A 57,671-nucleotide genomic window follows, 5' to 3' on the forward strand; every position below is an offset into this window, starting at 1 on the left:
CTATTCTGCTGTAATATTTATTCTACAATCTTCCAGTTATCGTCCTTATGAAGCACAAGCTCATACTGCGAAATTTGTGTCATTTTCGACTTGTTATCCAGATATTTCACAGACACACTGACATTAAGATTATCGCCGTCTTTGGTAAAGACAGGGTTTACCAGTTCTGAAAATACATAGTCGCCGGATACAGGAGCAAGCACACCGTCTTTGACATAGTAGGCAAGTTCCTTTTCCGTAGCTGTCGGGTACAGCTTAAAGAATGTTTCCAAGAAAGCGGTAGCGTCTTTGACTGAATCGGAGCTGACACTGACATCGGCTTCCTGTGCTTTCGGTTCATACTTTGATTTCTGCATTGCCGGAGCAAGGGTAGGATTCTGGGTAATGACCATTGCACCGTCCTTATCCACATGAACGGTTACAGTGTAATTTTCTGTGACTGCCTGTGTCTGTTCTCCCTCTTTTACCTGCTGATCTACTTCGTAGGCAACGGTAAAATCGTCCGTTCCAGACTGTTCTACATTCCAGACCAGCACATTTGTAACAGTAGCACTGGTTGGTATGTCCGTTCTGATGGTATCGGCGTTCAAGTCCTGCAATTCTTTGGTAAGGTATTTACTGATTTCTGTTGTCCTTGCTTCAATGGCTTCCTTGCTGGTATCCCATGAGTAGTAGGCTTTTGCAAAGTTCTTGACGAAATTCTCAATACCGTTAGTATCGTTCAATCTTAGCTGAATGATTTCTTTTTCATGTACCGTGTGGGTGTCAATGGCGGTAAAGTTCTTATACACACCAAAGCTGGTGCTTGTCAGAAGCACCACCCACAACAGCAGGACAGATTTTTTATGTGTCCCGACTTTCATGGTACGCACTTTCTTATTCTTAGGTGCTTTCTCTATTTTTTCTTTCTTCTTAAACATATTTCAAGTCCTTTCTATTGTTTGATTCTTCCGGCACAAATGATGTGCTGTTGCCAGTAGGCAGAGGTCAAATCGGTATAGCCGATTGGATTTCCGGCATGATACATCTGATTGTTTCCCACATAGATTCCTACATGGGTAACATAGTCGCTGGTATTGTAAGTGGAATGGAAAAAGACCAAATCGCCAGCCTGTGCCTGTGACAATGGGATATGCTGAGTTGCGTCATACTGTGCTTGTGCGGTTCGTGGCAGGCTGATTTCTGCTTTTCCGTAGCACCACTGGGTAAGACCAGAACAGTCAAAAGAGGTGTTCGGGTTACTGCCACCGTAGACATACTTCCAGCCTTGATACTTCAATGCTTCATTCATAACTGCCTGTACCGTTTCGTTGCTGAACTGCTTCACGGTCAGATATTGGTTGACCAGCTCCACATAGAACATATTTCCGTAGTTATAACGCCAGCCACCATTTTTACTGACTGCTATTGGGTTCGTATAGGTCACTTTTGTACCGCCGGATTTATTCTTTGCGAAATTCTCTGCAAGATTGAAGCTGTGCTTTTTCCCGTTCTTCGCCACATAGTCTGCATATCCACCACCATAGTTATAAGATTGAATGACCACGTTAATGTCATTCATGCCTTTTGCTTTACAGGAAGAAAGCAGGGACGCAAAATATTTACACCCCTGCTTTATTGACTCTTCTGTACTTAATGAGTTTGGCGGTAGTCCCAGACTTTCGCTGGACTGCATGACATCGGTAGCCGTACCGCCACTTTCCACCTGTATGATGGCAAGCAGGACGTTCACATACTCCGAGATACCGTTTTCTCTGGCGTACTTTTCTACCATTGGCTGATGTTTGAATACATCGGCTGACAGGTTCATGCCAGAGTAGACAGGCGAATAGCTGTTGGAACTGTCGTCATCTTCGCCGGAAATCAATATTCCGAAAAAGAGGACGATGGAAAAAAGGACAGGAAATATCGTACCTATGATAAAGATACGCTTTAATCTCATTTCTTCCATCCCTTCTCTGGTTGCTTCGTAACAGTCTTACGATTCTGTTTTTGGTTGACCTGTTTCTGTACAGTGGTTTTCTTTCGATTACTTCTGGATTCCTCTATGTTTGTCTGGTTTGTTCTGGCAACCGATTTGACCTGTTGTTCCTGTCTGATGTTGGTTCGGATAGTTTCTTTTCCAGCCTTGACTTCTGCATTTTTTATCACAGGAGAAGTAGCAGGACGTTTCATATCTGGCTTCGTAACTGTATCGGTCGGTGCAGGTTTTGGAACAGGTGTGGCAACAGGGCGTTCATGGCTTCTGGTAGCTCCGGCTGTCGCTGATCCATTCGCATGAACTGTCTGCTTTGCTTCCTGTGCTTTCTGTAATTCCTGCTTTTTCTGTGAGATATTTTCCCTGTGCAGGTTACGTTTCTGTGTACGCTGTTCCTGTCGGTTTTCCCGTTCTTCCACAACGCCACGCTTAAAGTCTGATACATTATCCTTTGCTTTCTGTTTGGCAGAATGGACAGCATAACCAGCCTGTGTCGGTAAATCTTTCACATTTTCTTTAAGTGAGGAAACACTGTCACGGACTTTATTTTTTGTATCCATCACAGCACCCACCGCAGAACCGACACGACTTCCCATGCTGGCAGAGGTATTTTCCCGTTTCTTTGGCGGTTGGTTCGTTGCTGGCTTTCCGGCTCTGGCAACACTTGCACCTGCCACCGCACCTGCAACACTTCCAGCACCGACAGCCCTTGCAATCCGGTGTTCCATACGTCTTGCCCTGTGTCGCATGAACACCATCGGTCTACGGAAAATCCGGCGACCTATCTGCTGGCTGTCATTGGCATTCAGGCTGAACATACTCATTAGTTCTCCGAGCTTCATGTAGATTCCGGCAAAACAGATTATCTGCAAAAACGCCACCATGAAGAACGGGTAATCCTTGGAAATGTTGTAGAACATACTGGAAATCGAAAATGCCACGGTCACAATCAGCGTGATTCCAGCTCTTGTCATAATGGCGTTGAATACACGGACAACTGCCTGTTTCGCCATGTTCTCATAGGTTGGTATCATGGACAGTAAAAAACTAATCGGTAAAAACATGGCATATATGATAAATAGTATCTGGGAAAATAACATCATGCCGGTAAGCAGGAAGATAAAGATTGTGATACCGAGATTGAAAATAAGCAGGAAGAACACCATGCCAAGACGGTTGACGACCTGTGGAATGGTAAGGTTGTCATTGTCGTTATCTTCAATCTCTGCTTTCACAACATTTTCCCTTGTTTCCCCATCTTCGTCTGACGGGCTGGCAGATACCAGCGCTTCCACACGGTCAGTCCCGATTTCTTCGGTATCGCTATTCCCGAACTGCAACAACAGCCACGGTTTTTCTACCTGTATCGCAAAAAGGCTGTCACGGATAAGGTCTACGCTGTCCTTGCCTTTGCTTTCTGAATCGGGGAGCATGATTTTTGTCCCCAAGTCCAAAGAAGCGGTGCTGATGTCCGAACTGAAATCATTGATTTTCTGGATATAGTTAGGAGCATAAGCAATAAAGGAAGCCGATACGATGAACACCACCACAAAATTGATAACGGCGTGAAGTGCCTTGCTGGTTTCCCGTTTGAGAAGTCCTGTATAGGCAGTGTAAACACCTACAATCAGAATGATAATGAGCAGGAATCCCACATAGAATCCACTGCTGGAAAATCCATGTTCGGTCACTCCGGCAAGTGTCTGGATACTTTTCCCGATACTGTCTGCCATGTCATTGATGAAGTCCAGCTTATACGCCTGTTGCACCACATATCCTGTGGCATTGCTAAGATACAGGCTGATTGTCCAGACAAAATTTGTGATACAGTAAAGCCCGTACTGCACCGATTTTCCAATGCCGTCCAGCCAGTTCCACGGTAGCCAAGACCAGCTATTGTCCACATAGAAATCAAGCTGATAGTTGGAAAGCGGATACTTTGAATACAGGTTGTCTGCATTGATCGTATCATCGACCAGTCCAGACGCATGAGCTACCGTCCCAAGCAGGGACAGCAGTGCCAGCGTAACGGTCACGGCAAGCAGTACCAGTTTCAGTACATGGAATACCTTTTCTCTTGTGATAGATTTTATCATTCCAAATCCACCTCACTTTTTATCGGCGGTCTGGTATCAAAGGCATGGAGCAGTTCTACAAAGACAGGGTGTATCTGTACCACACCGACACGCCCGTATAAATCCTGCATTAAGCATTGTCCGTTCTCCAAATCCCTCAACCGTTTCTGATTGTTTTCGTCCTCACTGTCCAGCCCGAAAAACTCTAAGGTCTGCTTGATTTCATTGGTATCTGTGGAGCGGAAAGCAAACTTTAAACCGATGTTATTTTTCAGACTTTCTTTCGATACGTCCCCAGAGGATTGTGTCACGAAATAGACTCCGGCGTTCATGGCTCTGCCAGCACGCACCAGTTTATTTGAGAGTGTTTCGCCCTGTGCCACATTTAAGAACGCCCATGCTTCGTCCAAATCCACGATTTTAAAAATGCTTCGGTCACTGTGAATAAAGTCAAGGGCAAAGGTACTGATAACAATTAAGATGGATACCGACAACAGTTCAATGGTCGTGTATTCCTCAAAGGTAGTATCCTTATCCGGCAGAACCAAATCTGCAACCTGTATGATGTTGAGCTGGTTATCCAGACTGATTGCATTTTCCACCGAACCGTCCGAGAACAGGAGCTGTGCAAAATCATAGTCAGTAAAACTTTCGATATGGTCTGCAATGTTACGGGATACGGCGGTATCCTCTTTCCGCAGTTCCTCAATGACCTGCAACAGCCCGTGGTTCTGATTCTGGGATACCGTGCGGACAGCTTTTCTAAGGACAGGAAACTTTTCGCCATCACGACTGCTGATACCTGTAAGGAACGTCAGAATATCAATGGCAAGACTTTCAGCGTCCTTGACATCTTTCATAATCACATACGGGTCTAACAGCCCTTGATTGCTGGAATCACTGGTAATGTTTACAATGTTGATTTCCTCTGCAATCTCCGGCAGTGTTTCTTTCCAGTTTCCACGCTCACTTTTCGGGTCTAGGATAACTGCCTGTCCACCGAACAGAACGGAATAATACACCAGCAGGTTATTACAGAATGATTTTCCACCACCAAGCGAACCTACAAAAGCAGAAGCCAACGCATTTGTGACCGTACCTTTTACCCCTTGACTGGCAAGGGACGGTTGCAGGTAGACATTTCTTCCTGTATCCACGGAATACCCGATATAGATTCCTGTATTTTCTCCCAACATCTGGGTAGCACCAAAACCAAGTCCGGCTAAAAAGTCGGATTTCACATACTGGATATAATCATTGATATAACGTTTGCTGGCTGGAAGAAACTCTCCATGCAGTCCCATCATATCTCCGGCAGGGCGAACCAGCTTCACATTCAAATCATCGTAAAAGTCCTTGATTTCATCACAACGGCGTTTCAGTTCGTCAAGATCGGGTGCAGATACCCGTATGACGTAACTTAACTTGTACATACTTTCCTTGCTCTGGTCTAAATCTGTTTCCAGTTCATCGACACTGTCTAAGGCTTCCACCACATTTGAACTTGTTTCATTTCCGGCTTGATAGGCGTGATTGTCCAAGTCCTTTAATTCCTTTTTCTTATTACGGACAGTGGTTAAGGCTTTCTTATTTCCGACAATCTCAACATTCATGGACGTATCCACAGGGAATGTGAACTGCTGTTGCTGGAAATAAAAGATTTCCGATGATGGGAAGTCCAGTTCTCCGACAATGGCATTGACCGTAAGGTAGGACACATAGCTTTCACTGTCCTCATGTTCCAGACGCAAATATCGCTGGCTTTCTTCCACCACGCAACGGGTAGGACGGATAAGGTCATAATACTTAATCAGTGTTTCTCTTTTTAATTTTCTTTTTGGAAGAGGATACTCATAATCTTCATAGGCTATCCCGTCCCTGCCGTAGAGGTGTTCCATCAGATACGCAAAGTCTTTGGCTTCCAGTCGGCGGATTTTGAACCTACGGGAGATTTTGTTTTCCAGTAATTTCTCCATCTTCACATAACGGTTGATTTCATCATTGCTCATAGAAACAAAGTCGTTCATCAGCGTATGCCTTACCTCATTCAAAAACTCACGGAATGTCAGAAATACCGATTTTTTGATGTTCTTCAGATTGACTTCGTCCTCTGTGACCATGAGCTTGAATCCCAGAAAGAAACGGTAATCTACTTGATTGTCGCCTATCATGGATACAAGGGCTTCGGTCTGGTCGTCTATCTTTTGGATTGCTACCTCACGGAGCTTTCCAATGACCAGCTTCTTTGACTGTTCCTGTATGCTTCGGATTGAACTTTCGGTTGCAATCTGCAACGCATGAATCTTTCCCTCACGAGACTGTGCGATAAGCTGACGGAAGCTGTCATGCACAAGGTATTTCTGTTCTGGGGATAAGAATGAATAATTGTACGGTATCAGCTCATAGTAGGCGAACACCTCATTGTCCTTATTCCAGACAAGGTTATTGTCGATATATTTAATCGGGAACATAGGTCACACTCCTTACTGCCGTGATAGTTTCCTCAAATTTCTGCTTATGCAGGTTCACGGCTTTTCCGGCATAAGTCACTTTGGGACGCAGAGCATACAGCACCATCGTCTTGATGTAACTGTATGGCTTTTTCCCGTCAAAGGTTTTCTGTGACATAAACCATGTAAGGGCAACGGGAATCCCGAAATATTTCAAAAACGCACCCTCAATCATGGAAAGTGGCGGTACATCTGCAAACAGAATGATGATAAATTCCGTCAGCACGAACCATGTAATCTGGGTAAAGGTCACGGGGAATGGCAGGTTTACATCATTGATGGCATACAGTACCTTTTCCACGTTCCAGATACTTGTATAACTTCGAATTTTCTTCACTTGTAAATGCTCCTTTCTTCATTTTCATAACAACAGGGACAGCCAGATTTCCCAGACTGACCCAAGAGAAAAGCTGACAGTAGCACCAGTGGCGGTGCTGATCTGCCAGCCCTTAACGCAGTACCTCACAGATACCAGCATTTGTTTCAATAAATGTTCCCTCTATATTGAGGTCACGCCCGTAGGCTTCATAGTCGATATAGTTCTGTAAGTGGGACGGGATTTCTCCGAGTGCCTGTACTTCATCAATCAGATAGTAGGCTACATCGGTCATCGTTTCACAGCCGGAATATAGAATAATGTCGTCTTTATGCTCCACCAATTCTTCCAGACTTCCATAGCAGGATATAAAACTGTCCAAGTCGTCCAGCATATAGTCTGGTAATTCTTCCAACTGCTCATAGATACGGTTCAATTCTGAAATGGAAATATATTCGCTAATCTCCATCGGGAAGTTGTCCGTATCATGGATTGCGTATTCTTCGTACTCTGCATTTAAGCCGATACGTTCTGCAATCACTTCTTCGTCCAACGGAAAAGAGAACCAGTCCCCGACCAGCTCTCCCTCATTGTACTTGCCAAGATTGGCTATATAGACTTGCATATCATCAATCATAAGCGGTTCACTTCCTTTCGGTTGTATTCATAAAATCTGCCATAAGCAATACCACCATTAGAGCTTGAACATACCGTTGTTGCAGAGGGCATAGCGTCCTTTTTCTTCCAGCTCATGGGCGTAGGCTTCCAGATTAAAATATTTCTTTCCCTTTTCGGAGAGAGCAGAAAATTCAATGTTATGCTCCAAGCGGTAACGGGCAACGTCCATGATGTTGTGGCACTCTGGATAAAACAGAAATTCTTCGGATTTCTGCAATAAATCCTCTACACCGCCACAATAGGGAATCAAGTCTTTGTATGCCTGCTGAACTTCTGGCGATAAATCCGTGTAAGTAAAGTACAGCTTGTTTAACCGTCTGACAGATGTTGTCCTTACAATGTCGCCAGCAAAGGGGAGCTTCATATCAATGATTTGATAATCTTTGCTGTCAACTTCCACGCCGAGCAGGTCACGGAACAGCTCATAATCAATGGGTAAATCAAACCAGCGAGAGGTTTTATCCTCTGCTGATTTTGTCGTTTCAATCAATACGCTACATTCTTTCATAGGCTTTACGCTCCAATAATCTTATTGAATAACTGTAACAATACGTCTTTTACACCAGACGCATTGAATACAAGACCAACGGCTACTAAGGCAACTACCAAGAATCCGATGAGTTTGGAAAACTCACGCTTGAATCCCAAGTAGATTCCGATAACAACAATCGCCATCAGCACAAGGCTCTGTGCGTTGCTTAAAAACCAGTTATAAAGGTTCTGTCCAAAATTCATGCTTTCTTTTCTCCTTTCAGTTCCATCATTTTTCGGTCAGACTGTCTGCCAGCCTGTAAAATACACATGGCAATCACGCCAACTGTTCCACCTAAAGAGAAGAACAGAAAGTCAAATAATAATCGTTGCATTTTTCAATTCTCCTTTTCTAAAATCACATCTTCGGTTGATGTGGTCTGTTGTTCGATTATCTTGTAGTGCTTTTCCGTCAGTTTCGTGGATTTACGGATTTCTTTCAGATAATCAATCCCTGTTTTCGCTGTGATTGTTTCCAGCATTTTGAGTGTCGGGTCAACCTGCCGTTGAATCCAGCGTAGGGTTCTGTCCAGTGTGTAGGGTTCGGGTTTGGTCGTGAGCTTTAACGGCTCTCTGTTTTCCCCGATGAACCACGCCCAGCGGACAGATAATTTCCAGTCGCTCCGTTTCTTGTCTGCTTCCTTATCCACAAAGCGTACATAACGGTTGATAATAGAAAATGCCGTCCGTTCAGCGTCATAGTAAGTCAGCAGGTCACGGACAGCATAATAAGCACGTTCATTTTTTAACCGTATTTCAAATCTGTTTTTTATCGGTGCTTCCTCAATGGGAATCCCAAGTTTGATGTACTGCTCATAGCTTTTTTCATAGACACAGAAGTACACCTCACTTTTCAATGAGCCGATATAAAGCGTATAGCCCATACCAGCCTTGTCCTGTTCCTCATGCTTAACCAGTTCGCCGGAAGCGTAGGACTTAAAGGAACGGAACACCGATACACATTCCTCATTCCGGCATTTTTCGGTCAGCTCTGGAATATCCAACATTCCTGTATGGTCATTGATGGCAAGGTCAAGACGTTTCATCACACCGCCGTCTACCAGAGCGTCCATAAGGAAGTCATACCAGCTCCGTTCCTGTGCCAGCAGATAACTTTCAAACTGGCGACAGCCTTTGCCTTTCAGTTCCAACAGGACACCTTTTTCTTCATCGGGAGAAGTATATACGAAAATATCTCCGATGTAGTAGTGTTCTGTATAACTGTAATGCCCGAAGTCCTCATGTATCATGTACTGAATATTGAGCTGTAAAATATCTTTGATGATATGTCCAATATCCAGTGTCGGAAACCGTATCCTCACATAATCAAACAGCATGGTAAGCGGTGCTTCTGGATTGAATTTTTCCAGAGCTTCCAGAAGTTTTACTTTCATTTCTTCTGTGACCGCCACCTTGCCGGATTCGATACGGCTTAAATGTTCACGGCTGATTCCAGCCATGACCGCAAGTTTCGTCTGGGATACACCGTACTGCAAACGCCTGTCTGCAAAATCCTGTATCCACTCTGTATCATTCAGTGCGATACCCCCTTTATGAAAAAAACTGTGACATTTTTTATCCGATGTCACAGCAGTAAAAAAAGCTACCAAACACTTGATATGAGCCAAGAATCGGTAACTTTTGTGTATGTTTCCTTGTGATTTGTGCCCCTCTGTTAGATACCGAGGGGCTGTTGTTTGCTGGCGTGGCTACCGCCACACCAGCAAGGCTAGTCCGTACCTGTGGCTTTCGCTTCGCACGCCACCTGTCCGTCCTGCCTTATGTGTGCAAGTCCCCCAATCGTACCTAAGAAATCATAGCCTTTAGGTACAAGGGGAGTATAAAATTCCGATATGACACTTGTTCCCACATCACAGTATCCACGTCCTTTGATTCGCTTCTGGAAAAACTGTTTTTTTACATCACTTCCAAAGAGCATACCGTAGCCGAGTTCACTCATGCGACCAAGTCCCACACGGAAATTGAAATTATCTCTGATACCGTCCCCGAAATACTTTGCGTCTGGACGCTGGCAAGCCACAATCAGAAAGTATCCAGCCTGCCTGCCGAGCATGACGATTTTCTTTAGCTGGCTTAACAGGGCGGTGCTTTCTTTTGTCGCGAGCATTTCTAGGAAAGCCACGTATTCATCAAAGATAAGGAACTGTGGAGCAAGCCCCAGATAGGCATAGTTTTCCCCTGTACGGTAGTTCGGGTGCAGTTTCATTTCTTCCGAGCGTGTGACCATGCCCTCATAAAAGGCATTGACGCAGTCAATCATATCGTCTTTCGTGTGGTAGACATTTTCCATGACCATTCCCAAGTCTGCAAGGTCAGCGTTCTTCGGGTCAAGAATGTATAAATCCGCATTGGTTCTAAGCAAGGCTTCAATGATGGTCAGCAGAAAATAGGTTTTTCCACCACCTGTACCACCGCAGATAAGGGCATGGGGAAGTGAATCGTATTCCCACACCAGATTTTTCATTAACCGCAGACCGCCGTTTTCGGCAATCACTTCATCAATCGAAATACGGTTCGCTATCATATCATAGAGCAGGGTGTATTCGATATAGCCGTCATGCAGTGTCTTGTCGGTCAGCTCACAGTACAGTCCCGATTCCAGTTTATCCTCTAAGGACAGGAGCTGTTCTTGATATTTTCCCATTGTGATTTCACACAAGATATGGAGTAATCCATTGTCCATCTGGTAGTAGATTTTCGGAAACCACACGATTTTTTCTCTTGATCTGCTTTGCAGGTCAGTGAAAAAAACGCTGTCTTTTGTGTTCTCCGCTTCATACCATTTATTTTCCAACACCATACGAGCCAATTTTTGTCTGTGTAGCAACCGCTTGATACTGTCATATCCGTAACGATAGTAGAGAAAAGCGACCAATGCACAAACACCAGTCGCTATCAGAACCGTAATAGAATTGTAGACAGTCCAAGTAATTCCGGCATGGAGCAGGTTAAAATCTTTCCATTCGGTAACAAGAAGCTGTCGCAGGTTCAGTAGCAGGAACACCGCAACGAACAGGAGCAACAACCAGCCGATACAGAAATGATAGACCAGCGATTTGTCACTGGCACGAATCCTGTTGCCTTTCTTCTTCCACAACATACGCTAACACCTCTTATTTCTTAGACGTTTGCTGTGGAGCATTGTTCTGTGAATTTCCGGCATGAGTAGCTTTATTTTTCAAAATAATATCATCTGCCTTTACATACCAGTCCACATCTGCACCACGGTAATTCGCATTGGCTACCGTATCCGCAACAGGGTTGATAAGTTCCACTTCGGCGTTGTAGTCATAGTCCTTTAACGGAACAGTCGCCGGAACGGATACCTGTATCATGCGTCCCTGTGTGTTGCATTTTAAATCGTAAGTACGTTCCTTGATTTCCTCACTGACCGTCCCATCTTCATTCTGTACATGAACCTCACGGCGTAATGCGGAGAACTTCAACACTCCGAATGTCTTTTCTTTATCAATGACGATTCCATTTGCTAATCTCATAATCTGAATACCCCCTTATTTATTTTCTACTGGTAACATATCGTCTGCAAGTAAGATGTAATTGACAAATCCACGTTCCCCGATTTTATAACCATCGGTAGTGATTCGTGGGTTGATAAGTTTTACTTTCTGCTCCGGCGAGAAATGTTTTTCGCCAGCTTTGGCAGGAAGTGTCACAACTACATCATCGGCTCTCTGTACATCGGAATACAGGTTGTAGCTTCTGTTAATGACAGCTATACGCCCGTTGATTCTCTGTTGTTCCGTAGTATTTTCTCCGGCAAACTCCAAGTTTCCGAATGTCTTTTCCATGTTTGGTACGACAAATCTTAATTCCATAAATAATTGACCTCTTTTCTTTCTGTTTTATTTTCTTTCCTGCTGTACTTTGTGGGGAGCTACACTCCCCACGCCCCTAGTGGACTTCACGCTCCCGTAAACCAAGTGCTTCACGGGAGCGTGAAGTTGCAAAAAGGGTGGCGACCTTGAACGTTCCACCGACCGCTACGTTACTGCCTTACGATTTTTTTCTACGGCGTTTGAAGTAAAGCATCCCGCCAAGCCCTACGCAGGAAAGACCGAGCATGGCAAGATAAGCATAGATATTGGTATTGTCGCCTGTTTTTGGACTGTCACTTGTCTTAGTAACCGTAGATGCTGTATCCGGCGTGTCGGTATCCTTTGGTGTGTCTGGGACTTCCGGCACTTCCTTGATTGTCACGGTCTGTCCATCGTCTGTGATGTCCTTATGTTCCGTCACTTTCTTTGGTTCGTCTGGATTGGTCATATCGTATAATTCCTCAAAGGTAACAAGGTTTTTACCACCAAGTGAAGAACCATCAAAGGTAAACGCAATCTCAACCGTCATTTTTTCACTGTCGGCTGTGAACTCATAATCATTGGATACTTTCTTTCCATCAATCAGAAGTTCTGCATTTTCCTCTTTTAACATCTGCCAGCCGGAAAGTTTGTATTTTGTTCCAACTTCCAGACCATCTAATGTGACTTTATCCACAATCGTTACATCTTTTCCGGCTTCGATTTCTTTCTTGCCGTTCTTGTCCGTAGCAGTCGTATGGATTTTGATGATACGTTCCGTGATAAGAACCGTCTGTCCATCATCGTTGATGTCTTTATGTTCGGCAACCTTGACAGGCTCTTTCGGATTGCTCATATCGTACAATTCCTCAAATGTAACAAGGTTCTTACCGCCAAGAGCTGAACCATCAAAGCTGTAAGTAATCTCAACCGTCATTTTTTCGCTGTCAGCAGTGAATGTGTAATCACTGTCTACACGTTTCCCGTCAATCAGAAGTTCGGCGTTTTCTTCCTTTAACATCTGCCAGCCGGAAAGTTTATATTTTGTTCCAACTTCCAAGCCATCAAGTGTGACTTTGTCCACGATCTTGATGTCTTTTCCGGCAACAATCATTTTTTCGCCTGTTTTCTTGTCGGTAGCTGTGGTATGGATTGTGATTTCTTTTTCGTATTCATCGGTCAGTGTCCCTAAATCTACGGTCACTTTATTTCTGGATACGACTACCTCAAAAGCTGGAATCAGCTTAAATCCGGCGTTGGAATCACACTTTAATTCCTCAATCACATAGGTATCATAGAGTAATGCACCTTTGCTGTCGTCTGGTTCAGATGTACCAAACCATACACCGTCCTCACTGGATTTTCCGGCATTGGTATTGACCTTGTGGGAAGCCCAGCTTGAAGCAGTAGAGAACTGACCGTTTTTATCAGTAACTACATTATGGGATTCTCCCGTTGTCTTGCTTGTAATTCTGAATGGAACACCTGCAAGACGTTTATGTGTACCTGCACCGATTTTTACACCCTCAATATCGCCACGCTTAATCTGGTTGTAGACAGAGTGGGATTTGTCGGTCAAGTCCACGATTTTTCCATCTTCTGTGATAGAAAAGTCGATTGCTTTTGCACCATCTGTTAAGTAGCCCTCTGGTGCTTTGCTTTCTTCTAATCTGTAATTTCCGTAAGGAAGCAAGTCAGCAGAAGTAGAAGCGATTCCGTCAATACCTGTCTGAATCTTCTTTACGGTTTCATTCTTGTTATATAATTTTCCCTCAACCAGTACAGGATTATCATTTAAGGAAATGATGTTAAACTCTGTGTACTGTAAGGTCGCACTTCCCTGTGCTTTGATATCCTTTGTTTCAAGGTCACGCTTCTGGATTTTTACACCGCCACGGATAACCTTGTCGGATACGGAATACTGGTTGCTTCCAGATAGTACGGCAAGTTCGCCATCTTCGGAAATCTGTGTAAGGTATGTTCCCTTAATCTGTTCGGAACTTCCGTCAGCCTGCATATATGCACCATCTAATAAGTAGCCGTTTGGTGCTTTTGTTTCTGTGACAGTGAGTGTACCAAGTGGCAGTACATTTTTACTGTCCTGTGTATAGAAGCTGTCGCCGGATACTTTGTAGCTGTCGGCAAGTCTGGATACATAATGGATAGTTCCGTCACTGTCTTTTTCGGCAACGGTTTTTGTTGTCCATGTACGGGTAGCCTTTGCAGGAAGATTGTCTGCATTGTAGTAACCGTCATAATAGCTCCATGTGAACTCCGCACCCTCTAAAGAAGCAGTTCCCTGTGGAGTGGATTTTCCTGTTTCCATGTCGATTTTGAATAAATCAATCAAAGTTTCTGTAACTTTTGGAGTGTCGGCAACAGTCAAAGTCGCTGTTTTTCCAACTTCCACATTTAAGGCATGGACAGTAGAATCCAGCTTGTAACCCTTTGGAGCAGAAAGTTCTTTGATGTAAACTGTTCCGGCTTTTACCTCAACTTCTTTGGTATCGCCGTTTCCATCGGCAGTAAGTGTGGCAAGCTGGCTGTTACAGCCCTTATCAGAATGCTCATGTGCCATAAAGTAACACACTGATAAATGCAGACAGCCAACCTCTATTCCGTATAAAATGGCATATATGGCATTTCAAATATGTGGTTCAGAAGTAGAAGAAAACTGAAAACAGTATTCCACAATTTGAAAGGATAGAGGTAATTGAGCATGGAAAAAACAGTATATATCACAGAGGAAGAACGGGAAAAGTGTCGCAAAGTGATTGATGTGTTTGAGGAACTGTACGAAATAGAGGACGAAGATATTTTGTTGGTTGATGTTGGTAGGTATGGCTTTGTTAAACTGCAATGCTATACAGCGTCACATGGCTTTGAGGAGCTTGACACCTATACAGACAGTAACAGCTTATTTGAGGGGCTTTGGGAGGAATGGCTTAGTCTAAATGTATTTTTGCTTGCGAGAGAAATGCAGTTAGCTGATGTTCTTTATGATGATTTATTCAACAATCTTCCAAAGGAAAAACAGTCAGAGCTTACCGGGAGAAAAGACTACTTTGCAAAAAAGGCGGGTATCACTCTGTAAAATGAATTTTGCAGAAAGGAAACGCTCTATGTAGTGGATAAAAAAAGATTAGAATGGCTCTGTATATAATAACATACAGGGCTTTTCTTTTCCGAACCAACGACCAAAAGACAAACATTGTGGAAATGTGCATAACAGGCTATGGAATCATGGATAACTCTATTCACAGCACATGGAAAAGCTAAAGTGCAGCTTTCCCACGTCCTGCAAACAGAGTTACCCACAATTCCATGATACAGTCAGTTATACACATTACGCACAATGCCGACTACTACGGAATCCAACTCATTTTTTCACAGAACAAGATTTGCTTTTACAGAAAGAGATTATAGGTTGGAATGGAGATACGGGAGCCTGCATAGAGCACAGTGGAAAAGTTGAAGAAACTGATTGAGGAAGAATTTGTCGGGCTTGTGTTTCTGTCTGCTGAAGATATGGAGTAATAGCAAATTGGGACATAGTGGTATAACTGCTTTGTCCCAATTTTTTTATTGTTTTAATTACACGTCCGTATTAGAATTGATATGCTTGCAGAAATCAAATATCTAACATACTTCTTCCCACTGTAATAATACCATACAAATTTTATAAATACAAGACTGTTTATATAAGCTGACACATGCTAAACTAGCCTAGCAATGTTTCAGTAAAATTTTCTTTCATTTTTCAAGGAGGTCATAATCATTATGGGGAATAATCAGACAGAAAAAGCGTTTGAAGAAAAAAGATTAGCACAAACAATCTCTTTAGCCGAGGAACAATTAAAGCAGGCAAAAGAAGCGGCAGACAAAAAGAAATCAGAAATTATCGAAGCCAAAAAAGATGTGCGTGAAAATACAGAACACGGTATTACATCACTGTATACATCGGACGGTTTCGAGGCACTTGTTGAATTAAGCCAATATATCAATCCTGTAACAGACAAAATTATAGATTACGAAGAAGAAGAACATAAAATACTTCTGTTAGAAAAGATGATTAAATCGCCCTATTTTGCCCGAATTGATTTTAAATTTGATGATGAGGACGAATTTGAAAAAATATACATTGGACGTTCTTCTCTACGAAAAAACAGCTATCAAGAGATGTATGTTTATGATTGGAGATCGCCGATTGCCAGTATTTTCTATCGTTTTATGACCGGCGAAGCGTTTTATGACGCTCCATGTGGACGAGTAACAGGCGAACTCAATTTGAAACGCCAATATGAAATAAAAAACGGAAAACTGGAATATTTCTTTGATTCAGATGTTCAGATTGTTGATGAATTTTTAAGGCAATTACTGTCACAAAACACTACTGCTAAAATGAAAGCGATTGTTGAAACAATTCAGCATGAACAGGACGTGGTTATTAGAGATATGGAAAATGACCTGCTAATGGTACAGGGTGTAGCGGGAAGTGGAAAAACCTCTATTGCTCTCCACCGGGCTGCTTATCTTATGTATCAAGGTTTACAAACAAAGCTGTCCGCAAATAACATTATGATTATTTCCCCAAATTCTATATTCGAGCAATATATTTCAAATGTATTGCCCGAATTGGGAGAAGATAATGTTATTTCTTCCGTGTTTGAAGATATACTTAGTGCGTTATTAATTGGCAGGAAAATTCAGTCAAGAAATGATTTTTTAGAAAACCTGATTGTCAATTCAAAATACAAGGAAATTTCAAGAAATAGTATAGAATTTAAAACGTCAAGTTTTTTTAGGGAAATTTTAGACCAATTTCTCATTGATATACCCCGCCAGTGGATAGAATTTGAAGATGTTTATTATGAGGGAAAATGCGTTGTAAGCAGGCAAATTCTAAAAGATAAAATATTAGGAAGAACAGAAACACCATTAGGCATAAAATTAGAACAATTAGAAGATTATATTTTAGAACAAATATTTGGAACAGGAAAAGGGCGGGGGCATAAAGAAGAAAAAAATCTAATCAAGCAGGAAATACAGAAATTTATAAAAATTGACATTGTTGAATTATATAAAATATTATTTAGCAATGAAGCCTATTTTTATAGCCTGCTGCAAAATAGCAATCTGTCACAAGGCATAAAAAGTATATGGGAATATACTAGGGAAAATTTGGAAGCAGACAGATTGTATTATGATGACGCAATAGCAATCGCTTATTTGTATTTAAAAATATACGGAACAAATAAATATAAAAATATTAAGCAGGTAGTCATTGATGAAGCACAGGACTACTACCCTCTCCAATATGAAATATTTAATTTGCTATTTTCTAATGCCAAATTTACTATTTTAGGAGATATGAAACAGACTCTTGCCAAAAAAGAAGATATTTCTTTCTACGAACAAATTCAAAAAATATTGAACAAGAAAAAATCTTCTCTTATTATGTTGGATAAAAGTTTCCGTTGTACGAATGAAATTTTAAATTTTAGTTTAAAGTTCATTGAAAAAAGTTCACAGATAAAAAGTTTTAATCGGAATGGCGATAGCCCAAAAGTATATATTGCTGATAATTCCGAAATCTTCATTGATGAAATTGTTAAGGAAATAAATCTATGCCAGGAGAAAGGGTTTCAGTCGATATGCTTAATTTGTAAAACCGAAAAAAATTCAATCTATCTATTTAATAAAATTAAACACAAACTTGATATTCAGTTAATCAAAAATGGGAGCGTATCAGATTTACAAGGCGTGTTTATCTTACCAGTATATATGTCAAAGGGATTAGAATTTGATGCTGTCTTAATTTGTGATGCAGACAGCCAAAACTACCATGATGAAGATGATAAAAACCTCTTATATGTTGCCTGCACAAGAGCACTTCACAAACTTAGCTTATTTTGTGAAAATGAGGTTAGCCCGCTGATATAGATAAATTTACAATATATTGAATTGCCAAAATGCCAAACGCAGCGTAGGCGCAAATGAACAAAATGATAATAATTAGACAGACCACCTATTCTCTTAATGACATTAAATTGACATTACGCTCTCTATGATATATATTTGTTGCTTACTGTCAAAAAACACGACAGAAAAATATAGTTTAAATTCAACGGATAAAAGGGGTAATGAACATGGGAAAATTACTACTACTGACACTTAACGAACAAGAGGAAACAGCGATTGACAAAATCATATCGGCAATATCTAATTATATGCGACTTGAACCCATGCAGCTTACACCCGTTTCCGTGTTATCTTTTCCGGGATTGGAAATAAGGCAGAGCCAACGCCGGGTATTTCAAGACGGGGAGGAAGTCAATCTAACACGTCTTTAATATAATGCCCTTGTATTCCTTGCTTCCAATCCCGGCATTGTCCTCACAAGGACACAGATATTTGAAGCCGTTTGGAACATGGAAAGCGATACTTGCCATTCAAGTGTTGCCAACGTGATTTACAACCTGCGGAAAAAGATAGAGCCGGACAGCCGCAAGCCCACCTACATAAAGACCGTTTTAGGCATAGGCTACAAGTTTGCTTCCGGGGAATAACAACAGAACAACCGCCGCCCACCACAGCGACATACCATGACAGGAAATCAAGAAAAGGTTTCCTGTTTTTTTGCGCCAAAAAACGTGCTGATTTTCCAGCTTTGTCGAAAAGTTTTCTCAAAAAGTTTCCCAAAACTTTGCCATATCTTCATTTCTCTGCGTAGTAAGGAGTAGAAGGGGAAGTTTACGCCGTTTTCTTAGAGCAAGATTCTACCACAGTACCAAATTTCGCCTATCGGCTCATTTTGTCCTGCGGGAATCTTGTTGGGGTTGCCACCCCAAGCCCGCCTTTTGCGGCTTGCGCCGCTTTGAAAAATCCCCGGAAAATTTTTTCGGATTTTTCAAAAAACACTTCCGCTTATGCCCCTGTTTTTCTCCTATTAGTGAAAGGGCAAAGCATTACAAAAAGAAAGGAGGTCTACGACCATGAAAAGATATAACACACCCCACCGCCACCGGGTAATCAAGACACGCTTGACCGAGGAAGAATACGCCGAGTTTTCCGAGCGTGTCACGCTCTGCCAAATGAGCCAGTCCGAATATATCCGGCAGGCACTGATTAAGTCACGCATACGCCCGGTCATTACCGTTTCCCCGGTCAATGATGAACTGCTTTCTGCTGTTGGGAAGCTCACAGCCGAGTACGGGAAAATCGGCGGCAACTTGAATCAGATTGCCCGCTGTCTGAACGAGTACGGCGCACCCTATAACACACTCTCCAATGAGGTACGCGCCGCCATAGCGGAGCTTGCCGCCTTGAAGTTTGAAGTCTTGCAGAAAGTAGGTGAAGCCGTTGGCAACGTTCAAACATATCAGCTCTAAAAATGCCGACTACGGGGCGGCTGAACAGTACCTAACCTTTGAGCATGACGAGTTTACCATGAAGCCCACCCGTGATGAAAACGGGCAGATTGTTCCGAGGACAGGCTATCTCATTTCCTCTCTGAATTGCGGTGATGAAGATTTTGCAATCGCGTGTATGCGCTCCAATCTGAAATACGGCAAGAACCAAAAACGGGAGGACGTAAAGAGCCACCACTATATCATCAGTTTTGACCCCCGTGACGCACAGGACAACGGCTTGACCGTAGACCGGGCGCAGGAATTGGGCGAGCAGTTTTGTAGAGAACATTTCCCCGGACACCAAGCCCTTGTATGCACCCACCCGGACGGGCATAACCACAGCGGCAACATTCATGTGCATATCGTAATCAATTCTTTGCGGATTGCGGAAGTGCCGCTACTGCCCTACATGGAAAGACCAGCGGACACAAGGGAGGGCTGCAAGCACCGCTGCACGGACGCAGCTATGGAATATTTCAAAGCGGAAGTCATGGAGATGTGCCACCGGGAAAACCTCTATCAGATTGACTTATTGAACGGGAGCAAGAACCGCATTACCGAGCGGGAGTATTGGGCGAAACGGAAAGAACAAGCCGCACTGGATAAAGAGAACGCTTCCCATGCCGCCACAGGAGAACCGCCCAAACTTACAAAATTTGAAACCGATAAAGAGAAGTTACGGCGCACGATCCGCACTGCCCTTTCCTCTGCCATTTCCTTTGAGGACTTCTCCGGGAAGCTGCTGCAACAGGGAGTGACCGTCAAGGAGAGCCGGGGGAGGTTATCGTATCTCACGCCGGACAGGACGAAGCCAGTCACCGCCCGGAAGTTGGGTGATGATTTTGACCGCACCGCCGTACTGGAAACACTCACCATAAACGCACAGAACGCCGTCAGAGCCGCCGAAACGCCCGCACCCAAAGAGGAACACCCCCGCAGCATAAGGGAGCGTTTACAACGTAATAAAGCCGTCATAAATGCCCCGAAACAGGACATTTCCCAACGGGAAGCTGTACAGCGCATGGTAGACCGGGAAGCCAAACGAGCCGAGGGCAAAGGCATAGGATATGACCGCTGGGCGGCTGTCCACAACCTAAAGCAAATGGCGGCGACCATGAGCATTTACGAGGAATCCGGCTTTTCTTCCCCGGAGGAACTGGAAGCCGCCCTTGCTACCGCCAGTGCGGAACTGAACAGCGTCCACGCCGGACTGAAAGCCGTGGAAAGCACTTTACGGGAGAAAAAAGACTTGCAGAAACAGCTATTAGCCTACATCAAGACCAAGCCCGCCCGTGACGGGCTGAAAGCACAGAAAACAGAGAAAGCCCGCAAGAACTACCGGGAGCAGCACGAAAGCGATTTTATGATAGCCGAAGCTGCCACCCGGTATTTTAAGGCAAACGGCATTACCAAACTTCCAGCTTCCAAGACCTTACAAGCGGAGATTGAGCAGCTTATGAGGGAGAAAAACACGCTTTACAACGAGTACCGGGAAAAGCGGGAGAAAACAAAGGAATTGCAGACAGTCAAGGGTAACATTGAGCAGATTTTAAGGCGTGAGCCGGAGCGCGGAAAGGGGCGGGATAATGAACGATAAACACCCATACATGGACTATTTACAGTACCGGGCGGCTTGCCGGCTTGTGCATGAGTGCTGTAATTACGATAACGGCAACTGTATCTTACTGGATAACGGCGAGCCTTGCGTATGTGTGCAGAGTATCAGCTATTCGCTTCTCTGCCGCTGGTTCATTGCCGCCGTGCTGCCGCTGGACGGGAAGCTGGAAGCCGCCCTTTTGCACCGGGCAGACAGAAAACGCTGTACCGAGTGCGGCGGGTATTTTCTCCCCAAGTCAAACCGTGGGAAATACTGCCCGGACTGCACCGTAAAAGTGCGCCGCCGGAAAGAATCGGAGCGTCAGCGGAAAAGATACCGCCTTTCTACGCATTTAGGCTATGAAAGAAGCCCGTAAACCAAGGCTTTTTTGACCGCCCTCAACGGGTAGACGGTATTTATATCCTTTACCCATGAAAAAGGCGTCCTAAAGCGTGACAGAAGCCCCAAAACAGACCAAAGGAGGAACGAATGGCAGACAACCGCAAATATTACTACCTAAAGCTGAAAGAGAACTATTTTGACGAGGACGCTATCGTGCTGCTGGAAAGTATGCAGGACGGCGTACTCTACTCAAACATTCTCTTGAAGCTGTACCTAAAATCACTGAAAAACGGGGGAAAGCTCCAGCTTGACGAGAATATCCCCTACACCGCACAGATGATAGCCACAATCACCCGCCAGCAAGTCGGCACAGTGGAAAGAGCCTTGCAGATTTTTATGAAACTGGGGCTTGTAGAACCCTTGCAGAACGGGGCTTTGTACATGAGCAACATAGAGCTTTTAATCGGTCAGTCCTCTACCGAGGGGGAGCGCAAACGCCGCGCAAGGCGGGCTTTGCAGGAACAGGCAGCACTCCCGGAAGCCGTGGCGGACAAATGTCCACCATATGCCGCGGACATTTGTCCACCAGAGAGAGAGTTAGAGTTAGAGATAGAGAAAGAGATAGAGATAGAGTTAGAGATAAAGAGAGAGGGAGAAATAAAACCCGGACAGACCACCCGCGCCCCTTTTGGCAGATATAAAAACGTATTCCTGTCAGAAAAGGAGCTTGCAGAACTGCAAACGGAGCTTCCCAGCAAATGGGAATATTACATTGACCGCTTATCCGGCTATATCGCTTCCAGCGGGAAGAAATACAAGAACCATGCCGCCACTATCCGGCGCTGGGCGGCTGATGATGAAGCAAAGAAAGCACCAAAGCAGAAGATACCCGATTATTCCTACCGGGAGGGCGAGAGCCTTTGACAACAGAGATAGAACGCCCCGTAAACAGGGCGTGCCAAAAGACCATTAACAGGAGGATTTTATTTTATGAGCGAGTATGACTATGACAATGCCATTTTCCGGCTTGCCACGGCACAGGAAGCCGAGCCGGAGGACTACACCGGGGAGGACGGGCTTTTATACTGCGGGAAATGCCGCCAGCCCAAAGAAGCCTATTTTGCGGAGGGAAAGACGCTTTTCGGACGTGACCGACACCCCAAAGAATGTGACTGCAAACGGGCAGACCGGGAAAAGCGGGAAGCCGCCGACCGGGAACAGAAGCACCGGGAGGAAGTCGGACGGCTGAAAAGAATGGGCTTTACCAACCCGGCTATGCAGGAATGGACGTTTGAAAACGACAACGGCAAATGCCCCCAAATGGATAAAGCGCACTTCTATGTGGCGCATTGGGAGGATATGGAAGCGGAGAATATCGGCTACCTTTTATGGGGGAAAGTCGGCGCGGGAAAAAGCTATTTTGCCGGGTGTATCGCCAATGCCCTTATGGAGCGTGAGATTTCCGTGTGCATGACAAACTTTGCCCTTATCCTCAACGACCTTGCCGCCAGCTACAAGGACAGGAACGAATACATAGACCGCCTTTGCCGCTTCCCCCTGCTTATCCTTGACGATTTCGGCATGGAGCGCGGCACGGAATACGGGCTTGAACAGGTTTACAACGTGGTTGACAGCCGATACCGCAGCAATAAGCCGCTGATCGTGACGACAAACCTCACGCTGGAAGAATTGCAGAACCCGGAGGACACGCCCCACGCCCGGATTTATGACCGCCTGCTTGAAATGTGTTCCCCCGTCTGCTTTACCGGGGAGAATTTCAGAAAAGCCACGGCGCAGGAGAAAATGGAACGGCTGAAAACGCTGATGAATGGAAAGGAGAGCCTATGACCGACACCCCAAACAGGAACACCGCCGCTACTGCCCGCCGTCCGGACTGCGTGACCGAGGTACGCCGGGGGAACACCGTGCTTGTCGTTTCCGGCTACTTCAAACAGGACGCTACCGCCACCGCCGCCGACAGAATGATGAAAGTGCTGGAAGCGGAAGCTGCCGCAGGAGGAACAGCCGCCCATGCCATATAGTGCGACAAACCTTAATAAAAAAATGTGATATTTTTCGACATAAAGTAGCAAAAAGGACTGTACAGACAGCCGCCCCATGTGGTATGATAGACCTACGGAATAGTGGGGCTGGCTGTCGGAAACGGAGGAATTTATGTCAAGACAGACTGCCACAACACTTATTACCGCCCTATATCCGAGATTATCCCATGAGGACGAACTGCAAGGCGAGAGCAATTCCATAAGCAACCAAAAGCGGATTCTTGAAGCCTATGCCAAACAGAACGGCTTTACCAACCTCAAATGGTACACGGACGACGGATTTTCCGGGGCAAATTTCCAAAGACCCGGCTTCCAGTCCATGCTTGCCGACATTGAAGCGGGGCTTGTGGGGACGGTCATTGTAAAGGATATGTCAAGATTAGGGCGAAACTACTTACAAGTGGGAATGTACACGGAAATGATTTTCCCACAGAAAAACGTCCGTTTCATTGCAATCAATGACGGCGTTGACAGCGCACAGGGCGACAATGACTTTGCCCCTCTGCGTAACATTTTTAACGAATGGCTGGTGAGGGATACGAGCAAGAAAATCAGAGCGGTCAAGAGGTCAAAAGGCATGAGCGGGAAGCCTGTCACAAGCAAGCCCGTGTACGGCTACCTCATGGACGAGGACGAAAATTTCATTATTGACGAGGAAGCCGCACCCGTGGTAAAGCAGATTTACAGCTTATGCCTTGCCGGGAACGGACCGACCAAGATAGCCCGTATGCTTACGGAGCAGGAAATCCCCACGCCGGGAACGCTGGAATACCGCCGGACAGGGAGAACCCGCCGCTACCACCCCGGCTATGAGTGCAAGTGGGCGGCAAATACCGTGGTGCATATCCTTGAAAACCGGGAATACACGGGCTGCCTTGTGAACTTCAAGACCACCACCCAATCCTACAAAAACAGCAAGATTATCTACAACAGCGAGGACAAGCAGGCAGTATTTGAGAACCACCACGAAATCATCATAGACCGTGACACATGGGAGCGTGTGCAGGAGCTACGCAAGCAGCGCAAACGCCCCAACCGCTATGATGAAGTGGGCTTGTTCTCCGGCATACTCTTTTGTGCCGATTGCGGCAGCGTCATGTACCAGCAGAGGTATCAGACGGACAAACGGCGGCAGGACTGCTATATCTGCGGCAGCTACAAGAAACGTACCGCCGACTGTACGGCGCACTTTATCCGCACCGACCTTTTGACCGAGGGAGTGACCGAGAATTTGCGGAAAGTCACACAGTACGCCGCCAAGCATGAAGCCCGGTTTATGAAGCTCTTGACCGAGCAGAACGAGGACGGGAGCAAACGCCGGAACGCAGCCAAGAAGAAAGAACTGGAAGCGGCAGAAAAAAGGATTGCGGAACTCTCCGCTATCTTCAAGCGGCTGTATGAGGACAGCGTGACCGGGCGCATATCGGACGAGCGTTTCACGGAGCTTTCGGCAGACTACGAAGCCGAGCAAAAGGAACTGAAAGAGCGTGCCGCCGTTCTGCAGGGCGAGCTTTCAAGGACGCTGGAAGCCACGGCAAACGCTGAAAAGTTTATGAAAGTAGTACGCAAGTACACCAGCTTTGAGGAACTTACCCCTACCCTGTTGCGGGAGTTTGTGGAGAAAATCGTAATCCACGAATCGGAAGCACTGGACGGGAAACGCCGGGGGAAGCTCCGCAGACAGGAAATCGAAATCTATTACTCTTTTGTCGGCAAGGTAGAGCTGCCCGACTAAAGCCCGACCCGTCCGGCAGTCAGCCGGACAGGGAACGGCAAAATTTTTTACACTTCTTTTACTTCTTTATCTCACATGAGCAAATAGACACCAAATGTCGCACCCTCAAAGGAATAGCTGGCGTTACCATCTGTGACCGTTGGATTGGAAGAAGTCTTTTTGACTTTTGCATTTCCCACATTTAACTTCGCCCAGAACTGTCCGATGTCCTGTCCTTCGCCAGTATAAATGTAACCGCCACATTCATAACGTCCCTTGTTTGCTTTCACAAATGCTTTCGCACCAGCGTACACTTCATTCTGTACCGCCTGTGAAATTTCATTATAGGAAGCTCTGACGTTATCGCACTGCCAGCCGAGCTGTTCACTCAATCTCTGCCAGACAACACACTGTTCCAGCAAGTATCCCTGTTTGTAATTCAAGTTCGTATGAGAAGCGGTATATTGCTTGACGTACTCTAAGGAAAGAGCAACGTCCGCAATTTGATCGCTACTCATACGGGTGCTTGCGTCAGAACGTGTTTTATATCCATTCTTAAAACTGGTATTGATGTCCACACAGTAGGCAGTTTCGCCCTCAACTTTCATGTGTCCCTCATTGAATGTAGATTTGATAGAACCGTCATTCATAACGTGTTCAATGTAGCCGACACGTTCTGCTGATTCTGTCCAGTATTGATTGCCGGAAGCATGAACCGCCGTCACTGGTAATGCCGTGAGAATGGTTGCAAAAGCAAGCGTTCCTGTCAGCAATCGCTTTACTAGCTTATTCATATTTCTTCTTTCTCCTTTCGATTTTGGGTATGAAAAAAGCCGTCCATTTCTGAACGACTGGAAATAGAAAAGGAACGCCAAAAGTGTACGTTCCATAGTCTATAAAATATTTAATTTTTCTCTCTGGTGTGCTATCTGACGCCAATTTTGACCCCAAATTTCTGAAAAATGACGATTTTTGATGAACAGCTACAAATTTTCAAAATACGTGAAACCCTTGTAACTAGGGCGTTACGGGACTATATGAAACTAGACAAAACCAACGTCACAATACCAAGAGGTGAGTGCTAATTTTTTTGTGAAGAATTTGTGAACGCTACGAGCCATGCAAAATGGTGAAAATAAACGCCCTGCAAGTTTATGATCAGTTTTCAGTGCTTTTTTCATATTACTTTATTGAATATCCCTCATTCTGCCTATATAAGTGAAACTTAGCGAAACTTAAATTAAATCTCTTTCAGACAATTCAATTTGAATATTCACCAACTGTGGATTATTTCTCAGTGCACCAGTTTCCAACTTACCGCCTGCTGCCTTGCATCCACAAATCTCTTATAAATACCTTCCTGTTTCATTAATTGCTCATGTGTTCCCTGCTGTGCAATTCTTCCTTTTTCAACAACCACAATCTGGTCTGCATGTCTGACCGTTTTTAATCTGTGGGCAATCATAATAATCGTTTTTTCCTTTGTAAGCGCATCTACTGCATCCATCAGATCCTTTTCATTCTCCGGATCAACATTGGCCGTTGCCTCATCCAATATGACGATTGGTGCATCCTTCATGATTGCTCTGGCTATCGAAATACGCTGCTTCTCGCCACCGGAAAGTGTAGCTCCTCCTTCTCCGATCACTGTGTCATATCCATTCGGAAGTTTGCTGATGAAATCATGACAACATGCTTTCTTCGCCGCTTCCACCACTTCCTCATGACTTGCATCCTGGCGTCCGAATTTAATATTATTCTCAATGGTGTCTGCAAACAAATACACAGACTGAAATACAAATGAAAAATTACGCATCAGACTGTTCATACTATAGTCTTTTACATTCACGCCTCCAAGTGTCACTTCCCCTGAATCCACATCCCAGAATCTGGCGATCAGATTGCAAAGTGTTGATTTTCCTCCACCAGATGGTCCAACGATTGCTGTCGTCGTTTTCTGCGGAATAGAGAGCGATATATCATCAATGATCTTCCGTTTGTCATAAGAAAACGAAACATTAGAAAGTCTGATATCGTAATTTTCCGGCTGTATTTCTTTACCGTCGATATCCATGGTATCCAGCTCCAATATTGCATTTGCTTTATCTACACATACGCTTACCACATGTAAAAGAGATGAATAATTTCCTGCACATTCCAGACTGGCATAAAGCATAAATGCTGAAATTGTCATACCGATCGCATAGACCGCACTCATAGTTCCATTAATATAAAAATATGCACTGCATGCTACGATTACTGCACCTGTGATTTTTGTTATGACGCTTTGCAGAAAATGATAAGGGACAAACAACATCTCCATCTTTGTATTAATCTTTTCGCATGCTTCATTTGCATCATTTAATCTTTTTGCCTGTTTTCCAAGCAGGTTGTATGATTTTACTTCTGATATTCCTTGCAGATACTCCATGATCTGATTTACAAGCTCTGTATCGCATACCACTTTTTGCTCTGAATCGTTTTTCCCTGCATTCTGCATCACAGCATTTACACCAAAGAAAATAAGCACTCCTGCTGCAGCTGTCAGTCCAATTCTCCAGTCAAAAAGAAACAGCATAAGAATGATCATGGATGTTTCCAGAATTCCCTGCATGGTCAGCATAACCACTCTCGCAGCTACATCGCCAAGTGTTTCCATTGTATTCGTCGTAATAGAAGAAATTTCCCCGATGCTGTTGGCATTAAAATATCCCATCGGCAGATAACGCAGATGCTCTGCAATCTTGATTCTCATAAAAGCACTCGCATTATATCCGCCTTCTGTCTGAAGCACTGTAGAGTATCTCTTACAGATGACATCAACTACAATTGCAATCACCATGATCGCAATTGAACCACCAATATATTTTCCTATTGGTTTTCCACTCATCAAACCAATCAATATGTACATAATAGCCGGAATCTTCATTGCTGAGGCAAGAGCCTCTATGAGTCCGATCACTATCGACAGTTTAAATTTATTGCCATTTTCCCTGCCTGAAAAACGAAAGAATTTTGCCAGAATCCCAAACATATCATTCTCCCTCCTTCACCGTATCTTTTACAGAAATATGGGCATTCCACATTTCCTTATAAAGCGGGCATGACACCAGAAGTTCCTCATGTGTGCCATGTGCTGTTACATTTCCATCATTTACAACAAAGATCTGGTCACTGTCCTTAACAGTAGAAAGTCTGTGTGCTATTACGATCAGGGTCTTCCCTGCTACCAGTTTTGCGATAGAATTCTGCAGAATTGCCTCATTTTCCGGATCTGTGTAGGCAGTTGCCTCATCAAGGATCACGATCGGAGCATCCTTTAACATTGCTCTTGCAATGGAGATACGCTGCCTCTCGCCACCTGACAGATGTCCTCCTGCACCTCCTACAACCGTATCAAATCCATTCTCCAACTGCATGATAAATTCATAGCATCCACTTTTCTTTGTCACCTCGATGATCTGTTCATCTGTAGCATCCGGATTTCCCTGTCTGATATTTTCACGGACTGTTTCATTAAACAGATAATTGTCCTGTGCAACATATGCAATTTTCCGATTAAAATCTGCAAATGCCAGTTCTTTGACATCAACTCCACCGATTTTGATGCTTCCGGAATCCACATCCCACAGGGACGCAATCAGCTTTGCGATGGTCGACTTGCCGCTTCCGGAAGGTCCTACGATTGCATTTACCGTTCCTGCTTTCAGCTCCATAGTTACTCCGTGCAGGATTTCTTTGTCGTGATAACCAAATCTGACATCTTCAAGAGTAACGGAGTTATCTTTTGGAACACTTTTACTTTTCTCTGGACGTTCAAGCTCCGGCTGTTCCAGAATTCCTGTCACTTCACCAACAATCACTCCGATCTTGCCAAGATCATCTGTATAGGAACCCACTGTGATCAACGGTCCAACGATTCCAAGTGATAAAATAATGCAGATGACAAAATCTGAAATCGCAAGTGTTCCATTGGCTACATAATGTGCCCCAAACGGCAATACCGTAAGAAGCGTATAAGGTGTGACCACCATCATCAGTCCATGAAAGATCGAGCACCGTTTCATCCAGGAAATAAAGGAATCTGCATAAGCCATAGCCGCCTTTGTAAATTTTGCATAAGAACTTTCTGTCTTTCCAAATGCCTTGATCACTTCGATTCCGTCAATATATTCCACTGCCGCATCATTCAGATCTTTTGTTGTCTGAACCGTTCTCTCGAAGCTTGGTTTATAATCCAGCATCATTCCAAAATAAGAGAATAGTCCAACAATAACCGGCACCAATGACCAGAGTGCCAGTCTCCAGTCTGTCAGAAAGAAATAGATTAAAATCACAACCGGTGCCAGCAGATTGGACGTGAATTCCGGGACAATATGCGCCAGTGTCGTCTCGATACTGTCGATTCTTTCCACCATGATATTTTTAAATGTACCGGAGGGTGTATCCTTTACATAACCCAGCGGCACCCGCGCCAGCTTGTCACAGCAGGTTTCTCTTATATTTGCGAGTACCGCAAACGTTGCTTTATGTGACAATGCTGTCGAGAGCGAATGAAACAGTTCTGCAATGATAAACGACAGTGCAATGAAAACTGCTTTTGCAAGATATGGTTCAAACTCCTTTTCACCACTTAAAAACAGCTTAACTACATCTGCAATGATAAAATACGGAAAAATCTTAAAAATCACATTTCCTATTGCAAGTAACACACTCCACACATAGGCAATTCTTTTTTGTCCGGCCCATGTCAGGATCCAACTGACTGCCGACTTCTTTTTTTCTTTCACATCTGTTCACTCCTTACGTTCGTTTTATTGTTTTACCTTCTGTTAGTTCGTGCTAACCAACATATAATAAAATAGGTGGTTTACTGGCATCAACCACCTGATATTATTATCCTGTCTGAACTTTATTCAGGAATCCAGAACCTGCAACACACATAACCTATTCAGAATTCCTGCATCAGTTATACTGGAAATTCAATATTCCACAATCGTTCCCAGCCACCTGTATTAAATTCTTTCAGTTGATGTACATTTTTCTTTGCAGTCTCCCTGTCTATATCATGCTCAATAATCTGAAATACTGATGAAAAAAATCCCGTATAGATCATATGCATAAGACTTTCCTCTACAGTCGGTATTTTGACACCGTTCTCTTTCATTTTTTCCATATATTTCAGGCTGGACTTCATTTCCCGCTCTACCATATTGTGTATGAATAGTTCAAATTTTCCACTGTCTCCGCATTTCAACAATAATCTGAAATTATCATAATGATCATAGATATAATCAACCATCTGCTCCATCCCATCACTGGATGTATCCGACATATTCCTTGTCTGATCACTGGCAGAAAGCTTTTCAAACTCCTCAACGATCTGGTCATAAATCTGATAAATATGTTCCATATAGGGATCCGTCAGCGCATCAAAAAGTGCCTCTTTCGTCGGATAATATTTGTAAAATGCGCCAGTAGTAAGCCCTGCATCTTTTACAATATTTCTTAAAGATGCTCCTGTCAAACCATCTTTCAGAAAATGTTTTCTGGCTGTATCTAATATGTTTTTCTGTGTATCTTCTGCTTTCGTCGACATGCTTTTTGTATCCTCAAAATTTTCTTTTCATAAATATAACAGTGTTATATAGCACTGTTATATTTTAACTCATTATAGGAATTTGTCAAGTCTACTGTTTAGATTTTCTTTATCTTTTATCTATCTACTCTTTTCCATTTTGCAACAGCATTTCTTACCCGCCAGTCAATATCCAGACGTGCTCTGCGACATTCTTTCGGATGTTTTCTTGCTGCCTGAAATGCCAGTTTCACAAAGAGTCCGGATCCAACCGGGAGCATTGTCTTTAGCATGCTCTCCGGAAAAACGAAATGGGTTCCATGCTCATAAATGACATAATCCAATCTGCATGTGTGTGAATGTTCTTTCATACGCTGCTTCATACGGCGGATATATTTTGCAGTATCCCACAACACATCATCTTCCGCACCAATTAACAATACTGTTCCATGGATTTTTTCAATCTTGATCATCTCGTCTTCTGTGATTGGATGAGCCTTTTCCGAGTCATCAAACAGTTTTCTTGAATTAATCATATCACCGGTCCGTTTTGTTTCTTTCTTAATCACATGCCAGTAATCCGGATGTTTGTAGCAAAAAGGCATATACGGAAGGGGTTCTCCTTTGTAAGAAAAAAGAGATTCTCCTTCAATCGGCCATTCCTTACAGCCATCTTTTTTGCCCTGCATAAACCCCTGCCAGATAAAATCACTCGGTGTCAGACCTATCGTTAATGTAATATTCTCAAAATAAGAAGCGGCAGTCAATGCAAGTGTTCCTGTAGTAGATGCCCCGACAATTCCTATCTTCTGATTACTATTCATTTTTAACCAATTGATTGCTTTCTCTATACGTTCCAATGGATAATTATGATGTCCATAATCTTTTTTTCCAGGTGACATTGTCATCACATTTACGCCAAGTTTATGTAGCCATTTCACGGATGTACGCGCCAGATAATCCTCTGGATCATCCCCGATCATTGCTATCATTGCACAGTCTGAGCCTGTTTTACATTTCCAGTATGCACCATAAAATCCATCTGTTTCCACATCAAAATGTCTTTTCTTCATTTGTATCATCTCCTTAATATCGGCCACGTTTCTCCAAAACTATTATTTTGTTTGAGATATTCCGAACAGCCGGAATCTTACCTATTACACAATAAACAGGCATAAGCTCTTTCATTCCTTCAACAAGACTGACTTCCTGCCGAACAGAAAATGCCGGCACAATTCTTTGCAGTTCTGTTCCGTTCTTAACTCCCCATGTGAATTTTGCATTGCTTCCCTCTATGGATTTCTCTTTCATATGCTTTACAACAAAGGGTGACATGGTTTCGACCATTACTGTAACTTTCTGAAATGATTTATCAATAATAGAAAACATCTTCCTGATATCTTTCTCATACAAATACATTGTAAGTCCTTCGATTATTACCAGAATATTCTTACCGTGATAATCGATATCATCTATGTAGGAATCATCCATTGCAGACTTTGCAATCTGATACACCGGATCAGTTTCGGTAAGGAACTGGCTCCTTATTTTCATTGTTTCCGGAAGGTCTACATTATACCAGCACAGATATTTTTCCTTCATCCGGTAGCATCTGGTATCCAGTCCGCATGCAATATTTACGACAACTGTATTTTCATGCTTCTTCAAATATTGCTCAACCATCTGGTCTAATACAATTGTTCTTGCAATCACACCATAGTTCATAGCGTTATCTTTATCTGCTATAGAAAAGTCATAGTCCAGCTTTTCCACAAGTTCTACTGCAATCTCATCTTTGATCTTTGCATTTTGTTTTTTTGTTTCTTTTGCTCTTGCATACAGGGTCTGTACCATCGTTTCCGGCACACCTGTCACATTCACTTTTTCTTTCATTATCTGTCGCCTTCCACTGCCTTTCTTACTTCTTCCACCCACTCTGCACTATGACAGCAAAACAGTTCTTCATGCTGCATGTTATGTCTCCGAATATCCGGATTTTTAAAATAAGTACAATATCTCTTTTCATATTTTCTGCCCATCTTTGTTGCGTAAAACACGTGTATCGTAGTTCCCGGCACATCAATTCCATGCTGGACTTTCGTAACCAGATCAGAATAAAACTGATTATAAACACTCTGTTTCGTAATCCATGGATTTCCTCCTTTACCGATTCCAAACATATTCAAAAATCCATTATATAATTCTTTTTTAACCTCATCTGTCTTATTCAGTTTTTTCTGCATAAATTTCGGAAGAGCACCTGTATGTATCATTTTATACATGAAAGGGACTACCATGGATGACTTGATTTTTGCCACAAGACGACCTGCTTCGTCCATATCACTGCTCCCAATAATGCCATGATCTATATGAATTCTTTTTCGCTGAATCAAAAGGGATACAAAACTTCCACCAAGGGAACACCCATACGCTGCTTTAATTCTTCCACCATACTTTTTCTTGATTTCCAGCTCAATCTTTTCACATTCATCTTCCATTGAATAAAATTCTGTTTTCTCATTTGGATCAAATCCATCATAAGAAACTGTTACCGTGTAAAAATAAGAATGTAATCTATCCAGTACATGTTCAAAGCTGCTATACAGGCAACAGGTACCAGGAAATAAAAATATCACTGGTTTACTACTGTCTCCACTTTCATAAAATTTCATATCTGTCCTCCTTTAGTTTTTTCATATAAGCATAAAATTGCTTATGCAGCTCCCTCATTTCATCTGGTGCCTTCCTGGCATGTTGATACATAAATTTATCTCCAAAGCTACTTTCGAATGTAACAGCAAGCATAAGTATTATAACCAGTTTCTGCAAATAAGACCGCATACAAGGATCCAATCACACCTGCACCATAAATCAATATTCTCATAGAAATCCGTCCTCTTTTTCATTTTCAAAAAAACTGCCAGCGCCCATGTTAGTGATATCTAACTCTCATTTTCTAAAAAACCGTGTGAAAACAAAACTATAATTCCACACGGTTTCTTTTCTTATGCATTCAGTATATCACTTTTACCTGGTTAATCAACCAAATTTTGATAACACAATTAAATTCACAAGCAGATATTCTCTGATTACATCTCCTAGCACTGCAATCCCCGAAAGACTTCCAAGTAAAAACATCTGAGAAATTTTATCCCACATTTTTTTGTATCGTTTTATTGCTTCTGCAATCATTACTATCATAATTCTTTCTGATTATCCAGTTTGCCAAGATACTCTTTCTCTTTGAACAGCTGCCAGTAAACTGAATAGCTCTCATTTCCTCTATAAAAGAATCTGCACTGAAATAATACCCGTCATCTTCCTGCACCAGACAAAGTGCCTGATAACCTGACATCACAATATTAAGTGCGTTATCCTGATTGTCCACCAGAAAGATATAAGTCTGTGCTGATTAGCAGCTCTTACCCATGCCATTTAATCTGCTTCTTTATCCGGCAGTGGTTCTTTTTCTTCCAACTGTTTCAGCAGTAGTAATAAAGCCATTTTCCAATACATATTTATAAATTTGTTGTTCCTGTTCACTATAAAGACGGATATCTCTTCTGCAAACCGGTCCATATCTCACTGCTTCATCCATCCGCTCATAATAAGCTATCGAAAAATCTACAATTTTATAAATACTGACTGAACTCTACCTTCTCCTTATTCGGTCCTTCAATCGTAAAGAACCGCACGCCGTTATCCCAGAACGGAAGGAAATGAATGGTATCCTTCGTTGTGTTCATTTTTTCGGCTTCAATATATCGATACACTTCTTCGATATCTTTCACATTGATCGCCACATGATCAATTGCTCCGCTCTCCATCTTTGCAGCCTTATTTTCATAAGTCTCGATCACAAGCGTTTCCAGTTCCAGAAATGCAACCTTTTCGTCTGCTTCTTCATTCACCGTCTGAAGTGCAATCTCAAATCCCAGTTTCTGATAAAAAGCAATTGTTTTTTCAATATCATTTGTCGGAATCCCGATATGCTGAATCCCTGTTGTATATATTTTCAGATCCATCTTAACGTCCCATCCTTTCTTCAACCTGTGCAAGTTCCGGCATTGCAGGGATCGCGCCTTTCCTCTCTACACAAAGGCTTGCCACCGCGTTGCCAAACCGTACATACTCTTTCAGTTCATCCATGGTAAATGCTTCCGGTCTCTTTCCGGCTTTGCTGATACAGTATAAAAATCCTCCCCAGAAGGAATCTCCTGCTCCATTGGTGTCCACCGCTTTGCTCACAAATCCCGGAATATGTACACCGCCTTCTTTGCAGTACAGATATGCTCCATCGCTTCCCAGCGTGACTGCAACGATCTTGACACCCTTCCGGAATAAAATTTCTGTCGCTTCTTCCGGACTTTCTTTGTCTGTCAGAAGCTTCGTTTCTTCATCTGAAATTTTCATGATATCCACGTAAGGAACCAGACTTCTCATCTGTTTCTTTGCAGTCTCCTCATCCTTCCATAAAGAGGCTCTGTAATTCGGATCATACGAGATAATACTTCCTTTTTCTTTTGCGCGCCGGATCGCATAATGTGTGGTATCTCTTGCCGGCTGTTCCGTAAGTGACAGAGAACCGACATGGAAAATATGTGTCTTATCCAGAATATCAACATCGATTTCTTCTTTTTCCATTCTGGTATCTGCTCCCGGTTTTCTTGCAAAAGAAAATGTTCTCTCTCCATTCTCATCAATATTTACAAACGCAAGAGTCGTAAAATATTTTTCATCCAGAAGCATTCCTTCCGTTTCCACGTTTTCTTTTTCCAGCACAGATTTCAAAAACTCTCCATGCATATCCTTTCCTGCCTTCCCGATAAAAGCGGTATGTCCACCAAGTTTTGCCACCGCAACTGCAACATTTGCAGGAGCGCCACCCGGATTCTGGGCAAATAGTGTCTGCCCGTCTTCATTTACTCCCTGCCAGGTAAAATCGATCAGGATCTCACCAAATGTTGTAATGTCGTAAAGCGACCGTTTTGCCGCATCATTGGTATCTGCAAGAAGTCCTTCTTCAAGCAGTCTCTCCAGAACCTGGTTGCATTCATTTTCTTCGTCCGTGTGGATATGCAGTTCTCCGTATTCAAATTTAGGCATACTTAAAACACCGAGCATGGATTTCGCATTGACCACATATCTGCCACTGCAAAGCTCTACGTCACAGGAAATCCGCTCTGCAATGCTAACCAGTTTCCGTGCATTTGTCATGGTTCCCAATATTACTTTCGCAATCATTTTTTCCTCCTAAGCAAATATGCTGATAATCAGGGCACAGATAAGACCGGTAAATCCGATAATCGTCTCCATCATCGTCCATGATTTTAAGGTTGTCTTTTCATCAATTTCCAGCAAGGAGCTTACCAGCCAGAAACCAGAATCATTCACATGACTGAATGCCGTTGCACCACCGGTAATCGCACAGACCATCGCTGCAAGGTATAATGGCGAAAGTCCTGCAACCGCCGGCATGGATGCCATAATTCCGGCTGCCATCGTCATCGCAACCACTGCCGCTCCAACCGATGCTCTTACCAGAGCTGCGATCAGAAATGCAACTAAGATTAACGGAAGACCGCTCTTTTCCAGTGCCGGTCCGATGATGTCTCCCATCCCGCAGTCCTGAAGCACCCAACGAATGATTCCGCCTCCGGTAATAACCAGAAGGATCTGTCCTGTCGGTCGGAGAGATCTGTCCATGATCTTTTTCAGCTGTTCCCCGCCATATCCCTGCTTCTTTCCAAGAAAATACATTGCACACAGAACTGCAATGATCAGCGCTACAAATGGTGTTCCCACAAATTCCAGTACCGGTCGTATTCCATCAAGTGCCGGAATATATTCCGAAAGTGTGCTGCACAGAATGAGTACCAGCGGAACAAGGATGATCGCAATGACAGTTGAAAATTTGGGAAGATTTGCTTCTTCCTCTTCCCTTACTTCTGAAACTGTAGTTGGAAGTCCGGTATGAATCTTGGTCCCGATAAATTTTGACCATAAAATTCCGGCAAAAATAAGTGATAAAATTCCGATTGGCACACCAACTGCAATCATAATTCCAAGATCTACTCCAAGCATATTGGCAACCAGAACCGATCCAGCTGACGGCGGGATAAAGGCAAATCCGGTTGCAAGACCTGCAAGAAGCGGAATCACATAATACAAAGTTGATTTTTTTGTTTTCTTTGCCAGTCCGAAAGCAAGCGGAATTAAGATTACAACTCCTGCCTCAAAGAAAACAGTCGTTCCAACTACAAGTCCGGTAATTCCAAGGGCAATCCCTGCTTTTTTTTCACCAAACCTGTTAACCAGTGTCTGTGCAACACACTGTGCGCCACCCGACACTTCCAGTATACCTCCAAACAGGGAACCCAGACCGATCAGCAGTACAATTCCCTGTAAGGTTTCTCCTGCACCTTTTTCTACCGTATTTACCAGAGTCGGAACCGGCATCCCGGCTCCGAGTCCGATCAACAGAGCAGAAATCAACAGAGACAATACCGGATGAAATTTAAATTTTATGATCAGCAGTAATAATAAGACGATTCCCGCTGCCGCAGCGATCAGCAGTCTTGTCGGATCTGCTGCAAATACTGTTTCTGACATTTTCATTTCCTCCCGTATTCTTCCTGATTAGTGAACATATTTGTGGATCGTTGCTTTTACAGCACCTGGTCCTGCGATCATTTCACGAAACATTTCTTCAATCTTTTCACCGACACCATCTTTGTAAAGATCGGTAAAGAACAGACGTTCATTGGACAGGATCGGTTTCAGCTGGTCTTTCAATGTCTCCGGCTTTCCAACTACGATGTCACCAAGCTGTTCTCCGATTTCTTCATTCATCGGATCCGGTGCCAGTTCGAATTTGTTTCCTTCATCATCAACTGCCAGCATATATCTGAGCCAGCCTGCAATACCAAGCGGAATTGCTGTCAGTTTTGATGCATCTCCGTATTTTGCCACATAAGCTTTTACCGTCTCGCCAAAACGGATACCAACCATCTGTGACACATCAACTGCAAGACGGAGATTTGTATCTCCCAGATATTCATTCGGAAAACGGTCATTAAAAAGTTCATCCACAAATGCCTGTGGAGAAAGGATTCCAGGATCTGCCACTACCGGAAGTCCTTCGTCATAAGCAACCATTCTTGCCATCTTCATCATATCTTCATTGGTATTAAGCATATGTGCGAACAGATCATATCCAAGTACGACACCAAGCGGACCTGTGGCTGAATGAACCGGATTTAAGCATACCGTTACTTTCATTCGTTCCGAAAGATTTACTGTATTTCTGTCCGCCATATAAACTCCAAATCCTTTTTCCAGTGCCGGGCGTCCGTTCGGAAAACTGTCTTCAATGACCAAATATTGCGGTTTTTCTGCATTTACAAATGGAGCAATGTAAGTTTTCTTTCCGGTGATGACCGGCTGCATTTTTTCCACACCGAGAGCTTCAAGATCATCTGCAATCTGTTCGCTCGGACGTGGAGTGATCTTGTCGATCATGGTCCATGGGAAGGCAACGACTTTTTCATCACTTACATATGTAATGAAATCATCATCTACAAATCCCTGCTTCTTCCACTCTTCTGCCATTGTAAGAACAGATTCACGGAGTTTTGCACCATTCTTGGAACAGTTATCCATAGATACCAGTGCAATTGGATATCTTCCTGCTTTGAATCTTTCATAAAGCATTGCTACCAGTACTGCCATGGCTCCTGTCGCTTTGTCCGGTCCGTTCTTAATGTCCGCTTCCACGAATGGAAACCAGGTTCCGTCTGCTTTCTGCAGAGCATATCCTTTTTCGGTAATTGTAAAGGATACCATCTGAAGAGATTTGCTTGTAAAGATCTCTTTCAGGCGGTTCCACTGTGCCAAATCAGAAGACTGTGCTTTTACTGCTTCTGCAAGGGATCCGAGTACTTTATATTCACGTGTTCCGTCCCCATGCAGAATTACGCTCAGTCCCAGATTGTCATATGGATCATAAATTTTATCTACTACGTCATAGTCAAATGTCTCTACACAGGTGATTCCTCTGTCCAGTACACCTTCTTCCAGAAGTCCGTCTGCAATTCCACCGATAAAAATACGGAAAATATTACCGATTCCAAAATGAACCCATCCCGGTTCTTCTTTTGCTTTTTCAGATATCTTCTCCACATCATATCCCGGAAGTGCAATTCCTGCCTTCTCCCATGCCGCACGGTCTTTGATTTCTTCGATTGTTAACTTCATTTTGTTACCTCCCGTTTTACTTTTTTCTTTTTAGTTATGTTTTTGACTTACGCTTATATCTAAGTTGTAAGTGTAGTATATAACCACAAAAGTGAGTTGTCTATTGACAAAAAATACAATTTTACAATTCTATTTTTATCTATTTTTCACAAAGCGAATCAGAAAGCTCTTGTTTTATCCGCACATCTATATTAGAATAAGTTCATATCTTGTGTGTATGATTCACGCATAAGTAAAGGAGAATATCATGAAAGAAAAAGGAATGACCACGATTACCCTGAAAAAAATCAATCGGGAAAAAGTGTACCAATATATTTATCAGCAAAAAGAAACATCCAAACTCCAGATCGTTCAGGATCTGCAGATGGGACTTTCTACTGTCAGCCAGAATTTAAATGAGCTGGAAAATGACGGTCTGATCAGCCGGAATGGATATTTTGAATCAACCGGCGGACGAAAGGCCCATATTATAAAAATTGTTGAAGATTTCCGTATTTCGATCGGACTTGGGATTTTAAAAGATATGTTTCATATTGTAGCCGTGAATTTATATGGAGATGCAGTTGCAACAGAGACAATTGAACTCCCATATGAGAACAGCGATGCTTACTACACTGCCCTTGCTGCAAATGTAGAGCTCTTTATCCAGAAGAATCATTACGCTCCTGAAAAAATTGAGGGAATTTCGATTGCCACACAGGGAATCATCTCATCAGATGGAACTGCCGTAACCTACGGCGATATTATGGGAAATGCAAATATGCAGCTTTCGGATTTTTCCTCCAGACTTCCGTATCCGTGTCATCTGGAACATGACTCCAAAGCAGCGGCGGATCTGGAGCTCTGGAATCATCCGCAGCTTGACAGTGCACTGGTCTTTCTGCTGAATCCAAACCTGGGCGGTGCGATCATCACCGGGCATGAAGTCCATCATGGAAATCATATGCGCAGCGGGCTGATCGAGCATATCTGCATCGACCCGGACGGTCCAAAATGCTACTGTGGCAATCATGGATGTCTGGAAACTTATTGCTCCGCTAATGCTCTGAAAGTTACTGCCGGTATGCCGATCAAAGATTTTTTTAATCTCCTGCATCAAACACAGGCTCCGAACCTTATACAGATCTGGCGGAACTATCTGGATCATCTTGCTTTTGCAATCCGCAACCTGAATCTTGTGATTGACAGTCCGGTGATCATCAGCGGCTATCTTGCACCGTATTTTCTGGATGCGGATATGCAGTATCTGCTAAATAAAGTCAATGAAGGTTCTCTCTTTCAGATGGCCGAAGACCAGCTTCTGGTAGGGAATCACGGACAGTATACTCCGGCGATCGGCGCAGCACTTTATTACATCAAGGAGTTCCTGACGCCGGTTGTATCGTAATATTCACGCTAACTATCATAAAAAGGACAGAATCTGTCATGTCTTTCTCTCATTTTTTTGAGAAACACATCATCCACAGATCTCTGTCCTTTTTATTCTTTTCCAGTCTCTCCATCCGATGTAAGTGTAACACCTTTCCGCGTTCTGCTGAGTAATGTAAAACCTGTTTCATTCCGTGAATAAAACAAGCTATTAACTATTTTTCAATATTTTCATCATCTGTTTCTTTGAAGGAACCTGCCCTGCAACTACCAGTTTTCCATCAATCATAACCGATGGAGCCGTCATCACACCCAGTTTTACAATCTCAACCAGATCTGTAACTCTTTCAATCTCCGTATCGATTCCAAGTTCCTCCAGACATTCTTTCACAACTGCATTCGTCTTATCACAGTTCTCACAGCCACTTCCGATTACTTTTATATTCATATCCTGCCTCCAGATTTAATTATTCAGTTTCATAGGAAGTCCCACACATTCTTCCCACGCTGCCGCGATTTCGCGGATCAATGCAATTCCGATTTTGGAAATAAAAACAAGCTGAGACTTCGGCTGTGGTTCGTAAGGTGCATAATCCCGTTTTTTTCCAACTACGTCAACCTTTTCCCATCCTTCTTTTTCTACTTTAAAGAATCCCTTTACACGGAAAACATCCGGTTCAATCTTTGCAAGGAAAGCTTCCAGCTTTTCCTTCTGGATCTCTCCTGTAAAATCCATGGAAAATGTTTTCGGTTTATTTTTCGATGAATTCGTAGTATCCTCACATTCTGCCCATTTGTACAGCATCAGATCCATATCATAAAACGAACGGTCAATATTTCCATTCGCACTCTCTGTAATTGGGCATACCGGATTAATTTCACGCACTTTGTCTTTCACCTGTTCAATCTGCTCGCTACCCACCAGATCAACCTTTGTCAGAACCGCAAGATTGCAGTGTTTAAGTTGACGGTCAATTGTCTCTGAATCCCCGATCTGATCCAGAAAATTATAACAGTCCACCAGGCAGATGCATCCTCTGAAGTCATATGCCCCAGGCGCCATTACTTCTGTGGCTGCAAGAATTTCTTCTGCATTAGACGGGTCCCCGAATCCAGAGCTTTCCACAAACACATATTCCAGACCTTTCTGTGCCATCTGCGTCAGTGCATCCACAAAGGATAAACGAAGGCAACTGCAAAAAATAGAGCCTCTGTTCAATTCTATCATCTGGATATCATTATTCTGAAGCACCGTTCCGTCAATACTGATCTTTCCCAGTTCATTCTGGATTACCCCAACCTTTGTTCCTTCCATGTTTTCAAGCAGATTTCTCAAGATTGTCGTTTTCCCAGCTCCTAAGAACCCTGTCAGAAAATATAATTTAATTTTACTCATGATTCATTTTCTCCTTTTCCGTATTACAATTGCAATTTAAAAGTCCGGCATAATCTCCCGGAATCATCAGATGCCCCACTGTCTTATAAACCTCATTCATTACGTCTATGTCCAGAGAATACTGCATCCATTTTCCTTCTTTGCGCGCCTTTACGATTCCCAGATCACACATCAGCTTCATATCATGCGATAAGGTCGGCTGTGTAATATGAAATTCCTCCAGGATCTTACAGGCACATAATTCTCCTTCGGATAACATGTCGATGATCTTCAGGCGTTTCGGATCCGACATCACTTTGAATATACGGGCATATTTTTCATAGTCTATCTGCATTTTCTTCGTAAATCGCTCCTTCCTCATGTCCGGCGGGTAGCAAATTCATATGCCTTTTCGTGCAAGCACGAATGATATTTAAATTCGCCCCACTACTTTGATAATATTACGGATTGCTCCGCAGCGTTGCTGCTCACGCAATCCTCCGGCCATTCGGATTCCGCTGATTTCCTTCGCAAATCGCTCCTTCCTCATGTCCGGCGGGTAGCAAATTCATATGCCTTTTCGTGCAAGCACGAACGGCATATGAGTTTGCTACCCTATATTATCACATTAAACCCATACCCCACAATGATGATTCCGATACACACGATTCCAATGAATGTTCCGAGTAACTTTTTCTTAATCGCTTTGGACAGCATTACCATTGATGGAAGGGAAAGTGTAGTCACTGCCATCATAAAGGATAAAATCGTTCCAAGTCCTGCCCCTTTTGCTAGCAGGCTTTCTGCGACTGGGATGGTTCCGAAAATATCTGCATACATCGGAACGCCTACTGCTGTCGCCAGTGGCACGGCGTACCAGGTCTGTTTTCCAAGAATGCTTCGGACGATATGCTCTGGGATCAGATTGTGGATAGCTGCCCCGATGATGACTCCGACAACGATATACGGAGCTACCTTTTTGACGGTAGCCACAACCTGATTTTTTGCATAATCCATACGGTCTGCTATTGTAAGTGACGGCGAAGCTACCTCCACATTCGGCGCCTGCCGGATAAAATCTGCCACCTGGTCTTCCATATGCAGCCGCTCAATGATCGTTCCCCCTATAACAGCTATGACAAGTCCGACAATCACATAAGCAAATGCGATCTTCCCTCCAAAGACACTCATCAGAAGAACCAGAGATCCCAGATCCACCATCGGAGATGAAATCAGAAACGAGAAAGTAACTCCCAGCTGCAATCCCGCACTGGTGAATCCCATAAAGATCGGAATCGATGAGCAGGAGCAGAACGGAGTCACTGTTCCAAGAAGTGCTCCGATCAGATTCGCCCAGATTCCATGAAATCTTCCCATAATCTTTCTGCTTTTCTCTGGCGGAAAATAGCTTTGAATATAGGATATCACAAAGATCAGCACCGCAAGCAGCACAAAAATTTTTATGATATCATACAGGAAAAAGTGAAGAAATTCTCCTGGAAACCTCCCCTCTCCCAATCCGGCTTTAACAAGAAGTTTTCCGATCAGATCTTTCAGCCAGTGCATTCCAAGAATCTGGTCCTGAAAGAAATCCCATCCGTTTTTTATGATTTTCATTCTCTCTCCCTTCCCATAGAAATATAGAAATATTTCTATATATTTTTCATTTTTTAACCGGTGCAATCTATTTCTCACACCGGTTTTCTAACTACATCTTACTCTTCATATAGAATTTTGTCAATATGTTCCCGCTTTTTTTCTAATTTATCCCCTTCGCATTTGGATAGATTTTCTTCATCTTTGCGTCATCATAATGTGCATCCGCCCACTTCTGGACGGCATTTGTCGCCTGCACACCATTTCCTCTCTCATCATATCTTACCAGTGCCACACAGGATACCAGAATGTTGCAAACCATAAATCCCAGTAAAACCCAGGTCAGAATCTTTCCTGCAACTGCCGGTATTTTTTCAATCCATTTTTCCACAGGTGGAAATAATATTTTAAACCACACAACCGCAGCAATTCCCCAGAAAAAGCAGTAGAGCAAATTGATTCGACCTCCCAGGTTAAACGGGATCTTACTGTAATCCCAGAACACTTTTCCAAATACAAGTTCCGTAAACACACTGCAGAAATACTCATAAGCACCACCAAGCAATGTTCCTGTAAGGAAAAGAAAACGATCCCCTTTATCCTTATATTTGTACAAAAGTGCTGTGACAAGTGCAATTGCAAGCCCCCAGACAATGCTGAACGGTCCCCAGACCACACTGCTTCTACTCATCCATACTCCAGCCGTCACACGACAGAAAAGCGTTTCTGTGATATCTCCCAGAAAAGCACCGATCATAAACAGCATCACGATCTTATAAAAGCCGCACCCTTTTGCAAATACCTTTTCTTCGTTCTCTTCCCGGATTTCCTCTTCAATTTTTCTTGCCTTTGGATATGCTTTTTTCAGACGCTTTTCCAGACTTCCGGCAATCTTTCCCGCAATTTTTGTGCTGATCTTATCCATCCCGGCATCCGTTGCAATCCAGCGCTCCGGATTCTTACTCTTTCCGGTAAGAAGCATAAAGGAACCAAAGATATCCACAAAAAGTACACCGATCAGTGTCAGCAGCACAATATGCATCAGAAGCTTCGGCAGAATATGTAATAAAATCAACGTGATCCCATTGCACCATCTCACTGCCAGATAACCGAGCACACCCCAAAATAGTGAAGCCGGAAGACAAATATATCCATCCAGGTTCCATTTGATATTTGAATAATCCCACCATCTTGCCTTGAATGCTTTTTCGATCAGATGTCCACTGACCCATTCTGCAACTGTTGCATAGACCGTTGCAAAGATAAATAGCCAGATTCCCCGAAGTTCCTGTAATCCCACTGTCATCGCAATTGCGGTCAGACCATAGAGCACACAGAACGGTCCATTTACCAGGCCTCGGTTAGCAAACTTTCTCTGCTTCAAAGTTGCCGATATCGTTTCCAATACCCAGCCACCAAAAGAATAAATAAAAAAGAGCCACAGTAATTCATATCCAGTATAGTGATTCATAGTCTTCTCCTTTGTAAATTCATGGTATCATCTTATCATGCCAACCATGAACTTACAATTGGGATTTTATCCGTAAAGATATTATATAACACCAATCGTTTTTTTACAGCCGGTTAAACCGGTATCCGACTCCCCATACCGTCTCGATAATCTGCGGATTCCGCATATCCACACCGCCCATTTCATTTTCTGTAGTCGGAATTCGGACTGCGCATTCTGCTTTTTCTGTATATTTATTTGTTTATCATATACATTTCTCTATTTTTTTATCTGTATTCCTGATTTATTTCATATATTTAAAATTATTTTATTTTTTTCAGATTTTTTATTGACATTTTGCATTTTGTGAGATATTATAATATCAACAAAACAAAAGGAGGACGGACCACCAGAAACTTAATCTTAACTCCAAAGTCTAAGAAAGTAAGAGGTATGGACCAAAGGACACTTAATTTAAAACTCGGACAAATCTAATGAAAGTAAGAGGTACGGACCAAAAGGAACATAATTTAAAACCAGAACAAAATCTAATGAAAGTAAGAGGTACAGACCACCGGAAACTTAATTTAAAATCAGAACAAATCTAATGAAAGTAAGAGGTATGGACCAAAAGGAACATAATTTAAAACCAGAATAAATCTGATGAAAGCAAGAGGTACAGACCAATGGCAAGATAATTTATACAATATCAAATCAATAAGAGTAAGAGGTGTAGACCAATGGCATAATAATTATTAAAATTTACATAGAAAAAACTATTTGAGATAATAGTTTCAGATAGATAAGAAGTGAATAAGGAGGATAATCCAATGGATGGATCAAATTAAAATCCACTGTAGCTGAAAGATCAGATACAGTGGATTTTTTATGACATATTTTTTGTTCCAAAGTTCAAGAGCGCGCCTGCTGACGCGCTCAATTTCTGCAGATTCATAGTACAGCGGATTCTATGAAGTCTTCCGGTCCATATCCCATACTGCTTTACCATCATCACAGTATTCCAGATCCGGGCATTCCCCCTGTACAAAGGAATAAACCGGCTCTTTTCCTTCATATTCCTGAATGATACCATTTAATTTGGCAAGCATTTTTTCTTTATCACCCGGAAGATGTCCTCTGACTCTCACATGGATAAAGTCATGAAAACCATCATATAAAATATTTGCTCCTGCTTTTTCCGGTGCGATCCTCTCGATCAGATGATATTCTTCCCGAATTGTTTCCAGCTCATTTGCCGGAACAAAAGTACCTTGCCGTATATCTTGATATAACGGAACTTCTTTATGCAGAAACATGGAAAAATTCACTACATGCGCCGGATTGGTCCTGTTCAGGAACTGCGCCAGTGCTTCTGCATTTTCCATTCCTCTTCCTTTTCCTGCGACTCCGGTCATAATATGTGCATCATAGATCAGTCCTGCTTCATGAAGCCTGTCGATTGCCTGATATGCCTGTGCCAGATCATGATCTTTTTTCATAAATTTCAGCACATCATCCAGTCCGCTCTCGATTCCAAGATACAGATGCTTTACCTTTTTTCTAGCAAGCATTTCCAGCTCTTCCTGGCTTTTATGTAAAATACTCGTAACAGTCGCATCCATATTAATCCCTTCACATTCCGGGAAGTAATATGCGATCAGATCCAGAATCTCATACAATTTTTCTGTCTTCAGACCAAATGCATTACCATCCCCCAGAAAGATCTTCTTCGGCTTCCCATGCAGTTCCCGCACTCTCTTTAGTTCCGCTTCAATCTGTTCCATCGGAAGTTCCCGATACTTCAGATGCCGGAATAAATTACAGAATTTACACTGATTATAGGAGCATCCAACCATAACCGGAAGCATGAAAGAGCTTCTTTCCATCGGAGCCCGGCAAATCTGTCCTTCGTAATCCATATGTCACACTCCTATGCTTCTACATAATAGACATAATTTTCTTTTCTTGGTTTTGCTGCAGGAAGTTCTGCTGCCGCATATCCAAGTACGCAATGACCGATTCCTTCATAGTCTCCTTCGATTCCCCATTTTTTCAGAAGAGCCTTTCCTTCCTCGGATTCAAATTCTTCTTTTGCCCGGTGGATCCAGCAGCTTCCGATTCCAAGCGAATGCGCTGCATTCATCAGATTTCCCATCACAAGACTTCCATCATAAAGATATGTCGGTCTTGCCTTATCTGCAAGTACAATAAGAACTACCGGTGCACCATAAAACGGATCTGTATCGGTTCCCATAATTTTTGCATTCATTGCTGAAAGCTGATCTCTTGTTGCTTTATCCGTCACTGCCACGATAATCGGTGACTGCATTCCCATTCCCGTTGCCGCATAAGTTCCGGCCTCAATGATCGTATCCAGATCCTCTTTTCTGATCATATCCGGTTTGTATCCACGGACACTTCTGCGTTCTTCCATATTTTTGATTACTTCATTCATAAATTTTCAGCTCCTTTCAAATCTGCTTCTATTGTAGCACGATTTGAAAGGAGCTGTATGTATCTTATTTATTAAATTTTTATATCTGGCTTATTTTTCTTCGCCCCAGACTTCTTCCGCGATTTCTTTTACCAGTGCAAGCTTCTTCCACTGTTCTTCTTCTGTCAGTTTATTTCCGATTTCACAGGAAGCAAATCCACACTGTGGACTCAAATACAGTCTGTCGAGCGGGACATATTTCGCTGCTTCATGGATTCTCTTAATTACGTCTTCTTTATCTTCCAGCTTTGGTGACTTGGTTGTGATCAGACCGAGAACCACTTTTTTATCACCACTTACACTCTTCAACGGCTCAAATCCACCAGAACGTGCATCATCAAATTCCAGATAATATGCACTTACATTTTCACGGGCGAATAAAGCTTCTGCCACACGGTCATATGCACCACTGCTTGCATAAGTAGAATGGAAATTTCCACGGCATACATGAGTGTTGATCACCAGATCCTCCGGCGATCCCTCAATTGCACGGTTATTGATAGCAAGAAGCTGTTCCATGATTTTCTGAAGTCCGGCTTCATCGGTTCCGAAAATTGCTGTAGCATGTGGATCTACACACATTCCCCATGAACAGTCATCCAACTGAATGTTTCTACAGCCCGCATCATACAGGTCACGAATAACTTTCTTATATCCATTTGCGATATCTTCTGCCAGTTCTTCCACATCCGGATAATACTGATTGGTATTCGGAAGGGACATTGGCATAATAAACTGTTCCAGGAACTGCGCCGGTGCAGGAATCGTCTGCTTTGCTACTGTATTTTCATCTTCCAGTGCCTTTACAAATTTGAAATGCTCTACAAACGGATGCTGATCTACGGAAATCTTTCCGGTAAGATAAGTATCATCGATCATTGCAGCTTCTCCGTGGAACGGAAGTCCGGTCTTGGTCGGCTCATGTCCTACCCCGTTAAATCCCCACATGAAATCCAGATGCCAGGTTGCTCTTCTGAACTCGCCGTCTGTAATCACATGATATCCGGCTTTTTTCTGCTTCTCTACCAGGTCTAAAATTGCAGCATCCTCTACTTTTGTCAGTTCTTCTTTTGAAATCTTTCCTTCTTCAAAATCTCTTCTTGCTCTTTTCAGTGTTTCCGGTCTTAAAAAACTTCCTACATAATCATAACGAAATGGTGTATTTTTACTCATAATATAGCTCTCCTTTTCTCTTTCGTACTGTCTGTCTTTTATGTTTGAAAGTATAGCAGAGTATTCTGCATCTGAAAAATACAAAAAAAATACAGTTTGCCATAGTTTAAAACTATAGCAATATCAAAAAAATATTTCACGCTCCCTGCTTCCATGCTACAATATTACCAGGATATCTGGCCAGAAGTATTTTTCGCTAAGATACATTTTCCAGATACTTTTCTGATATCCCAAACCCAAAAACAATATTCTTTATAGAAAGTGAAAAATATGACTCTTCAACAATTAAAATACGTCGTAACTGTTGCTGAAACAGGAACAATTACCGAAGCCGCAAATCGTCTTTATATTTCCCAGCCAAGCCTGACAAACGCAATCCGTGAACTGGAAAAAGAAATGAAGATTACCATTTTTCTCCGGACTAATAAAGGGATCATCCTTTCAAAAGAAGGCGAAGATTTCTTAGGATACGCCAGACAGGTGCTGGAACAGGCCGCTATTCTCGAAGATAAATACAAAGGAACTTCCGGCGGGAAAAAGAAATTCTGTGTATCCACGCAACACTATTCTTTCGCTGTCAATGCCTTTGTCGATCTGATCAAAACCTACGGACAGGATGAATATGATTTCAGTCTCCGCGAAACCCAGACATACGAAATCATCGAAGATGTAGCAAAAATGCGCAGCGAGATTGGAATTCTTTTCTTAAATAATTTTAATGAAACGGTTCTGGAAAAAATTTTAAAATCCAACGGGCTTATTTTTCATCAGCTGTTTGTTGCTAAACCACATGTATTTATCAGCAGACGTCACCCTCTCGCCGATCACAAAATAATCACCAATGAAGAACTGGACGATTATCCATATCTTTCCTTTGAACAGGGTGAACACAATTCCTTTTATTTTTCAGAAGAAATCTTTTCTGTATCTGAACGCAAAAAAAATATCCGTGTACGGGATCGTGCCACCTTATTTAATCTTCTGATTGGGCTAAATGGCTACACAGTATGCAGTGGTGTAATTGACAAAAAGTTGAATGGAAAAGATATTATTGCCGTTCCTCTTGCTGACGAAAGTGATATGCGGATTGGGTATATTACACATAAAAAAAGGATGTTAAGCAGATTAGGGACAACTTATCTGGATGCCTTGAAAAAATATCTGCAATAAAAAACTTCTGGAAGCAGTTTTCCTGCTTCCAGAAGTTTTTGTTTTAAAATAAACATACAATTCCATGCACAATAAATGCAGCAACCCATGCAATCACGCACTGAAAAATCACAACACCGATCGCCCATTTACCACCAAGTTCTCTTTTAATAGAAGCAATCGCTGCCACACACGGTGTATACAAAAGACAGAAAATCAAAAGTGCTGCTGCACCGGCTGTATTTATCACCGCTGTCAGTGCTGCTGTTGACCCAAACAAAATCGAAAGAGTGGAGACAACACTCTCTTTTGCCATAAATCCGGAAATCAGTGCCGTTGATATTCTCCAATCACCGAATCCAAGTGGAATGAATACAGGTGCGATCATACCTGCTACCGTTGCAAGGATACTTGCCTGTGAATCTGTCACCATATTCAGATGCAGATCAAAGCTCTGCAGGAACCAGATCACGATCGTTGCACCAAAAATAACGGTAAATGCTCTCTGCAGGAAGTCCTTTGCTTTTTCCCAGAGAAGCTGACCAACATTTTTCGCTCCCGGCATACGATAATTCGGAAGCTCCATAACAAACGGAACAGGTTCTCCTTTGAACATCGTCCCTTTCATTGCAAGTGCAGTAAGGATTCCCATCAGGATTCCGAAGAAATAGAGACCAATCATTACAATTGCACCCTTCCCCTGGAAAAACGCCGCTGTAAAGAATGCATAGATCGGAAGTTTTGCTGAACAACTCATAAACGGAGTCAGCATAATCGTCATTTTACGATCACGCTCTGAAGAAAGTGTCCGGCTCGCCATAACTCCCGGTACTGTACATCCAAATCCGATCAGCATCGGTACAATACTTCTTCCGGAAAGACCAATCTTTCGCAAAAGTTTATCCATAATAAACGCAACTCTTGCCATATATCCACTGTCCTCCAGCATCGAAAGGAAAAAGAACAGTGTAACAATGATCGGCAAGAAACTCAGCACGCTTCCAACCCCCTGAAAGATTCCATCTACAATCAGTGACTTTAATACGCCATTGACTCCTGCCGCATCCAGTGCCTGACTGCAGGCTACAATCACCTGGTCAATTCCCTGTTGCAGAAGATCCTGCAAAAATGCTCCGATCACATTAAATGTGAGCCAGAATACCAGTCCCATAATTGCGATAAATGCCGGAATCCCGGTATATTTCCCTGTCAGAACCTGATCAATCTTCCTGCTTCGCACCCGCTCCCTGCTCTCATGTGGCTTTAAGACCGTATCTTCACAGGCACGCTGGATATAGTTAAAACGCATTCCCGCTACTGCCGATGAACGGTCTACCTTGCATTCTTCTTCCATCTGCAGATTGATATGTTCCAGAAGTTCCTTTTCATTCTGGCTCAGCTTTAATTTTTCCAGGACAAGCTCATCATTCTCTGCCAGTTTGCTTGCTGCAAATCTGACCGGGATCCCTGCTTCCTTTGCATGATCTTCAATCAGATGCATGATCGCATGAATGCATCTGTGAACCGCACTTTCCTGACCTTCAGCAGAGCAGAAATCCACTTCCTCCGGTGCTTCCTGATATTTTGCGACATGCAGTGCATGTTCTACCAGTTCCGCAATTCCTTCTCCCTTTGCTGCCGAGATTGGTACAACCGGTACTCCGAGAAATGCTTCCAGCTCATTCACACGCACAGAACCTCCGTTCACACGCATCTCATCCATCATATTCAGCGCAACAACCATTGGGATCTCAAGTTCCATAAGCTGCATCGTCAGATACATATTCCGTTCAATATTGGTTGCATCTACAATATTGATGATTCCTTTCGGTTTATCCTGAAGCAGAAATTCTCTTGTAACAATTTCCTCACTGCTATACGGAGACATAGAATAAATTCCCGGAAGATCGGTAATACGGGTATTGGGATGTTCCTTGATCACACCGTCTTTTCTGTCAACCGTAACACCTGGAAAATTTCCCACATGCTGATTCGATCCGGTCAGCTGGTTGAACAGCGTTGTTTTTCCACAATTCTGATTTCCAACCAATGCAAACGTAAGTGTCGTATTCTCCGGTAACGGATGCTCTGTTTTCTTCTCATGAAAAATGCCTGCTTCTCCATACCCCGGATGCTGTGCATCTCCTAACGGTTGTCTGCCTTCCTTCTTCTTATAATGTGGCTCATGGGCCGGCGTAATTTCAATCTGTCCGGCATCCTCCAGACGGATCGTAAGTTCATAACCATGGATCCTGATCTCAACCGGATCCCCCATCGGCGCATACTTTACAATCGTTACTTCTGTTCCCTGGATCAATCCCATATCCAGAAAATGCTGCCTGAGTGCACCATTTCCTCCTACGGAAAGAATCGTAGCTGTCTTTCCGACTTGTAATTCTTTTAATGTCATTCCTCTATCTGTCTCCTTTGGCAAAACCATTTATTGATAATTTATATCATTATCATATCAGTCCTGTAGGTAGTCATTCAAGAATAACATTCGTTTTTTCTAGCTAATTTCATCGTCTGCAAATTGTTTTATTCCGTAGCCTCTCTAAACCGGTACCCTACTCCGATTTCTGTCAGAATAAATCTGCAATTTCCGGGATCCTTTTCTATCTTCCTTCGCAGTGCTGCCATAAATACCCTCAGGTTGGCTGCTTCTACTCCCTGTGCACTGCCCCAGATCTGGCTGAGAATATAATTATGTGTCAGTACCTTTCCCCTGTTGTCGATCAATAGTTTCAAAATCTTATATTCCATCGGAGTCAGATGAACTTCTTTCCCATCTATCGATACCTGATGTTTTTCCCAGTCCACTTTCAGATAATCACACTGAAAGAATTTTTCTTTCTTTTCTTCCGGAATCTGGTTACTCTTTCTGAGCGCCACACGGATTCTGGCAAGCAGTTCGCCCATATAAAACGGTTTTGTCACATAATCATCTGCCCCCAGATCCAGTGCCTGTATTTTTTCTTCCTCTTCCTGTCTTGCACTGACCACAATGATCGGTATCTTCGAGATTTCTCTTACATTTTTTATAATCTCAATCCCGTCACCATCCGGAAGTCCAAGATCCAGAATGATCATATCTGGTCTGTTTGCATAGAACAGTGCATTTGCTTCTCCACATGTCTTCGCAATCACATAATCATAGTCTTCTTTCTTAAGACTCATCGAGATAAAGTTAATAATATATTTATCGTCTTCCACAATTAAAATTTTATGCTTATCTGCCATCTGTACTTACCTGCCTTGCCTCCAACCAGAACCTGAACCTTGCTCCGCCTTCTTTTCTGTTCTCTGCACAAATATTTCCACCATGTGCATTTACTACCGCTTTACATATAGCCAGTCCCAGTCCGATTCCTCTTTGTCTGTCCCCTTTTTCATCTGACCTTGTAACAAATTCGTCAAAAATATTTTCTTTCAGATCTTCCTGAATCCCGTCTCCGTCATCTTCTACACTGATCCACACTTTCCCTGCATCATATCTGGCTTCTATACAGATCCATCCATTTTCCCCTGTATGCTTCATCGCATTATCCAGAAGATTGACCAGCACCTGAACCATCAGTTTTCCATCTACATTTACAACAATCAGCTCCGACGGAAGTTTAATTTCAAACCTCCTCTTTTCCCGGAGTCCTATGATATGTGATACGGCTTCATAGATCAGATCATCCACTACTTCCTGGTTTTTCCGGATCTCAAATTCTTCACTTTCCAGCTTTGTCATATTCAAAATATTTTCCATCAGGCGCATCAGCCATACAGACTGCTCCTGTATCTCTCCTGCCAGTTCCTTTCTGACTCCGGCATCCAACTCATCCGCCTCTTTTAAGAGTCCTGCAGCTCCCATAATTCCGGTCAAAGGTGTCCTGAAATCATGGGATATACTTCTCAGCATATTGCTTTTCAGCTTTTCTCTTTCCATCTGTGCCCTTGTTTCCTCTGCAATACGCACCTGATTATGAAATCGTACCATAATACTTGCGGAAATGAATCCTGTGATAAGGAAAAATACCAGACGTACCACATCATTCTGATCCGTCATCGCAAATGTATGCACCGGCACTGTAAAAAAATAATTAAACAGCAGCACACTGCATACAGAAGCCATCATTCCATACAGATAACCGGTAGTTGTAACTGTTATGACCAGTACACCCACAATATAGATCATCAGAATATTTTCTTTTCGAATTCCATAACTCTGGAGAAAAAAAGACAAAAATGTTGCAACCGCCATGATCGCAATCGACTGCACCATATATTTTACTCTCTTTTTTGTCATTTTCTTTCCCCCATCATTCATCATTTTATACTTGCAAGCAGACGGTCAATATCCTTTGTAAGACCTACTACAAGCAGATGATCCTTCTCATGCATCACATAATCCGCTCTCGGAAGGACCACCACCTCTGTATTTTTCTTTATTCCAAATACATTTATATGATAGTTTGCCCTTATATCCGCTTCTTCTATCGTCCGCCCGATCCATGCAGCCTTCGGCTGGATTTCAAAAATCGAATAATCCTTACTGAGTTCAAAATAGTCAAAAACATGATTTGCACTGTATTTTACAGCCAGTCGCTCTGCAATATCCCGATCCGGATAAAAGACTTCATCCGCTCCGTTTCTCAATAAGAATTTTGCATGGATATCCCTGTTTGCCTTACTGACAACATGTTTGGCTCCAAGCTCTTTTACCAGGCTTGTTATCTCCAGACTGCTCTGGAAATTTGATCCGATGCACACAAAGCAAAGATCGAAATTTCCTACTCCAAGACTTCTTAATACTTCTTCATTTGTACAGTCCCCTACCCGTACTGCTGTTGCGTATTCCAACAAATCCGGTGTCTTTTTCTCATCTTTATCGATGACCATTACCTCATTTCCCCGATTTGCCATATCAATACACAGATGATGACCAAATCTTCCAAGTCCTATAATCAATACTGATTTCATTTTCTACTCCTTGTTCTATCCTATCGTAATTTCTTCTACCGGTTTCCGGATCGGTGCTTCATGTCTGTGCCCTTTCAATGAAAGCGCAAATGTCAGACTTCCTATTCTTCCGCAAAACATCAGAAATACCAGCACCATTCTTGATGCCATACATACATCTCTTGTGATTCCCGCAGACATTCCCACTGTTCCCATTGCAGAAAAGACTTCAAACATCACATCCGACAAAGAAAACGGCTGCATAATTTCCATGAAGATCGTTCCTGTTAGTATAAGGAACAAATTCGTACACATTACAACACTGGCCTTTCTGATCGCAGTTTCATCCAGTCTTCTGTTAAATACATTACAACCGGCTGCTTCCATCAGATTTGCACGCACAAATACAATAAGAACTACTACGGTTGTCGTCTTAATTCCACCTGCTGTAGATCCCGGGCTTCCTCCTATGAACATCAGAATCATAGTAACAAGTTTACTGCCTTCCGTCAACGCTCCTGTATCGGTTGTATTAAATCCTGCCGTTCTGGCTGTCACCGAGTGAAATAAAGAACAGAGTATCTGTTCTTTCACAGGCATCCCTGCCAGTACATTATTTTTTTCCAGTATCAGGAATAAAACTGCTCCTCCTATAATCAGAAAACCTGTTGTTGATAATACAATCTTTGTATGCAGATGATATTTTTTCCATTGAAATTTTTTCACAGACAGATCATCCCACACCAAAAAACCGATTCCACCGATTATAATCAGCAGCATGATCACTGTATTTACCAGCCAGTCATCCGAATATCTGATCAGTGACTGATAGGCACCATTTTCTCCCATAAGGTCAAACCCGGCGTTGCAAAAGGCTGATATAGAATGAAAGATCCCGTACCAGATTCCTCTTCCTATTCCGAATTCCGGAATAAACCGGATCATCAGCAATACAGCTCCAATGCTTTCAAAAAAAAGTGTTCCTTTTATAATCTTCTTCGTAAGCTTTACAATTCCACCAATTTGAATACTATTGATACTCTCCTGCAAAATTCCACGGACTTTAAGCCCTATCTTTCTTCTTAACAGAATCGCCACACAGACACCAATTGTCATAAATCCCATACCACCGATCTGGATCAGGATCAAAATGATAAGCTGTCCAAAAAAAGACCAGTGCAGATATGTATCCTGTACAACCAGCCCAGTCACACAGGATGCGGATGTCGAGGTAAATAATGCGTCTGCAAAAGATGTCATATTTCCATCCCTTGATGAAACCGGAAGCATTAAGAGAATACTTCCCAAAAGGATCAACAACAAATACCCGACAACAATCATCTGTGTCTGTGTCATCTTTTTATATATTACTGTCATTTGTTTCGTTTCCTTTCTCCTCTATATCTTTCTTCCTCTCTCTCTTCTTTATCCTTCTTCAGAAAAGTATCGAGTTCACGCATCAGATGCAATCCGGCGATCAGCAGAAAGCTCAGGATCCCTGTAAATAAAATAATACTCTCAATCTCGAACATAACCTTTCCTTCCTCTCACTGTTTTTCCTCTCCTGTTTTGTAAATCAATGATAGTATTTTTAGTATAAAGATTGTATAAAGATTCCTGATTTTATGTAAATATTCCGTTATGATTTCCTGCTGAAAAATGGGATTAGGAATTTCATTAAATAGAAAGAATGTGCATCTCCGGAACGCAGTGCCTTTTGTTTCATAGGAAGTTCCTTCGGGATTTTCTATGAAGCAAAAAACGGGCACTTTGCAGTTCTTTCTGCAAAGCGTCCGCCTTTTTTACAAAATCTTTTTATTCAGCTGCTGTTTCTTCCTCATCTGTTTCCGGAACATCATTATGAACGGCAGCCACACCTGCTACATCTGCTTCCGGATCTGTGATCAGTTTGACATCTTTATCCTTTGCGATGTCAAGGTCTTTGACTTTAATGGTTTCTCCAACCTTCAAATCTCCAACGTCAACAATTACTTTTTCAACAAGTGCCGATGGAAGTGCTTTGTATTCAATTTCACCAAGCAGTTCCTCCACAACACCTGTGACAACCTTTGACTGATTGTGGATCACAACTTCTGCTACGGAATGTACCATTTCTCCACTTACCAGTGCCTGAAAATCTATTTCAAGTACTTTTGAACCCATAGAATCATAATCGACTTCTTTTACCAGCACATCCATCTGCTCTCCGTCCAAATCCAACATGATCTGGCTTCCTTTGCCATTAGCTTTCAGGAACTTTTCCGCTTCTTTCTGTGTCATCTGTACCGGAATGGAGCCTTCAATCTCACGTCCGAATACATTGCCGGTTACATAACCTTCTCTTCTGAGTTTTTTGGCTTTTGTCTGCATGTTTCTTTTTTCAGCTTTTAAAGTATTCATTTATCTTTTCCTCCAATCACTGACTTCTGGTAAAGTACCTATTTCCTTGTTACAGCTGTATTATAGCACTCATGGATTATCAAGATTAACCAAAATCACATCTTTTTTGATCAATATTTTTGCTGTTTTTCAAACTTTTTTATTTGTTTTGTGCAATTTTTTTATTTTTTACTTTTTTCATTTTTCAAAAATTTTCACATTTTCATCCCTTGGTTTTTTCTTACGTTATGTTAAATTTCACACCAAAAAAGAACCTGCTGCCACAATTGCATATTCACCTGCAAAATGCTATACTCGGATAAGAAATGTTAATGAAAAGAGGTTTTATTATGAGAGCATATGAACGACTTTTAAATTATGTAGTAGTCCGTACCCCAAGTGATGAACACAGTACGACTTCTCCTTCTTCCCAGTGTCAGTTCGACCTGGCACGTATTCTGGCAGATGAGATGACTGCCCTCGGGATTTCTGACGTAAGTCTGGATGAATTCTGCTATGTATATGGAAAGATTCCTGCCACACCGGGATATGAGAATAAACCATCTATCGGATTTATCGCACACATGGATACCGTTTCCGATTACTGTGACCATGACATCATCCCGGTCGTACACAAGAACTACGATGGCGGTGATCTGCCGCTTGGCACAAGTGGACGTACCCTTACCGTAAAAGATTTCCCGCATCTTCCATCTCTTGCCGGACGCACCCTGATCACAACAGACGGTACAACTGTTCTTGGTGCCGATGATAAAGCCGGAGTTGCCGAGATCATGACCATGGCTGAAGCACTGATCAAAGAAAATATTCCTCATGGACCGATCTCAATT

General features: G+C 42.7%; 52 protein-coding genes and 3 pseudogenes (1 of these 55 running past the window's edge). 13 read left to right on the plus strand and 42 right to left on the minus strand.

Annotation, left to right across the window (positions count from 1 at the left end; all coding sequences use genetic code 11):
- Positions 1 to 17: 17 nt before the first annotated feature.
- The 14 genes and pseudogenes from PGW42_RS10465 to PGW42_RS10530 all read right to left on the minus strand — a co-directional run.
- Entirely contained in the window at positions 18 to 920 is a 903-nt protein-coding gene (locus PGW42_RS10465) for a conjugal transfer protein (protein WP_118487503.1), read from the minus strand.
- 14 nt (positions 921 to 934) lie between these two features.
- Positions 935 to 1,942, minus strand: coding sequence for a bifunctional lytic transglycosylase/C40 family peptidase (locus tag PGW42_RS10470; RefSeq protein WP_117961083.1), 1,008 nt, complete (start codon positions 1,940 to 1,942; stop codon positions 935 to 937).
- Entirely contained in the window at positions 1,939 to 4,074 is a 2,136-nt protein-coding gene (locus tag PGW42_RS10475) for a CD3337/EF1877 family mobilome membrane protein (protein WP_270235141.1), read from the minus strand. The genes PGW42_RS10470 and PGW42_RS10475 overlap by 4 nt, the downstream gene beginning before the upstream one ends.
- Positions 4,071 to 6,524: an ATP-binding protein gene (locus PGW42_RS10480; protein ID WP_270203256.1), complete on the minus strand. Its 2,454-nt coding sequence runs from the start codon at positions 6,522 to 6,524 to the stop codon at positions 4,071 to 4,073. Before PGW42_RS10480 ends, PGW42_RS10475 begins: the two co-directional genes overlap by 4 nt.
- Positions 6,511 to 6,900, minus strand: a complete 390-nt coding sequence (locus PGW42_RS10485) for a conjugal transfer protein (RefSeq protein WP_005611098.1) — start codon at positions 6,898 to 6,900, stop codon at positions 6,511 to 6,513. Before PGW42_RS10485 ends, PGW42_RS10480 begins: the two co-directional genes overlap by 14 nt.
- Positions 6,901 to 7,012: 112 nt before the next feature.
- A complete protein-coding gene (locus PGW42_RS10490; protein ID WP_117961076.1) occupies positions 7,013 to 7,516 on the minus strand; it encodes an antirestriction protein ArdA in 504 nt (167 codons plus the stop codon).
- 57 nt (positions 7,517 to 7,573) lie between these two features.
- Entirely contained in the window at positions 7,574 to 8,065 is a 492-nt protein-coding gene (locus PGW42_RS10495) for an antirestriction protein ArdA (RefSeq protein ID WP_117961074.1), read from the minus strand.
- 5 nt (positions 8,066 to 8,070) lie between these two features.
- Positions 8,071 to 8,292, minus strand: a complete 222-nt coding sequence (locus tag PGW42_RS10500; protein ID WP_004844214.1) for a hypothetical protein — start codon at positions 8,290 to 8,292, stop codon at positions 8,071 to 8,073.
- Positions 8,289 to 8,423: a DUF3789 domain-containing protein gene (locus PGW42_RS10505; protein ID WP_005611092.1), complete on the minus strand. Its 135-nt coding sequence runs from the start codon at positions 8,421 to 8,423 to the stop codon at positions 8,289 to 8,291. The genes PGW42_RS10500 and PGW42_RS10505 overlap by 4 nt, the downstream gene beginning before the upstream one ends.
- Before the next feature lie 3 nt (positions 8,424 to 8,426).
- Entirely contained in the window at positions 8,427 to 9,632 is a 1,206-nt protein-coding gene (gene mobT / locus PGW42_RS10510) for a MobT family relaxase (RefSeq protein WP_173774966.1), read from the minus strand.
- Positions 9,633 to 9,817: 185 nt separating this feature from the next.
- A complete protein-coding gene (locus PGW42_RS10515) occupies positions 9,818 to 11,209 on the minus strand; it encodes an FtsK/SpoIIIE domain-containing protein (RefSeq protein ID WP_270203255.1) in 1,392 nt (463 codons plus the stop codon).
- Positions 11,210 to 11,222: 13 nt separating this feature from the next.
- A complete protein-coding gene (locus tag PGW42_RS10520; protein ID WP_270203254.1) occupies positions 11,223 to 11,606 on the minus strand; it encodes a YdcP family protein in 384 nt (127 codons plus the stop codon).
- 15 nt (positions 11,607 to 11,621) lie between these two features.
- Positions 11,622 to 11,945: a YdcP family protein gene (locus PGW42_RS10525; RefSeq protein ID WP_055060381.1), complete on the minus strand. Its 324-nt coding sequence runs from the start codon at positions 11,943 to 11,945 to the stop codon at positions 11,622 to 11,624.
- 178 nt (positions 11,946 to 12,123) lie between these two features.
- Positions 12,124 to 14,487 (minus strand): annotated as a pseudogene (locus PGW42_RS10530) (VaFE repeat-containing surface-anchored protein); the annotation flags it as partial.
- 156 nt (positions 14,488 to 14,643) lie between these two features.
- On the opposite strand from PGW42_RS10530, the gene PGW42_RS10535 reads away from it, so the two are divergent.
- The 10 genes and pseudogenes from PGW42_RS10535 to PGW42_RS10580 all read left to right on the plus strand — a co-directional run bounded on the left by PGW42_RS10535 (position 14,644) and on the right by PGW42_RS10580 (position 25,073).
- Positions 14,644 to 15,018, plus strand: a complete 375-nt coding sequence (locus tag PGW42_RS10535; protein ID WP_002591345.1) for a hypothetical protein — start codon at positions 14,644 to 14,646, stop codon at positions 15,016 to 15,018.
- 686 nt (positions 15,019 to 15,704) lie between these two features.
- On the plus strand, positions 15,705 to 17,867 hold the full coding sequence (locus PGW42_RS10540; RefSeq protein WP_002591344.1) for a HelD family protein: 2,163 nt from the start codon (positions 15,705 to 15,707) through the stop codon (positions 17,865 to 17,867).
- 206 nt (positions 17,868 to 18,073) lie between these two features.
- Positions 18,074 to 18,493: pseudogene (locus PGW42_RS16140) on the plus strand (winged helix-turn-helix domain-containing protein).
- Between the two features lie 426 nt (positions 18,494 to 18,919).
- The gene (locus PGW42_RS10550) at positions 18,920 to 19,315 is read left to right on the plus strand and encodes a plasmid mobilization protein (RefSeq protein WP_025483259.1); all 396 of its coding nucleotides are present in this window, start codon (positions 18,920 to 18,922) and stop codon (positions 19,313 to 19,315) included.
- Positions 19,287 to 20,933 carry a relaxase/mobilization nuclease domain-containing protein gene (locus tag PGW42_RS10555; RefSeq protein ID WP_025483260.1) on the plus strand — a complete coding sequence of 549 codons (1,647 nt, stop codon included), beginning with the start codon at positions 19,287 to 19,289 and terminating at the stop codon, positions 20,931 to 20,933. The genes PGW42_RS10550 and PGW42_RS10555 overlap by 29 nt, the downstream gene beginning before the upstream one ends.
- Positions 20,923 to 21,309 carry a cysteine-rich VLP domain-containing protein gene (locus PGW42_RS10560; protein ID WP_002591340.1) on the plus strand — a complete coding sequence of 129 codons (387 nt, stop codon included), beginning with the start codon at positions 20,923 to 20,925 and terminating at the stop codon, positions 21,307 to 21,309. Before PGW42_RS10555 ends, PGW42_RS10560 begins: the two co-directional genes overlap by 11 nt.
- A gap of 113 nt (positions 21,310 to 21,422) precedes the next feature.
- Positions 21,423 to 22,199: a phage replisome organizer N-terminal domain-containing protein gene (locus PGW42_RS10565; protein WP_173753175.1), complete on the plus strand. Its 777-nt coding sequence runs from the start codon at positions 21,423 to 21,425 to the stop codon at positions 22,197 to 22,199.
- A gap of 66 nt (positions 22,200 to 22,265) precedes the next feature.
- The gene (locus PGW42_RS10570) at positions 22,266 to 23,123 is read left to right on the plus strand and encodes an ATP-binding protein (RefSeq protein WP_002591338.1); all 858 of its coding nucleotides are present in this window, start codon (positions 22,266 to 22,268) and stop codon (positions 23,121 to 23,123) included.
- Positions 23,120 to 23,317: a transposon-encoded TnpW family protein gene (locus PGW42_RS10575; protein ID WP_270203253.1), complete on the plus strand. Its 198-nt coding sequence runs from the start codon at positions 23,120 to 23,122 to the stop codon at positions 23,315 to 23,317. Before PGW42_RS10570 ends, PGW42_RS10575 begins: the two co-directional genes overlap by 4 nt.
- Before the next feature lie 133 nt (positions 23,318 to 23,450).
- On the plus strand, positions 23,451 to 25,073 hold the full coding sequence (locus PGW42_RS10580; RefSeq protein WP_025483265.1) for a recombinase family protein: 1,623 nt from the start codon (positions 23,451 to 23,453) through the stop codon (positions 25,071 to 25,073).
- An 83-nt stretch (positions 25,074 to 25,156) separates the two neighbouring features.
- Here the strand turns inward: PGW42_RS10580 and PGW42_RS10585 are convergent.
- The 13 genes and pseudogenes from PGW42_RS10585 to PGW42_RS10650 all read right to left on the minus strand — a co-directional run.
- Positions 25,157 to 25,846 (minus strand): annotated as a pseudogene (locus PGW42_RS10585) (hypothetical protein); the annotation flags it as partial.
- A 500-nt stretch (positions 25,847 to 26,346) separates the two neighbouring features.
- On the minus strand, positions 26,347 to 28,086 hold the full coding sequence (locus PGW42_RS10590) for an ABC transporter ATP-binding protein (protein ID WP_270203252.1): 1,740 nt from the start codon (positions 28,084 to 28,086) through the stop codon (positions 26,347 to 26,349).
- A 1-nt stretch (position 28,087) separates the two neighbouring features.
- Positions 28,088 to 29,842: an ABC transporter ATP-binding protein gene (locus tag PGW42_RS10595; RefSeq protein ID WP_117556848.1), complete on the minus strand. Its 1,755-nt coding sequence runs from the start codon at positions 29,840 to 29,842 to the stop codon at positions 28,088 to 28,090.
- A gap of 179 nt (positions 29,843 to 30,021) precedes the next feature.
- Positions 30,022 to 30,651, minus strand: a complete 630-nt coding sequence (locus PGW42_RS10600; protein ID WP_227097610.1) for a TetR/AcrR family transcriptional regulator — start codon at positions 30,649 to 30,651, stop codon at positions 30,022 to 30,024.
- Positions 30,652 to 30,767: 116 nt separating this feature from the next.
- Complete coding sequence (locus PGW42_RS10605; protein WP_181974507.1) at positions 30,768 to 31,703, minus strand: acyl-CoA thioester hydrolase/BAAT C-terminal domain-containing protein; 936 nt, start codon at positions 31,701 to 31,703, stop codon at positions 30,768 to 30,770.
- 13 nt (positions 31,704 to 31,716) lie between these two features.
- On the minus strand, positions 31,717 to 32,523 hold the full coding sequence (locus tag PGW42_RS10610; protein ID WP_270203251.1) for a class I SAM-dependent methyltransferase: 807 nt from the start codon (positions 32,521 to 32,523) through the stop codon (positions 31,717 to 31,719).
- Positions 32,523 to 33,302 carry a hypothetical protein gene (locus PGW42_RS10615; protein ID WP_117556844.1) on the minus strand — a complete coding sequence of 260 codons (780 nt, stop codon included), beginning with the start codon at positions 33,300 to 33,302 and terminating at the stop codon, positions 32,523 to 32,525. Before PGW42_RS10615 ends, PGW42_RS10610 begins: the two co-directional genes overlap by 1 nt.
- Before the next feature lie 367 nt (positions 33,303 to 33,669).
- Positions 33,670 to 33,831 carry a DUF6040 family protein gene (locus tag PGW42_RS10625; protein WP_270203250.1) on the minus strand — a complete coding sequence of 54 codons (162 nt, stop codon included), beginning with the start codon at positions 33,829 to 33,831 and terminating at the stop codon, positions 33,670 to 33,672.
- Positions 33,832 to 34,078: 247 nt separating this feature from the next.
- Entirely contained in the window at positions 34,079 to 34,228 is a 150-nt protein-coding gene (locus tag PGW42_RS10630; protein WP_270235142.1) for a hypothetical protein, read from the minus strand.
- A 34-nt stretch (positions 34,229 to 34,262) separates the two neighbouring features.
- Entirely contained in the window at positions 34,263 to 34,655 is a 393-nt protein-coding gene (locus PGW42_RS10635; RefSeq protein ID WP_270203249.1) for a VOC family protein, read from the minus strand.
- A gap of 1 nt (position 34,656) precedes the next feature.
- Entirely contained in the window at positions 34,657 to 35,661 is a 1,005-nt protein-coding gene (locus tag PGW42_RS10640; protein WP_243172260.1) for a carbohydrate kinase family protein, read from the minus strand.
- A gap of 222 nt (positions 35,662 to 35,883) precedes the next feature.
- Complete coding sequence (locus PGW42_RS10645) at positions 35,884 to 37,242, minus strand: GntP family permease (RefSeq protein ID WP_270203248.1); 1,359 nt, start codon at positions 37,240 to 37,242, stop codon at positions 35,884 to 35,886.
- A 27-nt stretch (positions 37,243 to 37,269) separates the two neighbouring features.
- Positions 37,270 to 38,886, minus strand: a complete 1,617-nt coding sequence (locus PGW42_RS10650) for a mannitol dehydrogenase family protein (protein WP_270203247.1) — start codon at positions 38,884 to 38,886, stop codon at positions 37,270 to 37,272.
- Between the two features lie 247 nt (positions 38,887 to 39,133).
- Here PGW42_RS10650 and PGW42_RS10655 point away from each other — a divergent pair, with 247 nt between their 5' ends.
- On the plus strand, positions 39,134 to 40,273 hold the full coding sequence (locus tag PGW42_RS10655) for an ROK family protein (protein WP_270203246.1): 1,140 nt from the start codon (positions 39,134 to 39,136) through the stop codon (positions 40,271 to 40,273).
- Positions 40,274 to 40,465: 192 nt separating this feature from the next.
- Here PGW42_RS10655 and PGW42_RS10660 read toward each other — a convergent pair whose 3' ends face one another.
- The 8 genes from PGW42_RS10660 to PGW42_RS10695 form a co-directional block, all read right to left on the minus strand.
- Positions 40,466 to 40,702, minus strand: coding sequence for a thioredoxin family protein (locus tag PGW42_RS10660; RefSeq protein ID WP_055158380.1), 237 nt, complete (start codon positions 40,700 to 40,702; stop codon positions 40,466 to 40,468).
- A 15-nt stretch (positions 40,703 to 40,717) separates the two neighbouring features.
- Positions 40,718 to 41,650: a CobW family GTP-binding protein gene (locus PGW42_RS10665; protein WP_117556840.1), complete on the minus strand. Its 933-nt coding sequence runs from the start codon at positions 41,648 to 41,650 to the stop codon at positions 40,718 to 40,720.
- Positions 41,643 to 41,984: an ArsR/SmtB family transcription factor gene (locus tag PGW42_RS10670; protein WP_117556838.1), complete on the minus strand. Its 342-nt coding sequence runs from the start codon at positions 41,982 to 41,984 to the stop codon at positions 41,643 to 41,645. Before PGW42_RS10670 ends, PGW42_RS10665 begins: the two co-directional genes overlap by 8 nt.
- A gap of 260 nt (positions 41,985 to 42,244) precedes the next feature.
- Positions 42,245 to 43,246, minus strand: coding sequence for a permease (locus PGW42_RS10675; RefSeq protein WP_270203245.1), 1,002 nt, complete (start codon positions 43,244 to 43,246; stop codon positions 42,245 to 42,247).
- A gap of 142 nt (positions 43,247 to 43,388) precedes the next feature.
- Positions 43,389 to 44,696 (minus strand): putative ABC transporter permease, encoded by a 1,308-nt coding sequence (locus PGW42_RS10680; RefSeq protein ID WP_270203244.1) that lies wholly within the window; start codon positions 44,694 to 44,696, stop codon positions 43,389 to 43,391.
- A 947-nt stretch (positions 44,697 to 45,643) separates the two neighbouring features.
- Complete coding sequence (locus PGW42_RS10685) at positions 45,644 to 46,594, minus strand: radical SAM protein (RefSeq protein ID WP_270203243.1); 951 nt, start codon at positions 46,592 to 46,594, stop codon at positions 45,644 to 45,646.
- Between the two features lie 11 nt (positions 46,595 to 46,605).
- Positions 46,606 to 47,130 carry a nitroreductase gene (locus tag PGW42_RS10690; protein ID WP_022220868.1) on the minus strand — a complete coding sequence of 175 codons (525 nt, stop codon included), beginning with the start codon at positions 47,128 to 47,130 and terminating at the stop codon, positions 46,606 to 46,608.
- Positions 47,131 to 47,220: 90 nt separating this feature from the next.
- A complete protein-coding gene (locus PGW42_RS10695) occupies positions 47,221 to 48,342 on the minus strand; it encodes a 5-methyltetrahydropteroyltriglutamate--homocysteine S-methyltransferase (RefSeq protein WP_270203242.1) in 1,122 nt (373 codons plus the stop codon).
- Between the two features lie 270 nt (positions 48,343 to 48,612).
- On the opposite strand from PGW42_RS10695, the gene PGW42_RS10700 reads away from it, so the two are divergent.
- A complete protein-coding gene (locus PGW42_RS10700; protein WP_008374293.1) occupies positions 48,613 to 49,512 on the plus strand; it encodes a LysR family transcriptional regulator in 900 nt (299 codons plus the stop codon).
- Between the two features lie 43 nt (positions 49,513 to 49,555).
- Here PGW42_RS10700 and feoB read toward each other — a convergent pair whose 3' ends face one another.
- The 7 genes from feoB to PGW42_RS10735 form a co-directional block, all read right to left on the minus strand.
- Entirely contained in the window at positions 49,556 to 51,901 is a 2,346-nt protein-coding gene (gene feoB, locus PGW42_RS10705) for a ferrous iron transport protein B (RefSeq protein ID WP_270203241.1), read from the minus strand.
- Between the two features lie 128 nt (positions 51,902 to 52,029).
- A complete protein-coding gene (locus PGW42_RS10710) occupies positions 52,030 to 52,731 on the minus strand; it encodes a response regulator (RefSeq protein ID WP_270203240.1) in 702 nt (233 codons plus the stop codon).
- Positions 52,721 to 53,788 (minus strand): sensor histidine kinase, encoded by a 1,068-nt coding sequence (locus PGW42_RS10715; protein WP_243263666.1) that lies wholly within the window; start codon positions 53,786 to 53,788, stop codon positions 52,721 to 52,723. The genes PGW42_RS10710 and PGW42_RS10715 overlap by 11 nt, the downstream gene beginning before the upstream one ends.
- A 20-nt stretch (positions 53,789 to 53,808) precedes the next feature.
- Positions 53,809 to 54,462 (minus strand): potassium channel family protein, encoded by a 654-nt coding sequence (locus PGW42_RS10720; RefSeq protein ID WP_117556825.1) that lies wholly within the window; start codon positions 54,460 to 54,462, stop codon positions 53,809 to 53,811.
- A gap of 15 nt (positions 54,463 to 54,477) precedes the next feature.
- Complete coding sequence (locus tag PGW42_RS10725; protein ID WP_117556823.1) at positions 54,478 to 55,818, minus strand: TrkH family potassium uptake protein; 1,341 nt, start codon at positions 55,816 to 55,818, stop codon at positions 54,478 to 54,480.
- Positions 55,815 to 55,973 carry a hypothetical protein gene (locus tag PGW42_RS10730; protein WP_182420309.1) on the minus strand — a complete coding sequence of 53 codons (159 nt, stop codon included), beginning with the start codon at positions 55,971 to 55,973 and terminating at the stop codon, positions 55,815 to 55,817. The genes PGW42_RS10725 and PGW42_RS10730 overlap by 4 nt, the downstream gene beginning before the upstream one ends.
- A gap of 283 nt (positions 55,974 to 56,256) precedes the next feature.
- On the minus strand, positions 56,257 to 56,841 hold the full coding sequence (locus PGW42_RS10735; RefSeq protein ID WP_118217460.1) for a 50S ribosomal protein L25: 585 nt from the start codon (positions 56,839 to 56,841) through the stop codon (positions 56,257 to 56,259).
- A gap of 329 nt (positions 56,842 to 57,170) precedes the next feature.
- Here PGW42_RS10735 and pepT point away from each other — a divergent pair, with 329 nt between their 5' ends.
- Positions 57,171 to 57,671 carry the beginning of a peptidase T gene (pepT, locus tag PGW42_RS10740; protein WP_270203239.1) on the plus strand. It continues 720 nt past the right edge of the window, so 501 of the gene's 1,221 nt are visible here — the first part of the coding sequence; it begins with the start codon at positions 57,171 to 57,173; the stop codon falls past the right edge of the window.

Source organism: Coprococcus sp. TM115-187, assembly GCF_027679115.1.
Taxonomy (GTDB): Bacteria; Bacillota; Clostridia; order Lachnospirales; family Lachnospiraceae; genus Allocoprococcus; species Allocoprococcus comes.

Bases quoted from the DNA above. Each gene is read 5' to 3' on its own strand.
- PGW42_RS10720 (WP_117556825.1), bottom strand. From the start codon at position 54,462: ATGAAATCAGTATTGATTATAGGACTTGGAAGATTTGGTCATCATCTG.
- PGW42_RS10505 (WP_005611092.1), bottom strand. From the start codon at position 8,423: ATGCAACGATTATTATTTGACTTTCTGTTCTTCTCTTTAGGTGGAACA.
- PGW42_RS10575 (WP_270203253.1), top strand. From the start codon at position 23,120: ATGACCGACACCCCAAACAGGAACACCGCCGCTACTGCCCGCCGTCCG.
- PGW42_RS10645 (WP_270203248.1), bottom strand. From the start codon at position 37,242: ATGTCAGAAACAGTATTTGCAGCAGATCCGACAAGACTGCTGATCGCT.
- PGW42_RS10660 (WP_055158380.1), bottom strand. From the start codon at position 40,702: ATGAATATAAAAGTAATCGGAAGTGGCTGTGAGAACTGTGATAAGACG.
- PGW42_RS10590 (WP_270203252.1), bottom strand. From the start codon at position 28,086: ATGTTTGGGATTCTGGCAAAATTCTTTCGTTTTTCAGGCAGGGAAAAT.
- PGW42_RS10650 (WP_270203247.1), bottom strand. From the start codon at position 38,886: ATGAAGTTAACAATCGAAGAAATCAAAGACCGTGCGGCATGGGAGAAG.
- PGW42_RS10495 (WP_117961074.1), bottom strand. From the start codon at position 8,065: ATGAAAGAATGTAGCGTATTGATTGAAACGACAAAATCAGCAGAGGAT.
- PGW42_RS10655 (WP_270203246.1), top strand. From the start codon at position 39,134: ATGAAAGAAAAAGGAATGACCACGATTACCCTGAAAAAAATCAATCGG.
- PGW42_RS10690 (WP_022220868.1), bottom strand. From the start codon at position 47,130: ATGAATGAAGTAATCAAAAATATGGAAGAACGCAGAAGTGTCCGTGGA.
- PGW42_RS10725 (WP_117556823.1), bottom strand. From the start codon at position 55,818: ATGACAGTAATATATAAAAAGATGACACAGACACAGATGATTGTTGTC.
- PGW42_RS10610 (WP_270203251.1), bottom strand. From the start codon at position 32,523: ATGAAAGAAAAAGTGAATGTGACAGGTGTGCCGGAAACGATGGTACAG.
- PGW42_RS10520 (WP_270203254.1), bottom strand. From the start codon at position 11,606: ATGAGATTAGCAAATGGAATCGTCATTGATAAAGAAAAGACATTCGGA.
- PGW42_RS10680 (WP_270203244.1), bottom strand. From the start codon at position 44,696: ATGAATCACTATACTGGATATGAATTACTGTGGCTCTTTTTTATTTAT.
- PGW42_RS10535 (WP_002591345.1), top strand. From the start codon at position 14,644: ATGGAAAAAACAGTATATATCACAGAGGAAGAACGGGAAAAGTGTCGC.
- PGW42_RS10570 (WP_002591338.1), top strand. From the start codon at position 22,266: ATGAGCGAGTATGACTATGACAATGCCATTTTCCGGCTTGCCACGGCA.
- PGW42_RS10695 (WP_270203242.1), bottom strand. From the start codon at position 48,342: ATGAGTAAAAATACACCATTTCGTTATGATTATGTAGGAAGTTTTTTA.
- PGW42_RS10580 (WP_025483265.1), top strand. From the start codon at position 23,451: ATGTCAAGACAGACTGCCACAACACTTATTACCGCCCTATATCCGAGA.
- PGW42_RS10600 (WP_227097610.1), bottom strand. From the start codon at position 30,651: ATGTCGACGAAAGCAGAAGATACACAGAAAAACATATTAGATACAGCC.
- PGW42_RS10565 (WP_173753175.1), top strand. From the start codon at position 21,423: ATGGCAGACAACCGCAAATATTACTACCTAAAGCTGAAAGAGAACTAT.
- feoB (WP_270203241.1), bottom strand. From the start codon at position 51,901: ATGACATTAAAAGAATTACAAGTCGGAAAGACAGCTACGATTCTTTCC.
- PGW42_RS10735 (WP_118217460.1), bottom strand. From the start codon at position 56,841: ATGAATACTTTAAAAGCTGAAAAAAGAAACATGCAGACAAAAGCCAAA.
- PGW42_RS10480 (WP_270203256.1), bottom strand. From the start codon at position 6,524: ATGTTCCCGATTAAATATATCGACAATAACCTTGTCTGGAATAAGGAC.
- PGW42_RS10715 (WP_243263666.1), bottom strand. From the start codon at position 53,788: ATGACAAAAAAGAGAGTAAAATATATGGTGCAGTCGATTGCGATCATG.
- PGW42_RS10670 (WP_117556838.1), bottom strand. From the start codon at position 41,984: ATGCAGATAGACTATGAAAAATATGCCCGTATATTCAAAGTGATGTCG.
- PGW42_RS10635 (WP_270203249.1), bottom strand. From the start codon at position 34,655: ATGGATCTGAAAATATATACAACAGGGATTCAGCATATCGGGATTCCG.
- PGW42_RS10465 (WP_118487503.1), bottom strand. From the start codon at position 920: ATGTTTAAGAAGAAAGAAAAAATAGAGAAAGCACCTAAGAATAAGAAA.
- PGW42_RS10470 (WP_117961083.1), bottom strand. From the start codon at position 1,942: ATGAGATTAAAGCGTATCTTTATCATAGGTACGATATTTCCTGTCCTT.
- PGW42_RS10540 (WP_002591344.1), top strand. From the start codon at position 15,705: ATGGGGAATAATCAGACAGAAAAAGCGTTTGAAGAAAAAAGATTAGCA.
- PGW42_RS10700 (WP_008374293.1), top strand. From the start codon at position 48,613: ATGACTCTTCAACAATTAAAATACGTCGTAACTGTTGCTGAAACAGGA.
- PGW42_RS10665 (WP_117556840.1), bottom strand. From the start codon at position 41,650: ATGAGTAAAATTAAATTATATTTTCTGACAGGGTTCTTAGGAGCTGGG.
- PGW42_RS10550 (WP_025483259.1), top strand. From the start codon at position 18,920: ATGAAAAGATATAACACACCCCACCGCCACCGGGTAATCAAGACACGC.
- PGW42_RS10490 (WP_117961076.1), bottom strand. From the start codon at position 7,516: ATGATTGATGATATGCAAGTCTATATAGCCAATCTTGGCAAGTACAAT.
- PGW42_RS10685 (WP_270203243.1), bottom strand. From the start codon at position 46,594: ATGGATTACGAAGGACAGATTTGCCGGGCTCCGATGGAAAGAAGCTCT.
- PGW42_RS10475 (WP_270235141.1), bottom strand. From the start codon at position 4,074: ATGATAAAATCTATCACAAGAGAAAAGGTATTCCATGTACTGAAACTG.
- PGW42_RS10710 (WP_270203240.1), bottom strand. From the start codon at position 52,731: ATGGCAGATAAGCATAAAATTTTAATTGTGGAAGACGATAAATATATT.
- PGW42_RS10630 (WP_270235142.1), bottom strand. From the start codon at position 34,228: ATGGATGAAGCAGTGAGATATGGACCGGTTTGCAGAAGAGATATCCGT.
- PGW42_RS10560 (WP_002591340.1), top strand. From the start codon at position 20,923: ATGAACGATAAACACCCATACATGGACTATTTACAGTACCGGGCGGCT.
- PGW42_RS10605 (WP_181974507.1), bottom strand. From the start codon at position 31,703: ATGAAGAAAAGACATTTTGATGTGGAAACAGATGGATTTTATGGTGCA.
- PGW42_RS10515 (WP_270203255.1), bottom strand. From the start codon at position 11,209: ATGTTGTGGAAGAAGAAAGGCAACAGGATTCGTGCCAGTGACAAATCG.
- PGW42_RS10525 (WP_055060381.1), bottom strand. From the start codon at position 11,945: ATGGAATTAAGATTTGTCGTACCAAACATGGAAAAGACATTCGGAAAC.
- PGW42_RS10675 (WP_270203245.1), bottom strand. From the start codon at position 43,246: ATGAAAATCATAAAAAACGGATGGGATTTCTTTCAGGACCAGATTCTT.
- PGW42_RS10500 (WP_004844214.1), bottom strand. From the start codon at position 8,292: ATGAATTTTGGACAGAACCTTTATAACTGGTTTTTAAGCAACGCACAG.
- PGW42_RS10625 (WP_270203250.1), bottom strand. From the start codon at position 33,831: ATGATAGTAATGATTGCAGAAGCAATAAAACGATACAAAAAAATGTGG.
- PGW42_RS10615 (WP_117556844.1), bottom strand. From the start codon at position 33,302: ATGAAATTTTATGAAAGTGGAGACAGTAGTAAACCAGTGATATTTTTA.
- PGW42_RS10730 (WP_182420309.1), bottom strand. From the start codon at position 55,973: ATGTTCGAGATTGAGAGTATTATTTTATTTACAGGGATCCTGAGCTTT.